This is a genomic window from Micromonospora sp. NPDC049662 (assembly GCF_040675055.1).
Classification (GTDB): Bacteria; Actinomycetota; Actinomycetes; order Mycobacteriales; family Micromonosporaceae; genus Micromonospora.
The window spans coordinates 1-57671 of sequence record NZ_JBFAOC010000018.1 but is presented as its reverse complement, the minus strand read 5'-3'; the positions used below and the strand labels follow the sequence as shown (position 1 = coordinate 57671).

54 protein-coding genes (1 of these 54 running past the window's edge) are annotated in these 57671 nt (G+C 72.2%); 29 read left to right on the top strand and 25 right to left on the bottom strand.

Annotated elements, in window-relative coordinates:
* The 3 genes from hpt to folE form a co-directional block, all read left to right on the top strand.
* Positions 1-228, top strand: partial view of a hypoxanthine phosphoribosyltransferase gene (gene hpt, locus AB0J36_RS16260; protein ID WP_357132795.1) — the 3' end only. The gene continues 348 nt to the left of window position 1, outside the view; only the last 228 of its 576 coding nucleotides appear in the window; its start codon lies off the left edge, out of view; its stop codon occupies positions 226-228.
* Positions 229-692: 464 nt separating this feature from the next.
* The gene (gene ftsH, locus AB0J36_RS16255) at positions 693-2714 is read left to right on the top strand and encodes an ATP-dependent zinc metalloprotease FtsH (protein WP_357132793.1); all 2022 of its coding nucleotides are present in this window, start codon (positions 693-695) and stop codon (positions 2712-2714) included.
* Between the two features lie 35 nt (positions 2715-2749).
* Positions 2750-3415, top strand: a complete 666-nt coding sequence (gene folE / locus AB0J36_RS16250) for a GTP cyclohydrolase I FolE (protein ID WP_357132965.1) — start codon at positions 2750-2752, stop codon at positions 3413-3415.
* Positions 3416-3451: 36 nt separating this feature from the next.
* Here folE and AB0J36_RS16245 read toward each other — a convergent pair whose 3' ends face one another.
* Positions 3452-4150, bottom strand: coding sequence for a hypothetical protein (locus tag AB0J36_RS16245; RefSeq protein ID WP_357172634.1), 699 nt, complete (start codon positions 4148-4150; stop codon positions 3452-3454).
* Positions 4151-4178: 28 nt separating this feature from the next.
* Positions 4179-6830, bottom strand: coding sequence for an FtsK/SpoIIIE domain-containing protein (locus AB0J36_RS16240; RefSeq protein ID WP_357392937.1), 2652 nt, complete (start codon positions 6828-6830; stop codon positions 4179-4181).
* 314 nt (positions 6831-7144) lie between these two features.
* On the opposite strand from AB0J36_RS16240, the gene AB0J36_RS16235 reads away from it, so the two are divergent.
* Complete coding sequence (locus AB0J36_RS16235; protein ID WP_357392939.1) at positions 7145-7579, top strand: hypothetical protein; 435 nt, start codon at positions 7145-7147, stop codon at positions 7577-7579.
* Between the two features lie 3 nt (positions 7580-7582).
* On the opposite strand, the gene AB0J36_RS16230 is transcribed toward AB0J36_RS16235, so the two are convergent.
* Genes AB0J36_RS16230 through AB0J36_RS16200 form a run of 7 tightly spaced genes read right to left on the bottom strand, consistent with a single transcriptional unit; the run spans position 7583 to position 15951 of the window.
* Positions 7583-8182: a hypothetical protein gene (locus AB0J36_RS16230; protein ID WP_357132785.1), complete on the bottom strand. Its 600-nt coding sequence runs from the start codon at positions 8180-8182 to the stop codon at positions 7583-7585.
* A 13-nt stretch (positions 8183-8195) separates the two neighbouring features.
* Entirely contained in the window at positions 8196-9371 is a 1176-nt protein-coding gene (locus AB0J36_RS16225) for a M23 family metallopeptidase (protein WP_357392941.1), read from the bottom strand.
* On the bottom strand, positions 9368-9925 hold the full coding sequence (locus AB0J36_RS16220; protein WP_357132781.1) for a hypothetical protein: 558 nt from the start codon (positions 9923-9925) through the stop codon (positions 9368-9370). Before AB0J36_RS16220 ends, AB0J36_RS16225 begins: the two co-directional genes overlap by 4 nt.
* Positions 9922-11874, bottom strand: coding sequence for an MFS transporter (locus AB0J36_RS16215; RefSeq protein WP_357172622.1), 1953 nt, complete (start codon positions 11872-11874; stop codon positions 9922-9924). Before AB0J36_RS16215 ends, AB0J36_RS16220 begins: the two co-directional genes overlap by 4 nt.
* A 1-nt stretch (position 11875) precedes the next feature.
* Entirely contained in the window at positions 11876-15214 is a 3339-nt protein-coding gene (locus AB0J36_RS16210) for an ATP-binding protein (protein ID WP_357392943.1), read from the bottom strand.
* 46 nt (positions 15215-15260) lie between these two features.
* Positions 15261-15623 (bottom strand): hypothetical protein, encoded by a 363-nt coding sequence (locus tag AB0J36_RS16205; RefSeq protein WP_204942430.1) that lies wholly within the window; start codon positions 15621-15623, stop codon positions 15261-15263.
* Between the two features lie 13 nt (positions 15624-15636).
* Entirely contained in the window at positions 15637-15951 is a 315-nt protein-coding gene (locus AB0J36_RS16200) for a hypothetical protein (protein WP_053654780.1), read from the bottom strand.
* A 345-nt stretch (positions 15952-16296) separates the two neighbouring features.
* Between AB0J36_RS16200 and folP the strand changes: the two genes are divergently transcribed.
* The 7 genes from folP to AB0J36_RS16165 all read left to right on the top strand — a co-directional run bounded on the left by folP (position 16297) and on the right by AB0J36_RS16165 (position 20871).
* Positions 16297-17184, top strand: coding sequence for a dihydropteroate synthase (gene folP, locus AB0J36_RS16195; RefSeq protein ID WP_357132774.1), 888 nt, complete (start codon positions 16297-16299; stop codon positions 17182-17184).
* A complete protein-coding gene (gene folB / locus AB0J36_RS16190; protein WP_357132772.1) occupies positions 17181-17546 on the top strand; it encodes a dihydroneopterin aldolase in 366 nt (121 codons plus the stop codon). Before folP ends, folB begins: the two co-directional genes overlap by 4 nt.
* On the top strand, positions 17543-18070 hold the full coding sequence (gene folK / locus AB0J36_RS16185; protein WP_357132770.1) for a 2-amino-4-hydroxy-6-hydroxymethyldihydropteridine diphosphokinase: 528 nt from the start codon (positions 17543-17545) through the stop codon (positions 18068-18070). The genes folB and folK overlap by 4 nt, the downstream gene beginning before the upstream one ends.
* Before the next feature lie 19 nt (positions 18071-18089).
* A complete protein-coding gene (locus AB0J36_RS16180; RefSeq protein ID WP_357172610.1) occupies positions 18090-18620 on the top strand; it encodes a DUF3180 domain-containing protein in 531 nt (176 codons plus the stop codon).
* Positions 18621-18738: 118 nt separating this feature from the next.
* Complete coding sequence (locus AB0J36_RS16175; RefSeq protein WP_357172607.1) at positions 18739-19953, top strand: ABC transporter permease; 1215 nt, start codon at positions 18739-18741, stop codon at positions 19951-19953.
* A 52-nt stretch (positions 19954-20005) separates the two neighbouring features.
* Complete coding sequence (locus tag AB0J36_RS16170; protein WP_357132764.1) at positions 20006-20314, top strand: hypothetical protein; 309 nt, start codon at positions 20006-20008, stop codon at positions 20312-20314.
* Positions 20315-20370: 56 nt separating this feature from the next.
* On the top strand, positions 20371-20871 hold the full coding sequence (locus tag AB0J36_RS16165; RefSeq protein WP_357132762.1) for a hypothetical protein: 501 nt from the start codon (positions 20371-20373) through the stop codon (positions 20869-20871).
* 134 nt (positions 20872-21005) lie between these two features.
* Here the strand turns inward: AB0J36_RS16165 and AB0J36_RS16160 are convergent, their stop codons facing one another.
* A complete protein-coding gene (locus AB0J36_RS16160) occupies positions 21006-22001 on the bottom strand; it encodes an ABC transporter ATP-binding protein (RefSeq protein ID WP_357392946.1) in 996 nt (331 codons plus the stop codon).
* Positions 22002-22003: 2 nt separating this feature from the next.
* Here AB0J36_RS16160 and AB0J36_RS16155 point away from each other — a divergent pair, with 2 nt between their 5' ends.
* From AB0J36_RS16155 to AB0J36_RS16140, 4 genes are all read left to right on the top strand, one after another.
* Complete coding sequence (locus AB0J36_RS16155; protein WP_357392948.1) at positions 22004-22690, top strand: ABC transporter permease; 687 nt, start codon at positions 22004-22006, stop codon at positions 22688-22690.
* Positions 22687-23424: an ABC transporter permease gene (locus tag AB0J36_RS16150; RefSeq protein WP_357132756.1), complete on the top strand. Its 738-nt coding sequence runs from the start codon at positions 22687-22689 to the stop codon at positions 23422-23424. Before AB0J36_RS16155 ends, AB0J36_RS16150 begins: the two co-directional genes overlap by 4 nt.
* Before the next feature lie 221 nt (positions 23425-23645).
* Positions 23646-24650 carry a glycine betaine ABC transporter substrate-binding protein gene (locus tag AB0J36_RS16145; RefSeq protein ID WP_357132754.1) on the top strand — a complete coding sequence of 335 codons (1005 nt, stop codon included), beginning with the start codon at positions 23646-23648 and terminating at the stop codon, positions 24648-24650.
* Positions 24651-24757: 107 nt separating this feature from the next.
* Complete coding sequence (locus AB0J36_RS16140) at positions 24758-26569, top strand: hypothetical protein (RefSeq protein WP_363660814.1); 1812 nt, start codon at positions 24758-24760, stop codon at positions 26567-26569.
* A gap of 6 nt (positions 26570-26575) precedes the next feature.
* Here the strand turns inward: AB0J36_RS16140 and AB0J36_RS16135 are convergent, their stop codons facing one another.
* The 5 genes from AB0J36_RS16135 to deoC are packed head-to-tail and all read right to left on the bottom strand — an operon-like array spanning position 26576 to position 32025.
* On the bottom strand, positions 26576-27763 hold the full coding sequence (locus AB0J36_RS16135; protein ID WP_357172599.1) for an NADH-quinone oxidoreductase subunit D: 1188 nt from the start codon (positions 27761-27763) through the stop codon (positions 26576-26578).
* Entirely contained in the window at positions 27760-28833 is a 1074-nt protein-coding gene (locus tag AB0J36_RS16130) for an SAM-dependent methyltransferase (protein WP_363660813.1), read from the bottom strand. Before AB0J36_RS16130 ends, AB0J36_RS16135 begins: the two co-directional genes overlap by 4 nt.
* The gene (locus AB0J36_RS16125; RefSeq protein WP_357175041.1) at positions 28812-29636 is read right to left on the bottom strand and encodes an aldehyde dehydrogenase family protein; all 825 of its coding nucleotides are present in this window, start codon (positions 29634-29636) and stop codon (positions 28812-28814) included. Before AB0J36_RS16125 ends, AB0J36_RS16130 begins: the two co-directional genes overlap by 22 nt.
* Positions 29629-31059 carry an aldehyde dehydrogenase family protein gene (locus AB0J36_RS16120; protein WP_357130346.1) on the bottom strand — a complete coding sequence of 477 codons (1431 nt, stop codon included), beginning with the start codon at positions 31057-31059 and terminating at the stop codon, positions 29629-29631. Before AB0J36_RS16120 ends, AB0J36_RS16125 begins: the two co-directional genes overlap by 8 nt.
* A 6-nt stretch (positions 31060-31065) precedes the next feature.
* Entirely contained in the window at positions 31066-32025 is a 960-nt protein-coding gene (gene deoC, locus AB0J36_RS16115; RefSeq protein ID WP_357130343.1) for a deoxyribose-phosphate aldolase, read from the bottom strand.
* Positions 32026-32149: 124 nt separating this feature from the next.
* Between deoC and upp the strand changes: the two genes are divergently transcribed.
* Positions 32150-32782, top strand: coding sequence for a uracil phosphoribosyltransferase (upp, locus tag AB0J36_RS16110; RefSeq protein ID WP_357130340.1), 633 nt, complete (start codon positions 32150-32152; stop codon positions 32780-32782).
* A gap of 74 nt (positions 32783-32856) precedes the next feature.
* Positions 32857-33534 carry a GPP34 family phosphoprotein gene (locus AB0J36_RS16105; protein WP_357130337.1) on the top strand — a complete coding sequence of 226 codons (678 nt, stop codon included), beginning with the start codon at positions 32857-32859 and terminating at the stop codon, positions 33532-33534.
* 18 nt (positions 33535-33552) lie between these two features.
* Here AB0J36_RS16105 and AB0J36_RS16100 read toward each other — a convergent pair whose 3' ends face one another.
* Both AB0J36_RS16100 and AB0J36_RS16095 read right to left on the bottom strand, forming a co-directional pair.
* Positions 33553-35226, bottom strand: a complete 1674-nt coding sequence (locus AB0J36_RS16100) for a phospho-sugar mutase (RefSeq protein ID WP_363660812.1) — start codon at positions 35224-35226, stop codon at positions 33553-33555.
* Positions 35227-35274: 48 nt separating this feature from the next.
* On the bottom strand, positions 35275-37338 hold the full coding sequence (locus tag AB0J36_RS16095) for a serine/threonine-protein kinase (protein WP_363660811.1): 2064 nt from the start codon (positions 37336-37338) through the stop codon (positions 35275-35277).
* A 207-nt stretch (positions 37339-37545) separates the two neighbouring features.
* Between AB0J36_RS16095 and AB0J36_RS16090 the strand changes: the two genes are divergently transcribed.
* On the top strand, positions 37546-39129 hold the full coding sequence (locus tag AB0J36_RS16090) for a methylmalonyl-CoA mutase family protein (protein WP_357130329.1): 1584 nt from the start codon (positions 37546-37548) through the stop codon (positions 39127-39129).
* 460 nt (positions 39130-39589) lie between these two features.
* On the top strand, positions 39590-40849 hold the full coding sequence (locus AB0J36_RS16085) for an amidohydrolase (protein ID WP_357130326.1): 1260 nt from the start codon (positions 39590-39592) through the stop codon (positions 40847-40849).
* Here the strand turns inward: AB0J36_RS16085 and AB0J36_RS16080 are convergent.
* Positions 40806-41759, bottom strand: a complete 954-nt coding sequence (locus AB0J36_RS16080; protein WP_357397245.1) for a DUF4349 domain-containing protein — start codon at positions 41757-41759, stop codon at positions 40806-40808. The genes AB0J36_RS16085 and AB0J36_RS16080 overlap by 44 nt on opposite strands.
* A gap of 94 nt (positions 41760-41853) precedes the next feature.
* On the opposite strand from AB0J36_RS16080, the gene AB0J36_RS16075 reads away from it, so the two are divergent.
* From AB0J36_RS16075 to AB0J36_RS16050, 6 genes are all read left to right on the top strand, one after another.
* Positions 41854-42486 carry an MBL fold metallo-hydrolase gene (locus AB0J36_RS16075; protein WP_357397213.1) on the top strand — a complete coding sequence of 211 codons (633 nt, stop codon included), beginning with the start codon at positions 41854-41856 and terminating at the stop codon, positions 42484-42486.
* Between the two features lie 4 nt (positions 42487-42490).
* The gene (locus tag AB0J36_RS16070; RefSeq protein WP_363660810.1) at positions 42491-43462 is read left to right on the top strand and encodes a hypothetical protein; all 972 of its coding nucleotides are present in this window, start codon (positions 42491-42493) and stop codon (positions 43460-43462) included.
* A 76-nt stretch (positions 43463-43538) separates the two neighbouring features.
* Positions 43539-44273 (top strand): hypothetical protein, encoded by a 735-nt coding sequence (locus tag AB0J36_RS16065; RefSeq protein ID WP_357175030.1) that lies wholly within the window; start codon positions 43539-43541, stop codon positions 44271-44273.
* A gap of 67 nt (positions 44274-44340) precedes the next feature.
* A complete protein-coding gene (locus AB0J36_RS16060; protein ID WP_357130315.1) occupies positions 44341-44619 on the top strand; it encodes a type II toxin-antitoxin system prevent-host-death family antitoxin in 279 nt (92 codons plus the stop codon).
* Positions 44616-45026 carry a type II toxin-antitoxin system VapC family toxin gene (locus AB0J36_RS16055; RefSeq protein ID WP_357130312.1) on the top strand — a complete coding sequence of 137 codons (411 nt, stop codon included), beginning with the start codon at positions 44616-44618 and terminating at the stop codon, positions 45024-45026. The genes AB0J36_RS16060 and AB0J36_RS16055 overlap by 4 nt, the downstream gene beginning before the upstream one ends.
* Positions 45027-45101: 75 nt before the next feature.
* On the top strand, positions 45102-46061 hold the full coding sequence (locus tag AB0J36_RS16050; RefSeq protein ID WP_363660809.1) for a GNAT family N-acetyltransferase: 960 nt from the start codon (positions 45102-45104) through the stop codon (positions 46059-46061).
* 72 nt (positions 46062-46133) lie between these two features.
* On the opposite strand, the gene AB0J36_RS16045 is transcribed toward AB0J36_RS16050, so the two are convergent.
* A complete protein-coding gene (locus AB0J36_RS16045) occupies positions 46134-46589 on the bottom strand; it encodes a gamma-glutamylcyclotransferase (RefSeq protein ID WP_357175024.1) in 456 nt (151 codons plus the stop codon).
* Positions 46590-46754: 165 nt separating this feature from the next.
* Between AB0J36_RS16045 and AB0J36_RS16040 the strand changes: the two genes are divergently transcribed.
* Positions 46755-48158: an NAD(P)H-quinone dehydrogenase gene (locus tag AB0J36_RS16040; protein WP_357397210.1), complete on the top strand. Its 1404-nt coding sequence runs from the start codon at positions 46755-46757 to the stop codon at positions 48156-48158.
* On the opposite strand, the gene AB0J36_RS16035 is transcribed toward AB0J36_RS16040, so the two are convergent.
* Positions 48115-48846, bottom strand: a complete 732-nt coding sequence (locus tag AB0J36_RS16035; RefSeq protein WP_363660808.1) for a DUF998 domain-containing protein — start codon at positions 48844-48846, stop codon at positions 48115-48117. The two genes, AB0J36_RS16040 and AB0J36_RS16035, sit on opposite strands and share 44 nt — an antisense overlap.
* A gap of 257 nt (positions 48847-49103) precedes the next feature.
* The gene (locus AB0J36_RS16030) at positions 49104-49718 is read right to left on the bottom strand and encodes a DedA family protein (protein WP_357395847.1); all 615 of its coding nucleotides are present in this window, start codon (positions 49716-49718) and stop codon (positions 49104-49106) included.
* 503 nt (positions 49719-50221) lie between these two features.
* Between AB0J36_RS16030 and thrS the strand changes: the two genes are divergently transcribed.
* A complete protein-coding gene (gene thrS / locus AB0J36_RS16025; protein ID WP_357395850.1) occupies positions 50222-51439 on the top strand; it encodes a threonine--tRNA ligase in 1218 nt (405 codons plus the stop codon).
* Positions 51440-51478: 39 nt separating this feature from the next.
* Here the strand turns inward: thrS and AB0J36_RS16020 are convergent, their stop codons facing one another.
* The 4 genes from AB0J36_RS16020 to AB0J36_RS16005 form a co-directional block, all read right to left on the bottom strand.
* A complete protein-coding gene (locus AB0J36_RS16020; protein WP_357130428.1) occupies positions 51479-53398 on the bottom strand; it encodes an ABC transporter ATP-binding protein in 1920 nt (639 codons plus the stop codon).
* A gap of 188 nt (positions 53399-53586) precedes the next feature.
* On the bottom strand, positions 53587-55320 hold the full coding sequence (locus tag AB0J36_RS16015) for an ABC transporter ATP-binding protein (RefSeq protein ID WP_357130291.1): 1734 nt from the start codon (positions 55318-55320) through the stop codon (positions 53587-53589).
* Complete coding sequence (locus AB0J36_RS16010; RefSeq protein WP_357130288.1) at positions 55314-55796, bottom strand: MarR family transcriptional regulator; 483 nt, start codon at positions 55794-55796, stop codon at positions 55314-55316. The genes AB0J36_RS16015 and AB0J36_RS16010 overlap by 7 nt, the downstream gene beginning before the upstream one ends.
* Positions 55797-55820: 24 nt before the next feature.
* Positions 55821-56267, bottom strand: a complete 447-nt coding sequence (locus tag AB0J36_RS16005) for a DoxX family membrane protein (RefSeq protein ID WP_357130285.1) — start codon at positions 56265-56267, stop codon at positions 55821-55823.
* 84 nt (positions 56268-56351) lie between these two features.
* On the opposite strand from AB0J36_RS16005, the gene AB0J36_RS16000 reads away from it, so the two are divergent.
* Both AB0J36_RS16000 and AB0J36_RS15995 read left to right on the top strand, forming a co-directional pair.
* The gene (locus tag AB0J36_RS16000; RefSeq protein WP_357395859.1) at positions 56352-56903 is read left to right on the top strand and encodes a TetR/AcrR family transcriptional regulator; all 552 of its coding nucleotides are present in this window, start codon (positions 56352-56354) and stop codon (positions 56901-56903) included.
* 248 nt (positions 56904-57151) lie between these two features.
* Positions 57152-57671, top strand: a 520-nt coding sequence (locus AB0J36_RS15995) for a hypothetical protein (protein WP_363660807.1), incomplete at its 3' end; no start/stop codon positions are given.

Below are 57671 nucleotides of genomic sequence, written 5' to 3'. Positions count from 1 at the left end.
ACGCTCTCCTGGCTGCTGCGCTACCTGGAGTCGCGCTCGGCGGCGAGCGTCGAGGTGGTCGCGCTCTTCCGTAAGCCGGACGCGGTCAAGGTGCCGGTGCCGGTGAAGTACGTCGGCTTCGACATCCCCACCGAGTTCGTGGTCGGCTACGGCCTCGACTTCGGCGAGCGCTACCGGGAACTGCCCTACGTCGGGGTGCTCAAGCCCGAGGTCTACGCCCGCTCCTGAACCCGGTCGCCGGCCCGCCGCCGACCCGGGTGAAGGCGATTCGTATCGGCGTTCATCAAGCAGACGTTCAGCGGGCTCTCAGCTCTTGCGGTTACGGTGGACCCCGGTGGCGTGGAGGTAACTCCGCGTCCGGCCCCTCGACCGCGTGACCGAACGTTCGGGTGGCCGGGCCGGACTCCCCGCCACGCCGGTTACCACCCGGACCCGATTCGATGGTGCACGACCGCGGGGCTCACCAGCTCGCTCCTCGCGTACACCGCTGTGATTGTGTACGACTGCGGGGCTCGCAAGCTCACTCCTCGCGTACACGGTGTACCGTCGAATGACCGCGGCGCGGCAGTTTCGGTGCCTCGGGGTCGAGCCGGCCCGCACGGCGGCTCCGGCCGCCGCTCACCGCGGCGACACCATCAGACGGTCAGGACGTCGATCAGGAGGATGCGGGCGCTCCGGCGCTCGACAACAGTATGGAACGTACGCGTTTCTTCCGCCGACCGGTGGTCTGGATCATCCTGGTCATCCTCGGCGCCGTTGTGCTCAGTCAGCTGTTCACCGCTGGTCCCAGCTACCACCGCGTGGACACTTCCGTTGCGCTCGACCAGCTCCACACCGCACAGATCAACAAGGTCATCTTTCAGGACAAGGAGCAGACGCTCCAGCTCGACCTGAAGAACAAGACCAAGTTCGGTGAGACCACCACTGACCGGATCGAAGCCCAGTTCCCGTACCAGGTGGGCGACGAGGTCTGGAACGAGGTGCTCGCGGCCAAGGCGGCCAACCGGGTCACCGGCCCGGCCGACGCCAAGGTCTCCTCGGACAGCATCTGGGTGAGCCTGCTGGTCAACCTGCTGCCGATCGCGCTGCTCGTGCTCCTGCTGCTGTTCTTCATGTCGCAGATGCAGGGCGGCGGCTCCCGGGTGCTCAACTTCGGCAAGTCCAAGGCGAAGATGATCACCAAGGACACCCCCAAGACGACCTTCGCGGACGTCGCGGGTGCCGAGGAGGCCGTCGAAGAGCTGTACGAGATCAAGGACTTCCTGCAGAACCCGGCCAAGTACCAGGCCCTGGGCGCCAAGATCCCGAAGGGCGTGCTGCTGTTCGGCCCGCCCGGAACGGGTAAGACGCTGCTGGCCCGCGCGGTCGCCGGCGAGGCCGGGGTGCCCTTCTACTCGATCTCCGGCTCCGACTTCGTGGAGATGTTCGTCGGCGTCGGCGCCAGCCGGGTCCGTGACCTGTTCGAGCAGGCCAAGACGAACGCCCCGGCGATCGTCTTCGTCGACGAGATCGACGCCGTCGGCCGGCACCGTGGCGCCGGCATGGGCGGCGGCCACGACGAGCGGGAGCAGACGCTCAACCAACTGCTCGTCGAGATGGACGGCTTCGACACCAAGGGCGGGGTCATCCTGATCGCGGCCACCAACCGGCCGGACATCCTCGACCCGGCGCTGCTGCGCCCGGGCCGGTTCGACCGGCAGATCCCGGTGGACGCCCCCGACATGGAGGGCCGTAAGGCCATCCTGCGGGTGCACGCCAAGGGCAAGCCGTTCACGCCGGACGTCGACCTCGACGCGGTGGCCCGTCGCACGCCGGGCTTCAGCGGCGCCGACCTGGCCAATGTGATCAACGAGTCGGCCCTGCTCACCGCTCGCAAGGAGCAGCGCGCGATCTCCAACGACTCACTCGAAGAGTCGATCGACCGGGTCGTCGCCGGTCCGCAGCGGCGGACCCGGGTGATGAGCGACCAGGAAAAGAAGATCACCGCGTACCACGAGGGTGGCCACGCGCTGGTCGCCTGGGCGCTGCCGCACGCCGCGCCGGTGCACAAGGTGACGATCCTGTCCCGTGGCCGCTCGCTGGGCCACACCCTGGTGCTGCCGACCGAGGACAAGTACACCCAGACCCGCGCCGAAATGATCGACACCCTGGCGTACGCGCTGGGCGGCCGGGCCGCCGAGGAACTGGTCTTCCACGAGCCGACCACCGGTGCCGGCAACGACATCGAGAAGGCCACCCAGCTGGCCCGCGCGATGATCACCCAGTACGGCATGAGCTCCAAGCTCGGCGCGATCAAGTACGGCACCAGCGGGGACGAGCCGTTCCTCGGCCGCAACATGGGCCACGAGCGGGACTACTCGGACTCGGTGGCCGCCGAGATCGACGGCGAGATGCGGGCCCTGATCGAGCTGGCGCACGACGAGGCGTGGGAGATCCTGGTCGAGTACCGGGACGTCCTGGACAACATCGTGCTCGAGCTGATGGAGAAGGAGACCCTCTCCACGGCCGACATGGCGCGGATCTGCTCCCGGGTGGTCAAGCGCCCGCCGCTCGCCCCGTACAACGGGTTCGGCAAGCGCCAGCCGTCCACCGAGCCGCCCGTGCTCACCCCCGCGGAGAAGGACAAGCTCAAGGCGCAGGCCGAGGCCGACGGCGCGCAGGCGTCCGTCGGCGGCGGGTCGCCGTCCAGCAACAACTCGGACGGTACGCACTGAGCAACGACCCGACGGCCAGCTCCCCCCACGGGGAGCTGGCCGTTTCCGCGACCGAACCCGACGGGGACGACGAGCTGGACTACGTCGCCGCCCGGTTGATCAGCGGCAAGCTGACCGGTCGTCCCGTCGAGGACGCGGTCGACCTCGGCCGGATCGAGAGAGCCGTCCGCGAGATCCTGATCGCGGTCGGCGAGGACCCGGACCGGGACGGCCTCCAACAGACCCCGGCCCGGGTCGCCCGCGCGTACGCCGAACTCTTCGCTGGCCTGCGCGTCGACCCGGCGCAGGTGCTCAGCACCACCTTCGAGGCCAACCACGAAGAGCTGGTGATCGTCCGCGACATCGACGTGATGAGCCTCTGCGAGCACCACCTGCTGCCGTTCCGGGGTAGCGCGCACATCGGCTACATCCCCGGCCCGGACGGGCGGATCACCGGCCTGTCCAAGCTGGCCCGCCTCGTCGAGGTGTTCGCCCGCCGACCCCAGGTGCAGGAGCGGCTCACCTCGCAGGTGGCCGACCTGCTGATGAGCAGGCTCGCCCCGCGCGGCGTCGTCGTCGTGCTCGAATGCGAGCACATGTGCATGGCGATGCGCGGCATCCAGAAGTCCGGCGCCAAGACCATCACGTCGGCGGTGCGCGGCATCCTGCAGACGGACTCGAAGTCGCGGGCCGAGGCGATGGCCCTGATCCTTCCCCGTTGACCCACCCGCGCGACCGCCGGCTGGGTAGCCGGTGGGTCAGCCGGCCAGCAGAGCCAGCAGCAGGCCGGTCGTGACCAGGACCGCCGGCACCAGGCAGACCAGCACGCCGAAGCGCACCGTGCGGTCCACCTGGTCGTCGGGGGCGGCACGGAACACCCGGCCGACACACACCCAGCCGACGACGAAGGCGGCCGCCGGCATCGGCAGCCCGCCGACCAGGGCCAGCACGCTGGCCGGGCCCGACCCGGTCGTCGCGTACACGATGATCTGGATCAGCGGCACCAGCAGCGCCAGCGGCCCGTACACCAGGAGGTTTCGGGCCCGCGCGGGCCAGGAGGTCGGTCGGAGGCCGCGGCGCGCGGCCAACGCCGCGTCCGCCGCCTCGGCCCGACCCCGTGCGGTCCGCAGCGCCGCCAGGACGGCGGCCGGGCCGCCGGCCATCGACCGGGCGGCCTCCGTCAGCTCCGGTGGCGACGGCACCAGCGAGATCGCCGGTACGCCCCGCTCCCGCAACCGCTCCTGCTGGGTCGCCAACCCGGCGCGCACCACCGTCAGCTCCTCCCGGGCGGCTTCCGCCGAGCGGGCCTGCTCACCGGCGGCGGTCGCCGCGCCGCGCCGGACCGCATCGAGCTGACGGGCCGCCGCCAGGTACTCGGCCCAGGCGTCGACAGGCGCCGTGCCAGCGTCCGGACCGGCGGTCCGCTGCGGACCCGGACCGGTCGCCGTCGCCCTCACCTCGGCACCCTCCCTACGCATCGCCGGCTCAACCCGCATCGCCCGCGCGCCCCGTCTCGTCCGGTAGCCCTGCCTCGTCTGGTCGCCCCGTCTCGTCCGGTCTCCTCGTTTCGTCCGGTCTCCTCGTCTCCTCCGCGAACGGCACCAGGATCGTGCCCCGCTCGTCGGGACCATCCCACAGCGCCGCCCGGTCCGGACGCGCCCGCCACTGGACCGGCCTGCCGAACACGGCGGCGAGCTGCGCGGCCGGCACGTCCAGCGCCACGACGGCGGCCAGTTTGTCGACCTCGCCGTCCGGCTCCAGCAGCGCGGCGAACGGCGGCACCGCCCGCCACCAACCCAGCAGGTGCCGGCCCGCCGGTGGCCCGTCCCGCAGCAGCGCCCGCAACCGATCCGCCGGCAGATCCCGGGGACCGGGCCGATCCAACCCGAAGACCACCAGGTACGTCGGCAGCTCGTCGTCGGCGTCCGCCAACAGCGTTGGCAGGTCCACCAGTCGGGCCGGATGACGGGCGGCCAGCTCGGCCGTCAACGCCTCCGCCAGCGGGCGAGCCCCCTGGTCAGGTGCGGCCACCACGAACCGGGCGGTGCCCGCCGCATGGTGGCTCGCGGTGCTCCGGGCCGCCGTCGCCAGCAGGCCACCCGCCGCCGCGCCCGAGCCCAGCACCGCGAGGTTACGTCCAGGAGCAGGCCCCATCGGTACGGCGACCGTCGTGCGGGCCACGTCCACCGCACGGCCCAGCAAGGCCGCCGGGCCACCTGCCTGCCCCGCCAGGGCCGCCCGGTGACGCGGATCGTTGCCCAGCAGCGGACGGGCGTACCCGGCGAACACCACGGGCGGCACCGCCTCCGACGGTCGGGCCGCCCACAGCTCGTGTCGCAGCCGTTCGACCACCGCCGGATCGTCGAGCGGATCGGGGTGGCGGATCAACCGCTCGTGACCACGGATCGCGCCACGTGGGCCGCCCAACCCTCCGGCGGTGTTCACCACCGCGCTGCCCACCGGCAGACCGGCGGCCGAATCGTTTGTCGGCTCCAACACCGGGCCGCCACCCGGCAACGCCACCCGTACCGGAAACTGCCCGAGCGCCGAATCCCGGTGCCCGGCGTCCGAGCGGGCACTCAACCCCAGCTCACCCGCGCCGGCCAGCACCAGGTGCACGCCGTACGCCCGACCGGACCGGGCCAACGCGTCCACCTGCGCGGCCAGCTCGGTGGCCAGCCGATCCCGCTCGGCGAAGAGCAACGGCACATTGTCCACCACACAGACGATGCGAGGCAGCGGGCGGTGCTGGCGCAGCTCCGCGAAGCGCTGCCCGCCGGCCCGCTCCGCCGCCTCCGCGCGGCGCCGCACCTCGGCCGTCAGCTGGTCGAACAGGTCCCGGACGTACTCCCGGTCGGCAGCCATGGCCGCCGCCCGCACGTGCGGAACCCAGGAGCGGTCCCGCTCGGTCTGCAGAAACTCCACGAACGACTCGCCGTCGCCCAGGTCGGCCAGGTAGAGCGTCAGATCGTCCGGACCGTACCGGGCGACCAGCCCCAGCAGGGCGGTGGTCAGGAACGCGGCACGACCCGCGTCGGACCGGCCACTCACCAACCAGTGCGGCGTCAGCTCCGTGAAGCCCAGCTGCACCGGCCGACCGCCCGCGTCACCCACCATCGTGGTGAGGCTGTCCGAGGCATCCGCCGTCCACCGGCCGTCACCCGTCTCCGGCAACAGATCCGCCAACGCCAACCGGGAGCCCGCCTCCACCTGGGCGGCCAGCCGCCGACAGACCGCGTCGACGAGATCCGCCGGTGGGTCCGTCTCCACGAAGACCGGTGAGTTCATCCCACCCGGCGCCTCGGCCCCGGGGCTGGCGAACGATGCGCCCGGCGGGTCGCCGAGCAGCGCGTACGCGTTGCGCAACACCAGCGAGGTGGCCCGGGGCAACGGATCCCGGGACGCGTACGGGCCGGACGGCGGCCACCCCGCCACCACCAGGTGCAGCCCCGCCGCCGGCCCCTGCTCGGCCAGCGTCTCGATCCGCGCCAGATCGGTCGGGCCGGTCAACTCCGGCAGCGCGGCGACCACCAGCAGCAGCGTACGGTCGTGACGACGCCGTCCGCTCGCCCCCGGCGTCACCCACTGCTCCGCCTCCGTCAACACCGCGCGCAGACCCGCCACGTCCACCGCCGGCGGGGGTAGCAGCCCGGCGTCGGCCAGCGCGCCGAACGGCGTCAGCACGGCACCCGTGGCGTCCACCGCGCGTACCAGCAGCGCGCCCGCGGGCGCGGCACCCAGCAGCCGCAGCACCACGGCCCGCAGCAGGCCCGCCACCCGAGGCTCCCGCCCGTCGGCATCCACGCTCAGATGCCCCGTACCGACCAGCGGCACCAGAGCGGGAAACCGGGCGTCGTCCAGGGGCGCCGCCGTGCCGACCCGTACGAACGGTGGTGGGCCGTCACCCGCCGGAGAGCCCACGTCGAGTGAGTCCAGAGCGGCTCCCGACCAGCCCGGGGCCAGCCGCGCGGCAACCAGCTGAAGCCGCTCGGCCAACTCGTACTGGCGGCGCTGATCAGCAGGGGCCGGGCGCACCTCGTCGAGGATCCCGGCGGCGGCGGTGACGACAGCGGCAGCCCGGCGGTGCAGCGCCGCGGCGCGGTTCGTGCGTGCCTTCGGACCGGCCACCGTGTCCACCCCCTCACCCGAGGTCGGCAACCCCTCCCCGAGCAGTGACGGTATCCCAGCCAGAGCCCCACCTCCGGGAGGTACCGCGGCGGTGCGCCGGTGTTGTCGCGGATGTCACCGGTGGGGAGTGGTCCGTCACGATCCGCTGGATCTGAGGCATTGGCTCCGCGCCGTCCAGCCGTTAACGTCAGGAGGTGGAATCAGTGCAGCCCCCCGCCGGTTCCCAGGTCTCCCGCGTACCGGCCCAGCGGACTCCGTCCGAACAGCTGCCGCCGGCCCCGCCAACGCCGGCACCACAGCCGCGACGTCGCCGGCTGCGCACCGTGCTCATCGTTGTCGGTGGTGTGCTCGCGCTGCTCCTGCTCGGCGGGGTGGCGACAGGTTTCGTGCTCTACAACCGCGCCGCCGCCCCGGACCGCAGCGCCCCCGACGTGGTCGTCGTCAACTATCTGCAGGCAGCGCTTGTGTCTCGCGACCCCAACAGAGCCAAGCTATTTACTTGTGATGGGTCGGTCCCGGCTCTGGATCAGTTCAATGCGCAAGCAGTCCGACGTGAGCAAGAACTTGGCGTTTCACTCTCGATCAACATCGAAGGTGTTAGCGTCGCGAAGATTAATTCGAATAATGCCTCGGTCACCGCTGTAATCCGCCGTAGTGCATCGATCGATGGGATTCAACAGAGTCTGGCTGATACCTGGCGGTTCGATGTTCAGGACAGAGACGGTTGGCGTGTATGTACTGGCGCGAGGGTCGGTTAGGTGTCACTCGATCCACAGCAGATGGACGGGTACCTCGAGCGTGGTGGGTGACTGGCCACGCCAGGCCCAGCGGTACCACTCCACCTCGGGCGTGATCCGCACGCAGATGTCGCCCTCGGCGCCCGAGTAGGTTTCGGTCACCGCCCGCATGTCCCGGTGTTCGCGTCCGTCCTCAACGTGCACCACCCGGCGTCCGGTGACCGCGTCCGCTTCGAACACGGGGGTGGGAGCGCGGTGGGAGGGGCCGTCGAGCGAGACCAAGCGGATGCCGGTGTCCCGTACGCCCTCCGTTGCGGGCCGTTCACCGACCGTCTCCACCCACACCCGCTCCACCGGCACCAGCGGCGCGAACACCTCTACCTGGTCGGCCTCGGCCCGGTACCACTCGTGTTCGGGGATGACCGGCACGTAGGTTCGGGCGCCCTGCACGACCCGGTCGTCCGCGCGCAGGTCTCCACGCCAGCCCAGCCCGGGCAGACCCACGAGCACCCGCTGCCCGCGCAGCTCCACGCGCCCGGTGGCGGGCACGATGGTCAGGGGGCGGGGTGGCCGGGGCGCCCAGTCGGGTTGGTCGGCGAACGGGTCCGGCAGCGGTCCGGTCATGCCAGTGACCGCCTCACTCCGCGGCGCGCAGCGGAGCGCCCCGCTGGCGCATGAAGGGGATCGGGTCGGTCGCGCCCCGACTGGACCGGTCGCTGCGCAGGTGCACCTCGAAGTGCAGGTGCGGTCCGGACGAATTCCCGCTGCTGCCGACCTGTCCGATCACCTCGCCGGCGGGGACGATCTGGTCCGGCAAAACGCGCGGCTGGACCACCATGTGGCAGTAACGGGTGATGTAACCACCGGCGTGCAGGATGTCGACGAACCAACCACAGCCACCCTTGCCCGGATAACCGTCCACGTCGCAACTCCGGCGCCCCTTGTTGTCCGGGTCGCAGCGGGCAACGAGCACTCGGCCGGTGGCCGCGGCACGGATCTCGGTGCCCTTCGCCGCTCCGATGTCGACACCGTTGTGGCTGGGTCGATCGGCGGTCCGGAAACCGGAGCCGACGTCGCCGGAGATCGGCGCCGTCCAGCCGGAGGCGGCGATCTCGCCGCGCTCGGCCGCGTCGCACACCGCCTTGCCGTTGATCTGAACGGTGCGAGCCGCACCACCAGCGAGTGCGTCCACGATCTTGCCGGCCAGCTCCTCGTGCTTGGCATACGCGTCCGGATAGGCGCTGACCTGGACCTGCTGCGCCACGACGGTCAGCGGTCGACGCTGCCAGCTGCGCACCTTGACGAGTTTCTCGTAGAACTTCCGGGCGGTGTACGCGGGTGTCATCCGCTCGGCGATCGAGCCCCAACCCGGACGCTGCTGAAAGAGGCCCAACGAGTCGTGGTCAGCACCGACGCCCTCGTGCGGCAGGGACAGCGACTCGGGCACGCCACTGTTGGCCAGGTTGCGCAGGGCGGACTCCTGCATCGCCGTGGCGAGGGCGATCACCCAACCACGCGAGGGAACCCCCATGTCCTGACCGACCTTGATAATGATCGCCGCGTTGCGGACCTGCGCGTCGCCGTACTTGCTGAACCGGGGTAGCTCGCCGGTGATGTCGACGGGACGCACCGGCCCGCAGCCCCAGCCGGCCAGGGCGTCCCCATTCTCCTCGTCGCCGCCGAGACCACTGAGGAAGAATGCCGCCGTCCCCCCGGTGCAGCAGAGCAGGAGCAGTACGCCGGTGAGTACCGAGGCGATCACGCCGGCCCGGACCGGCCGACGAAGAGCGCGGCCTGCTCTGCCGGCGGTCACTGTCGCTCCCAGTCGATGACGTCGACCAGCCAACTCTTGTCCGCCATCACCAGCTCCAAACGGAGACGGCCGGTGTTGAGCGGTAGCAGCACCTCGACGAAGGTCTCGGTGCGTGACCGCACCGTCGGCGGGCCGGTCACCTCCTCGGCCGGCACCCCGCCGGGCTCGGCGCCGGCCAGCTTCTCGGTGAGCGCCGGCGTCGACATCGGCCGTAGCCCGGCCTGCCACTGGTCGGCAGTCATGCCGGGCCGGCCGATCCAGGCCGAGGCGAACCGGTCCGCGATCTGCTCGGGCGAACGAGCACCGGGTGGAGTGACCGGCGATGGAGGTGCCTCGGTGGCGATCAGACCATCGTCACCAGCCGTCGGGTCGACCGTGGTGATCGGCCGGTTCGGCCGGTTGCTCAACCCGTCCGTCGGGTCGGTCGGACCGGACACCAGGCGCGCCGCTCCGATCACCCCGAAGATGAGGACCGCGATCAGCGCGGCCATCCCCAGCCGGGATCGCAGTGCCCGGGTGAAGAGAAACTCCAGCGCCCGTCGCATCGCTGTCACCGAGCCTCGGAACGCACCCGCGGTCCGGTGCGATCCGGCGCACGTTCGGTGGAGCCCGGCCGATAGACCACGAACGACGGGTTCTCGGCCGGAACGTCGGGTTCGGTCCACGTCGCCGGTTGCCGGCGACGAGGCTGCGGCGGCACGGGACGGTCTCGACCGCCGGTCTCCCCGATCGGTGCCTCGTCGGCGCGTTCGTGACCATCGGGCCGAACGTCGTCGGTGCGTCGGCTGCCGGCCGGGGTGGGCGTCGGCGTCGGGCCCGCGTCTTCCCGGCGGGCCTCCGGGCGCAGCCGGGTCTGCTCGGCGTCTGGTGACCGGCGGCGCCCGCCCACCGGTTCCACCGTGCCGCCGGGCTCCACGACATCGAGTCGCGCCGCGACCCGCATGTCACGGAAGAAGCGGCGGTGCCAGGAGCCGGCCGAACTGACCGCCTCGCTGCTGTCCTTACCGCCAAGCTGGGTGATCCGCCGGTACGGCCGTAGCAGTAGCCAACCGACCACTCCGCACAACCACACCAGGACCACCTGGAGCCATCCGGGAAGGGTGGGCGTACTCATGATCAAATCGACCGCGAACAGGTAGATGGCGGCCCCGGTGCCGAAGATGGCGATGTTGAAGATCGCGGCGACGACGGCGTTCGCCAGCCGTCGCAGACCGGCGCTGGCCGGTCGGAGCAGCCCCACGGTGCCCAGGATGGGCGCCGCGATCACCGCCCACCTGAAGATGAGGAACCCCAGCAGGACCAGAAGCGACGCCGTCAGGTCGAACATGGCGAACAGCACCGAGGCCAGCACCGCGATGAACCCCGCCCCGACCCGGTCCATGTCCCGGACGCCCTGGAGGTATTCGTACGCCTCCGGGTCCTCGGTCTGGATCTGCTGGGCCACCCGCGCCCACTGCTGCTGCTTCGCCTTGATCGTCGCCTCCCGGGTGGCCGGGTTGGCGCGCATTGACTGGGCTTCGCCCCATGTCAGGGATCGCGCGTCGTACAGCGCCGGTCCGTACTTGCGAGCCGTCTCGCTGTCGGCCGACCCGAGGACACCTCGGACCCAGTTTCGGTAGAGCATCGTCTCGGTAGCGGTGTCGCTCGCGCGAACGGCCGGCGTGCGCAGGTCTTTACAGCGGTCTGGATCAATGCATCGCCCTGGGTCGGGCTCTTTTGCTTGCGGGCCTACCGCGTCGTGGACCACACCGAGGCTGGTGATCAGCGTGCCGTCCGCGATGTTCGCCGACTTCACCGGCCAGGCGGCCAGCGCGGTGACGGCGACCATCACGAGGAGAGCCCAACCCGCGGTGGTCATCGCGTTGCTCATGTCCGACTGGCGGGAGCGCCAGAGTAGGTAGAGGCCCACCACGCACAGCGTGACGATCCCGAAGACGCTGAACACCTTCTCGTAGACGGACTTCGTCGCCTTCTCGACCAGCGGGTCCGCCCAGCCCCACATGGAACGGGGATCCCAGGCACGCTCGCGCAACGCGTTCGATGCGCCGATGACCGCCGTGGCGACCATGAACTCCCCGTTGGCCACCGTCGTCGTGAACTTGTAATCCGGATGCAGGACGCTCGATGCGCAGCCACCGTCGATGTCGTAAGTGTTGTAGCTGTAACCCGCGTACCCATAGAGGCTGTAGCGACCGGCTATGCCGTTCGCCGCCTCAGCCGGTGGTGCTGCGGCGAACCAGCCGGCGAGGCCGGAGTCGGGTGTGCCCGGGGTCGGCGCGTTGCGGCACTTGACCTCGTCCTCGCTGACCGCCTGGAGCTTCCCCACGCAGGCCCGGAAGTCGGCCTGCCACTCGGCGGTGGTGCAGAGTTCGGCTCGGGCCTGGGTGACGGGTGGGGCGGCTGCGGCCGCTTCCGCGCCGAGCAGCGGCCAACTGAGGGTGGCCCCTGCCAGGACGCCGAGCGCGAGCAGGAACGACGTGATCCGAACCCGGGCCCCAGCCATGTCACGCCTCCAGATCGGGCAGGGAGATGCTCGGTAGGACTCCGGCCGCCGCGGCGATCGCGGCGGGTGTCGTGTCGAGGTGGTCCAGCAGGCCGTCGACGTACGAGACGTCGACCCGGACCTTCTGCACCCGGCCGTCGACGTCGCGCATCACGAACTCCCGGAAGCCGAGGCGGGAGGCCGAGTTGCTGTCGGCGGCGGAGAGCGAGGCCAGGGTGGCCTCGTACCCGTCGTTGACCGGTACCCGCAGCAGGCGCAGCGCCTCGGAGGCGATCTCGGCGTCTTCGGCGATCCGGCCGACGAAGACGGTGGAGACGAGGTTCTGCACGTCGAGGCCGAGGATGTCGCGGGGGTTCTGCGAGGCGACCAGCGCGGCGAGGTTCCACTTCCGGGAGTCTCGGGCGAGCCGGACCAGGAACGAACGCCCGGACCGCCAGCCCTCCATGAAGTGCGCCTCGTCGAGGCCGACCAGCTTGCGGGACGACATCGACCCGCCGTAGCAGCGGCGGACGGCGAGCCGGTGCGCGGTGTGCAGCATCGGCAGGGCGAGGGCCTCCTCGGCCGACCAGTACTCACGTTCGATCTTGAGGTCGGGCAGCCGGAGCCCGGCCATGGTGATCACGGTGAGCGCCGCGTCCGCGCCCAGCAGCCCTTCGGGCGGCCGGCCGAAGAACAGCATGGCGAGCGGCATCTCGGCGGTGTCCAGGAGGAGGTTCGCCAACTCCTTGCCGGCGTCGTCGTCGAGCCGCCCGAGGCAGCTCACCACGTCGTCCAGGGTGGACGTCTCCTCGGCGGGTACCTGCCGGACGGCGTGCCGGAACAGGGTGGCGGTCGACGCCTCCCGGGCCACCTGCGGCGGCACGAGCATCATGCAGATGTCCTGGACCAGCATGCGGCGTTCGGCCCGCGCGTTGGAGACGGCGATCTCGAACTCACGGTCGCCGGCGGCCCCGCTGGCGAACTCGCTGCGCAGGGGCGTGGGGATGAGCGAGTAGGGCGCCAGGGTGCCGTGCTCGGAGCCGGTCAGGTTCAACACCCGGGAGTACGGGCGCAGCTCGGGCATGGCACAGAGCCGGGCCAGCGGCCCGGACGGGTCGAGGAGGGTCACCTGCACACCCCGTCGGGCGGCGAGGTAGCCCAGCGCGCCGAGCAGGGTCGACTTGCCACCACCCGGCTCGGCGACGAACACCGCGAGCCCGGAGCGTTCGCGTACCTCCATGGGGAAGTGCAGGTCGAGGAAGACCGGACGACGACAGGTGCCGGCGGTACGCCCGATCAGGTCGCCCCGGCGGTCGCCGACGGTGGAGGCGGCCTGCGGGAGCGCGGCGGCGAGCAGCGGGACGGGCATCCGGCGGACGTAGCCGGTGTTGGCGATCGGTTCGCCGGGGATGAACTCGCGGGCCAGCCAGTCCTGGTTCTTCGGGTGCTGCAGCGAGATGCGCAGCTCGCGGGAGTAGAGCTGGATGAGCCGGCGGGCCCGCTCCAGGCACTCCTCCCTGGTCCGGCCGCCGACGGCGATGCGGTGCCAGCCGTGTGCGCGCGCCGAGTCGACGGGCAGGCCGGTGGTCATCTCGTCGCCGATCACCAGGGCCCGCTTGGCGAGGCGTTCCAGCTCCGGGGGAGCGTCGATGCCGTGCTCGGCGTAGTCGAGCTGCTGGGAGCGGATCATGCGGAGCCGGTGCTCGAGGTTACGGAACGAGTCACCGGAGCCGAGGATGTCGACCCGGGTGGAGATCTCCATCGGCCAGGGCAGTCGTTCGTGGAAGTGCAGCCACGGCTCGTGCCGTTCCGGGATCTCCAGCGGTTCCATCCGGCCGACGGCGAGCACGGCCACGTGCCGTTCCTCGCCGGTCATCCGGTTGACCAGCTTGACGGTCGAGCCGTACGGGGTGCGGTAGCGCTCGACCTGTTCGGTCAGGGCGAGCAGGTCACCGCGCTCCCACTGCCCGTCGGTCACCGGCGAGAGGCGACCCGGGGGCGCCATGCACAGCGCGACCGAGCGGTAGAGCAGCCATTCCAGCTCCTGCGCGGTGACCCGTCGGCCACGCATGCCGAACGCGCCGAGCACCTCGTCGAACTGCTCGACCGTGCGACCCAGCTTGCGACGCTCGCCCTCCGCCGTGCCCCGGCCGAAGGTGCGGAGCAGCCGTTCGGTCATGGAGTCGCCGAGGGAACGCCGGGCGAAGGTGACGCCCAGGTAGGTCTGCCCCTCGGCGTGGTTGACCGCCATCAGGTGCCGTTGGGCGGCGACCAGGTGGTCCGCCCAGCCGGTCGTTCCAGGCACGTCGGGCAGCGGCGCGGCCGTGTGGGTGTCGATGGTGCGTGCCCACTCGTCGGCTGGGAACGGCCGGGTGGTCCGGCGCAGGTGCAGCCGGAAGCCGGCGAGGCCCGCGTACTGCTCGGAGATCGCCGACAGCAGCGCCTCGCGTTCGGCGTCGGGGCGGAAGGCCCAGCGCACCTCGGGCAGCCAGTACCAGGCGGTCACCGTGTTCGGCGTGAAGGTCAGGTGGCCGGCGATCTCGGTGATGGCCAGCTCGACCGATGGGTCCCGGTCACCGAACTTGATTTTCGGAGCGCGGACCCGGACCGGCTTGATCGGCCGGTCCTGACGGTTCGCGGCCCGCTGGCGGGGCGTGGTGACCTCTCTGCCGGCGCCGGTGGGTCGCTCCGTCCGGGTGGTCCGGTGCGGCCCGCGTTCCAGGGCCGGCCGGTCGACCGGCGCGGTCGGCTGCTCTGCCGGGGCGCTCGGACGCTGCACCGGCGCCGCCGTCTGCCCGGCCGATGTGCTGCTGGACACCCGGCTCGCCGGGCCGCTGGACGGCGGCGCGGGCGCGGCTGGGGCGGTCTGCTCGACCTCGACCGTGGGCTGCGGCATCGGCCGTCGGTCGCCCGCCTGGTGTGGCAACCGGGGCTCGACGGTCGGACGGGTGTCGATCCGGTGGCCACTGCTGGAGGGGTCGTCCGGTGTCCACGGTGGCTCCAGCTCGGGAGCCGGCCGGGTCGGCGTCGGCGGTTGCTGCGGGATCGCCGGCTGGGGCCGGCTGGCGGGAGCCGCCGTCACGGCCCGGGGCCGCGCGCCACCGAACAGGTCCAGGAAGGGCGAGTCGATGTCGGCGTTGTCGCCGGCCGAGACCGTGCTCGGCTCGGTGGGAGGCGTCCGGCGGGTGACCGGCCGGGGTGCCTGGAACACGCCGACCGCGCCGTGACCGGGCGAGGTCACCAGCGCGGGATCGAGTGCGACCTCATCCTCGGTCTCGGGGTAGTCGAACGACTGCGAACGGTGACTGGCCGGCACGGCCGGGCGGCCGGCCGGGGAGCCCGGCGTGGAAGAGCGACTCATGCGACCGCCTCACCCGCGTGAAACAGACCGATCGACGTGCCCCCGGTCATGCCAGCTCCTCCCGGATCCTGATCCGGCTGCCGACCAGGCGCGGGTCGCGCTGCTCGATCGCCGGCTCCCGGGTGCGTCGCCAGTCGGTCAGCGCGGTGCGGATGACCACCCGCGCCGGCCGGTCTGGATCAACGTGCCGGAAGATGAACGACGTGGTCACGATGGCGAGCGCGATCTCCCAGGCAGGGAAGAGGTCGACCGTCAACGTGAACAGCCAGTGGATGAACATGTAGAGGGGGACGAGCAGGATGAAGAGCCCGTACTGGGCGTAGGGCAGGTGGACCGGAAGGGTGTAGCCGGGCGGCCCGAGGTAGACCAGGCGGGCCCGGTAGATGTCGTCGTCGGTGCGCAGCCGCATCTGGTGACCGCGCCTATTCGAAGATCAGGTCGATCAGGTAATCGCCGACGAAGAAGAGTGTTGCCGCGCCGGCGATGAAGGCCAGCCCGACGATGGCGATCGCCGAGCTCGTCAGGACCTTGGAAATCTCGCCCCGACTGGCGCGACCGATGAAGATGACGCCCAGGACCGCGAGCAGGATCGGCGCGATCTTGCTGGCGAAGAAGGTGACCACACCGTTGGTGTCGATCCCCTTCGGTGCCGGCTCCGCGAGCGGAGCCGAGGCCAGGGTGGAGAGCGCGTGGGCGACGCCGGACGACGCCGTCTCCATGAGCTCGAAGGCGATCACTGGAACCTCCCCATATCGCGGCCGGCGGAGCCGCGGCGGTGCAGTAGGCAAGCCTGGCGGGAAATCTGCTCACAGGGCGGAGCGATTTCGACCCTGTGTTCGTTACTCACCACGGAGGGTGGCGAGCTTTGGGCGGTTTTTACCCGCTTCGGCCCTCCCTCCAGACTTCGCCATCTCCATGCTGGCCAATTCCAAAGCGTACGGGCCGCCCCGGATTGCGACAAGCCGCGAAGGGACTGCCTGTTGCTGCCCGGACGACCGATCGTACACCTGTTCCAATGCGCACGTCAGGGATGGTCGACCCGGGTGGCCGAGCTCCGTCGTCATGACCGGTACGGTCTAGTCGTGACCGATCTGGTACGGGCTCCGGGCCCGGTGGTGATGGGCGTCCTCAACGTCACGCCGGACTCCTTCTCCGACGGCGGACGGTACGCCGACCTCGACGCGGCCGTCGGACACGGCGTCCGTCTGCGCGAGGCCGGGGCGGACCTGGTCGACATCGGCGGCGAGTCGACCCGCCCGGGCGCCGACCGGGTCGACGCGGCGACCGAGGCCGAACGCGTACTGCCGGTCATCCGCGAGCTGAGCGCCGCCGGGGTGCCGGTCAGCATCGACACCAGCCGCGCGCGGGTGGCCGAGGCGGCGCTGGACGCCGGCGCCGTGGTGGTCAACGACGTCTCCGGCGGACTGGCCGACCCCGACATGGCCCGCGTCGTGCGGGACGCCGGCTGCCCCTGGGTCCTCATGCACTGGCGTGGCCACTCCCGGCAGATGCGTGACCTGGCCAGCTACACCGATGTGGTGACCGACGTACGCGTGGAGCTCGGGCAGCGCGTCGACGCGGCGCTGGCCGCCGGGGTGGCCGCCGACCGCATCGTCGTCGACCCCGGCCTCGGTTTCGCCAAGACGGCCGCCCACAACTGGGAACTCAGCGCGCGCCTACCGGAGCTGCTGGACCTCGGATACCCGCTGCTCTTCGGCGCCAGCCGCAAGTCCTACCTCGGTCGCCTGCTCGCCGCCGCCGACGGCACACCGCGGCCAACCGCCCAACGCGAGGCCGCCACCGTGGCCACCAGCGTGCTGGCCGTCGCGGCCGGTGCGTGGGGCGTACGCGTGCACGACGTGCGGGCCACCGCGGACGCGCTTGCCGTCTGGACCGCCACCGGCCGGCCGCGCCTCACGCCCGTCCGTCCCGACGGCCGGCCGGTCGGCCGTGCGGAGGCCATCCGATGAATGACCGGATCCAGCTGACCGGCCTGCGGGCCCACGGCCGGCACGGGGTGTACGACTTCGAGCGGGAGCAGGGGCAGGATTTCGTGGTCGACGCCGTCCTCGAACTGGACCTCGGCCCGGCCGCCGCCAGCGACGACGTCACCGCCACGGTCCACTACGGCGAACTGGCCGAGCGGCTGGTGGCGGTGGTGACCGGAGAACCGGTCAACCTGATCGAGACCCTGGCCGACCGGCTGCTCACGGTCTGTCTGGCCGACGAGCGGGTCGTCACCGCGACGGTCACCGTGCACAAGCCGGAGGCGCCGGTGCCGCACACGTTCACCGACGTGGCCGTCACGATGACCCGGACGCGTACCCGATGACCCGGGCCGTGCTGTCGCTCGGCAGCAACCTCGGCGATCGCCTGGACCACCTCCGGACGGCCGTCGCGACGCTGGGTGACGCCGTGCTGGTGGTCTCCGGGGTGTACGAGACTCCACCGTGGGGAGACGCCAACCAGCCCGCGTACCTCAATGCGGTGGTGCTCGCCCAGGACGGGAGCGCGACCCCGCGCGACTGGCTGGCGCGGGCCCACGACGCGGAGCGCGCGGCCGGTCGGGTCCGTGACCCGGGGCGGCGGTTCGGGCCGCGCACCCTCGACGTGGACGTGATCGCGGTGTGGGGCGACGACGACGAGCCGGTGCTCAGCGACGAGGAGGAGCTGACCCTGCCGCATCCCCGCGCACACCTGCGCGCGTTCGTGCTGCGGCCGTGGATCGACATCCAACCGTACGGGCGGTTGCCCGGCCATGGCTGGCTGACCGACCTGCTCACCTCCGGCCCGGCCGCCGACGACGCGCTGGAACTGCGTCCCCGGCCGGAACTGACGTTAGAGTCGACGACATGACCCAGTGGAGCCGGCCGGCATGAGTCAGGCGAAGTCCCCACCGCCGGGCCCCGACGGGTCGCGGATGGGCCCCACCCGGATCTCGACGCTGGTCGTGGCGGCCCTGGCCGCGGCGGCGGTGGCCTGGCTGCTGATCAGCGCGCTCTACTACAGCGGCATCCCCCGCCTGCCGTGGCTGCCGGTGGTGACGCTGGCCGCGCTCGCGGTCCTGGAGGCGTACGCGGCCGTCAACACGCGCGGCCGCATCGACCGGAAGCCCGGTCGGGATCCGGTCAATCCGCTGCTGGTCGCCCGGTTCGTGGTGCTGGCCAAGGCGTCGGCGCTGGCGGGCTCCATCTTCGCCGGTTTCTACGCCGGGCTCAGCGGGTGGCTCTTCGTGGAGACAACCCGGGCGGCCACCGAGGACCGGCCGGCCGCCGGAGGCGGGTTGCTGGCGTCGCTGGCGCTGGTGGGCGCCGCGTTGTGGTTGGAACGTTCCTGCCGCGTCCCGGAGCGCCCGGACGACGAGCACGAGCAGGACCAGCGCGAGAGCCGCCCCGGCCAGCGCTGAGCAGGGGGTTACGTCCGGCTCCCACCGCGGGTACGGTGCCTCCGATCGGAGAGCAACGGCCGCCCCGGTCCATCCGGGTGCCGGGACGGAAGCGGCCGGCCACTGGGGAGGCGGTGCCATGGGGTACGAAGACACGGGCCGGGAGCGGTCGGTCGACCCCACGCCCGCGGTTCCCGCCGCCGTCCTGGAGAACGTCTTCGACGATCCCACCCACGGCGAGCCGGGCCGCGACCGCGTCGGCGTGCACGTGTTCTGGGAGTTCCTGCTGCTGGCCGGTCTGGCTGCCCTGGGCTGGCTGCTCTGGCGGGCCGACCCGGACGCGCTGCGCGGTGCCGACCTGCGCACGTTGCTGGTCGACGCGGTCGGCCTGGGGCTGCTCGCTCTCGCCGCCGGGCTGAGTCTGCGCACCGCCGCCCCCAACCTGGCCATCGGGCCGGTGGCGGTCGCCGCCGCGCTGCACTACGCGGAGCAGGGTGACCGGGGCCTGGCCGCGTCCGTGGGGTCGGCGGTCGTGGTCGCCGCGGTGGGTGGTCTCGTGCTGGCGCTCGCCGTGGTGGCACTGCAGGTGCCCGCGTGGGCGGCGAGCCTGGCCGGTGCCGCCGGCGTGGTGGTGTACATCGAACGCCGGTCTGCGCCGGTGCTGGTGCAGGGGGACTACGACCCGAGGCGGACGGCCGGCTACCTCTTCGCCGGGTTCGCCGCCGTCGCGGTCCTCGGCGGTCTGTTCGGCGCGATCCGCGCGATCCGCCGGTTGGTGGGCCGGTACCGGCCGGTTGCCGATCCGGCCCGGCGCCGGGGCGCGCTGGCCGCCGTGGTCACCGCGCTGGCGCTCGTCGGCTCCACCGTGCTGGCCGCGCTCGCCGGGGTCCTGCTCGCCGCCAACCCTCCCGGCGTCGTCACGCCCACTTCCGGGCTGGACTGGACCGTGCTGGCCATCGGTGTGTCCCTGCTCGGCGGCACCAGCGCGTACGGCCGGCGCGGCGGCGTGTTCGGCACGGTGCTGGCGGTCGGCCTGGTCACCGTCTTCGAGGCGTACGCGCCGGAGCGCGACTGGTCGGTGAGCCGCTGGGCGGTGGGCGGGGTGGCGCTCGGTGTCGGGCTGTTGGCGACCCGACTGGTCGAGACGTTCGGGCGGCCCCGGCCGGGTGTGGTGGAGAAGCCGGAGCCCGTCGGCGACGGCACGATCAGCTCGGGTTGGAGCGTGCCCCGGCCCCAGTCGGCCGACAACTGGCCGCCGACCCTGCCGACGCCGCCCGCGCCGGAACCGGCCGACCCGTGGCGGGATCCCCGCTGGGAGGACGGCCCGCGGCGCTGGGATGTCGGCGACCGGTGAGCCGTGTGGCGTCCGCCGAGCCGGCGGTGATCTCGACCGTTAGGCTCGCCGCATGACCGACACACCACCCGCCGCGCCCGGCGGAACCTCGTTCGAGGAACTCGACGCGCTGTCCACGGAGGAGTTGCGGGAGCGGGCGTTCGCCCTGGCCCGGGAGCGCCGCGACGTGGGCTTCTACTGGTCGGTGCTGCGCCATCTGCCGAACGCGGACGAGGCCACGGTGCTGGACGGCGCGCCGAACTCGATCGGCCCGACCATCGACGAGGCGAACGCGTTGTGGCGGGAGTTGACCGGGCACGGCTACGAGGAGTCGGCACCGCTGCTGCGGGCCGCCTTCATCGACTATCTGTTGAAGCACTGAGCCGCCCGACGCAGCCCAGGTCCGCCCGGTCGGCCGGCAGGGGCCCTGGGCGGATCATGGGATTGGTCCGTACGGGCCCGGTCAGCGGCTACGGGACGGCCGCCGGCACCGGCGCGCTCGCCGTACTGCTGCTGGTCGGCATCTGTGGCAGCCCGGCGTACACCGGTTGGGCCGCCGCGACGCTTACCGACCCGACCTCGGCGGGCGGCTTCTACCTGCGCCTGCTCGCCTGGCCGGCCTGGCGACTGGACGCGGACGGGCAGGCCGGCGGCCTGTTCGCCGCCGACCTGCGGGCCGTCGCGCTGGTGCTCCTGGCGGTGGCGCTGCTCTACCTGCTGCCCGCCGCGCAGGTGGCCCGGGTACCCGGGCCGGTCAGCCAGTTCTTCTCCGGCTGGGCCGCGTACGTGTTGGCCGGCGGGCTCGCCGCCGTGCTGGCGGCGCTCCTCGGCCCGGACCCGTCGCTGCTGAAGGCGCTGCAGGATGCGAGCAGCGGCGCCGGCTACGGCTTCCTCACCGGCTGGATCATCGGCACCGCGAGCCTCGGCGGCCGGGCCTAGCCGCCAGCCCAGCAGACCGGACCGGACCGCCAGCCGGCCAGCCCAGCGGACCGGACCGCCAGCCGGCCAGCCCAGCGGACCGGGCCCAGCCGCCACGGCGAGCGGACTCAGCCAGGGGCCGCGTGGGCCGGCCGCTAGCGACCCGGGTCGAGCAGGCTCTGGCGGCTGAGCGCGCCCACCGGGCGGCCGTCGTCGGTCACCAGGAGGCGATCCTGTCCCGACGTCAGCAGTGCCGCCAGGGCGTCGTACGCCGTGCCGTCGAGCCCCACGGTGGGCAGGTCGGCGGGGGCGTCGCCGGGCACGGGCTCCAGGGAATCCCGGTCGAGCGGGGTGACCGCCAACCGGCGGATGCCCCGGTCGGCGCCGACGAACTCCCGGACGAACGCGGTGGCGGGGGCGCCGAGCAGCGCGGCCGGCGTGTCGTACTGCTCGAGATGCCCGCCCTCGGACAGCACCGCGATCCGGTCGCCGAGCCGGACGGCCTCGTCGAGGTCGTGGGTGACCAGGACGATCGTCTTGCGGACCTCGGCCTGCAGGCGAAGGAACTCCTCCTGCAGGCGGGCCCGGACGATCGGGTCCACGGCCGAGAACGGCTCGTCCATCAGCAGCACCACCGGGTCGGCGGCGAGCGCCCGGGCCACGCCGACCCGCTGCCGCTGACCGCCCGACAGCTCGTGCGGGTAGCGGCGGCCGAACTGGTTCGGGTCCAGTCCCACCAGGTCCAGCAGTTCGTCGACCCGGGCGCGGGTCCGCTGGCGGGACCAGCCGAGCAGGCCCGGGACGGTGGCCACGTTCGCCCGGACCGTCTGGTGGGGGAAGAGGCCGACGTTCTGGATCACGTAGCCGATCCGACGGCGCAGCCGCACCGGGTCGGCGTCCGTGACGTCCTCGTCACCGAGCATGATCCGACCGGCCGTCGGCTCGATCAGGCGGTTGATCATGCGGAGCACGGTCGACTTGCCGCAGCCGGACGGGCCGATCAGCACCACCAACTCGCCGGCCCTGACGTCCAGGCTCAGCTCCCGGACAGCCTCGGTGCCGTTCGGATAGCGCTTCTGGATGCTCTGCAGGGAGATCGACGCCGCGCGAGGGGATTCGGCTGCGCCGGGGGCCTCCGGGGTAACGTCCACGTATGTCCTTCCGCCTGAGCTACCGGGCCGACCCGGGTAACCCCTGGTTCTCCTGGCAGTACGTGCGGGACAACTCTGACACGATCCTTGCCGCCGTGCGCGAACACGCCTCCCTCACCGGGCGCGCGGTGCTGATCGCGGTGCTCATCGCCCTGCCGTTGTCCGTGCTCGCGTACTGGTTCCGTCCGTTGGCCGGCCCGATCCTCGGCATCACCGGAGTGATCTACACCATTCCGTCGCTGGCGCTGTTCGCCTTCATCGCGCCGTACCTGGGTACCGGCGCCACCACCGTACTGGTCGGGCTGGTCCTGTACGCGCTGCTGCTGATCGTCCGCAACGTGGTGGCGGGGCTCAACCAGGTGCCGCCGGAGGTCGGCGAGGCCGCCGAGGGCATGGGCTACGGCCGGTGGCGGCGGCTGTTCCGGATCGACCTTCCGCTGGCCATCCCCGGCATCCTGACCGGGCTGCGGCTGGCCACCGTGTCGACCGTCGCGCTGGTCACGGTCGGGGTGCTGGTCGGGCACGGCGGCCTCGGGCAACTGATCTTCGCGGGCTTCCAGAACAACCTCTACAAGGCCGAGATCATGACCGGGACGGTGCTCTGCGTGGCGTTGGCGGTGCTGCTGGACCTGCTGCTGGTGCTCGTCGGCCGGCTGGTCACTCCCTGGGCCGCCCGGGGCGTCCGGTGAGCGCCGCCGCGAACCCCCTGCAGCAGGGGGTGCTCTGGCTCAACGACCCGCTGAACTGGACCAACCCCGGCGGCATCCTGGAGCGCCTCGGCGAGCACCTGACGATCTCTGCCCTGGCGGTGGCGCTCGGCTGCCTGGTGGCCTGGCCGGTCGGGCTCTGGCTCGGGCACGCCGGTCGGGGCGGCGGCCTGGTGGTGCTCGTGTCCAACGCCACGCTGGCCATCCCCACCCTGGCGCTGCTGACCATCCTGCCGCTGACGTTCCTCGGTTTCGGGCGTACGCCGGTGGTGGTGGCGCTCGCCGTCTTCGCCGTACCGCCGCTGCTGGCCAACGCCTACACCGGCGTACGCCAGGTGGACCCGGAGGCGCGCGACGCGGCCCGGGGGATGGGCCTGTCCGGCGGGCAGTTGCTGCGGCGGGTGGAGCTGCCGTTGGCGGTGCCGTACCTGGCCGCCGGCTTCCGGACGGCGGCCGTGCAGGTCATCGCCACGGCGGCGCTGGCCTCGTTCGTCAACGGCGGCGGGCTCGGCGAGATCATCCGTACCGGGTTCGGTCTGAGCATCGCCGTCGGCGGTGGGCAGATCGTGGCCGGCGGTGTGCTGGTGGCCGGGCTGGCGTTGCTGGCCGAGCTGCTGCTCGGGATCGTCGAACGCATGGTCACCCCGCGTCCGCTGCGCCGGGGCCGGCGGCGCGCGGGCCGTCCGCGACCCGCCGACGCCACCGGCCGCGCCTGACAGGTCACCGGGCGTGCTCCGTCCGGGTGAGTGGACGCCGAAGCGGCGACCAGCGGCGGGCCGGTCGGTGACGATGCGGTGACGAAGCCCATCCCGAGTTGTCGGTCGGCCGTGGACCATGTTGGGTGGGAATTGCGGGCGACCAACATCCAGGATCGCCCGTCGGACACGCGGCCGGCCCGGGACGGGTCGCGCCGGGACACGGAAGGCGGGCGGCACATATGCGCGCACGTACACGTCTCGCGATCGGCGCCGTCGGCGTCGTGGCCGGGGCAGCACTTCTCACCGGGTGTGGCGACGCCGGCTCGTCCGGCACCGACGCTCCCCAGACCAGCGCCTCGGGCGCCGGGTGCGCACCGGTCGCCGGCAAGCAGCTCATCGCGCTGACCGACGACAAGAAGCTCCAGAACTCCGACAACGTCCTCCCGGCGATCAACAGCAAGGTGGCCAACCCACAGCTGATCGCCGCGCTCGACAAGGTCTCCGCGACGCTCGACACGCCGAAGCTGGTCCAGCTCAACAAGGCGGTCGACGTCGACCGCAAGACCCCCAAGGTCGCGGCCGAGGAGTTCGCCAGCGCCAACAACCTCACCGCGGGCATCGCCAAGGGCCCGGGTGGCGAGATCGTGGTCGGCGCCGCGAACTTCAGCGAGAGCCAGATCCTGGGCGAGCTGTACCGCATCGCGCTCACCGGCGCCGGCTACCAGGTCAAGGTGCAGCAGATCGGCAACCGGGAGCTGTACGAGCCGGCGTTGGAGAAGGGCGAGGTTCAGGTCGTCCCGGAGTACGCGTCGACGATGGCCGAGTTCCTCAACACCAAGGCCAACGGCCAGAACCCCCCGCCCGTCTCCTCGCCTGACATCAACACCACGGTGACGGCGCTCAAGGCCGAGGGCGACAAGGTGGGCATCACCTTCGGTGCCCCGGCCGCCGCGCAGGACCAGAACGCCTTCGCGGTGACCCAGGAGTTCGCCGACAAGTACGGCGTACGGACCCTCTCCGAGCTGGCCGCGAAGTGCTCCGGCAGCGCCACCGTGCTGGGCGGCCCGCCGGAGTGCCAGCAGCGGCCGTTCTGCAAGCCGGGCCTGGAGAAGACCTACGGCCTCTCGGTGGGTTCGTTCTCCTCCCTGGACCAGGGTGGACCGCTGACCAAGAACGGTCTGCGTGAGGGCAAGATCAGTGTGGGCCTGGTCTTCTCCTCGGACAGTGCGTTCGCCACGAGCTGACGCTCTGCTACGGCGTGTGACGGACGCCCCCGCCCCGCAGGGGCGGGGGCGTCCGTCCGTCCGGGAACCGTTCCCTCCGGTGCGGATCGTCGGTAGGCTGCACTCCCATGCCAGCCCCGGTCACCTCCGACGCCCGGCGTCAACCGCTTCTGCTGACCGTGCTCTTCTGGGGCGGCGTGGCGCTGGCGCCCGTCGCGGCGTTGATTCTCCTGGTGGCTGACGGTAACGGTCCGCTGCGTCTCGCGGCGGTGCTCGCCATCGTGGCGGTGGTCCTGATCGGCCTCTCCATCGCGCTGCGCCCCGACGGGGACGGCACATCGGCGCGGGCCGACGAGCTGCTGGAGGAGATCGAGGAGTTGCGCCGGGAGTTGCGCGCCGAGATCGTGGCCGCCGCGCAGCGCGGTAACCAGGCGCTCGACCAGGCGCAGCGCGCCCAGGACGGGATCGCCGCGGTCCGTCGCCGCCTCGACGCCACCGGTGCGGCCCTCGCTGGCGCCGCCCCGGCCGCCGAGCCGGCGGCGGCCAGCCGGGCCCGCGTGCCGTCCGTCGAGCCGGTGGACGACACCCCACCCGCCCGCAGCCGGGTACCGGTCCCCGGCGACATCCCGGCCGCCCGGGTGCGGGTACCGGCTCCGGGCGAGGCCGCCGGTCGGATTCCGGCCCCGGCCACGGACGAGGACGCCCCTCGGGTGCGGGTGCCGGCACCGGACGAGGCGGCCGGTCGGTGGGGACGCGACGACCGTGCCGACGACGAACCGGCGTACCGCCACCGCGCCGCGGATGCTCCCGAGCCCACCGCCGGCAGCGTGTACGGCGCCACTGCGCGCCCGCCGGAGCACGACCGGGCGCGGGAGTACAACCCGCCGCGCGAGTACGACCGCCCGCGTGAGCGCGACCGCCCGGAGTCGACGCACCGGCCGGTCGGCGTGGTCCGGCACACCGAGACCGTGCACGTCACGACCCGGCACACCGTCGTCGACGGCGGTCCCGCCGAGTCGGGTGGGCGCTACGGCGCCGGGTACGGCGGCCAGTGGACCCCGCCGGCCCAGGAATGGACCCGGGGCGGCGGCGCCCAGGGGCGTGCCCGTTCCTGGGACGACGCGCAGGAGCCCCGGTCCGAGTACGCCGACGACGACCGCGAGCGCCGCGCCGACGACCGGTCCTGGGGTACGCAGCACGCCTCTCGGGGGGAGCCGGCCCCGGTTGGCCCCCGCGACGGTTCGGGATGGGGCGGGCCCGATCGTGGCGACGAGGTGCCCCGCAGGACGGCTCGCGCCGACGAGCCGGAGTGGACCGACCAGCGCGACGCCTACGCGCCGGCCGACGAGTCCGCGTGGGACGGTCGTTCGCAGCGCCGTGGCTGGTCGGAACAGGCCGAGCCGGAGCGCGCCGGCGCCCCGCAGCCCGGTCCCGCCCTGCGCGCGGACGACACCGGCGAGTACTGGTCCCAGCTTCGGGCCGGCGACCGGTGGGCGGCCGTCCGCGACGACGACAACGGCCGTGAGCTGCACGTCGGGGAACGCCGGGCCGAGGTGCACGCCGACGCCACGGGCACCGAGTACCGGATGGCGGACCGTTGGGCGTCCGTCCGCCACGAGGACGCCCGCCGCCACGAGGATCCGCGCCGGCAGGAGGACGCCCGCCGGCACGAGGATCCGCGCCGGCACGAGGATCCGCGCCGGCAGGAGGACGCCCGCCGCCACGAGGATCCGCGCCGGCAGGACGAACCTCGGCCGGCGTTGCCGGTCGGTGGCGTGGCCGTACCGGACGAGTGGCGTCCGCCGCGTCAGCGCGGCCACGAGCCGGAACCCGCCCCCGAGCGGGGTGGCCGCCGCCGGGTCGAGGAACGGTACGGCTACCCGCCGCAGGACGACGCGCCCCGTGCCGGCGGCGCCCCGATCACCGACCGCTGGCGCTGATCCCGGTCACTTGTCGATGTCGCCGACCACGAAGAACATCGAGCCGAGGATGGCGATCAGGTCCGGTACGAGGCAGCCGGGCAGCAGGGTGGCCAACGCCTGCACGTTCGCGTAAGACGCGGTGCGCAACTTCAACCGCCACGGCGTCTTCTCACCCCGCGACACCAGGTAGTAGCCGTTGATGCCGAGCGGGTTCTCCGTCCAGGCGTACGTGTGGCCCTCCGGCGCCTTGAGCACCTTCGGCAGGCGGGTGTTGATCGGCCCGGTGAGCCGGTCCACCCGGTCCAGGCACTGCTCGGCGAGGTCCAGCGACGCGTACACCTGGTCGAGCAGCACCTCGAAGCGGGCGTGGCAGTCCCCGGCGGTCTTGGTGACCACCGGGACGTCCAGCTCGTCGTACGCCAGGTAGGGGTCGTCGCGGCGCAGGTCCAGGTCGAGGCCGGAGGCGCGGGCGACGGGCCCGGACGCGCCGAACGCGGCGGCGTCGGCGGCGGACAGCACGCCCACTCCGACGGTACGGGCCAGGAAGATCTCGTTGCGCCGGATCAGGTGGTCCAGGTCGGGCAGCCGTCCGCGTACCTCGCCGATGGCCGCACGGGCTCGTCCCGTCCAGCCGTACGGAACCTCTTCCTTGAGGCCGCCCACCCGGTTGAACATGTAGTGGATCCGGCCCCCGGAGACCTCCTCCATCACCGCCTGGATGGTCTCCCGTTCCCGGAACGCGTAGAAGACCGGTGTGATCGCGCCGATCTCCAGCGGGTATGAGCCGAGGAACATCAGGTGGTTGAGCACCCGGTTCAGCTCGGCGAGGGCCATCCGCAGCCAGGTGGCCCGCTCGGGCACCTCCATGCCCATCAGGCGTTCCACGGCGAGCACCACGCCCAGCTCGTTGGAGAACGCCGACAGCCAGTCGTGCCGGTTGGCCAGCACGATGATCTGCCGGTAGTCGCGTACCTCGAAGAGCTTCTCCGCACCCCGGTGCATGTAGCCGACGATCGGTTCGCAGGCGACCACCCGTTCGCCGTCGAGCACGAGCTTCAGTCGCAGCACGCCGTGCGTCGACGGGTGCTGCGGGCCGATGTTGAGCACCATGTCGGTGCCGAGCTGCTGACCGCCGGTGCCGGCGACCAGCCCGGCCCCGGTGCCGACGGTCAGTTCACGGAGGTCCCCGGCGTCGGTGCTCATGCCCGTCATCGTGCCACGGCCGTCGGTAGCCCGATGCCGACCGGTTGGCGCAGCCACCAGTGCCCGCCGAGCCCGGCCGGGTCGGTCAGCTCGGCCACCGCCGACGCCGCGGCCAGCGCCCGCACGTAGCCGGCCGGGTCGGTGCCGGCCAGGCCGAGCGGCGGTCGACCGCCGTCGGCCCCGAGCGCCCGCAGCGCCTCGGTCTGCAAGCTCAGGGAGTACGCGCACCGGGCGACCGCTGCGCCGGCGGAGGCGACCGAGTCCATGGCCACGTGCGCGGTGACATCGCTCGACGCGTCCGGCACCGGAGGCACCTGCCGCCCACCCCGGTAACCCGTCAACGTCCCATCCACCGGCCGCCCCTCCCGCAGGTGCCCATAGTCGACCGCCACCGCCAACCCGCGCCTGATCCTGCCCACCGCGTACCCCCAGGCTTCGTCGCGTGGTCTGCCGATTTCTGCGCGGTGGTCGGTGTGTGGGGTTTCCGGGCAGCCCGGCCGGCTCCGGGCGGTCAGGCTTGATCCCTGCGCCGGCCGGGCTGCCCCGAAGCCCGACCGGCTTCCGCTCGTCGCGTCCGTCGAGGCCGGACCACCGGTCACGTCACGGTCCGCACCGTGAGGGCTCGCCGGACTGGGCCACCAGGTGGTCAGCCAATCAAGATCAGCGGCGTTGACCGGCTCACCAACCGTCTCCAACCCGGTCGAGGGATCGACCAGCACATACCGCCACCCATCGTCGGTGTAAACGGCCACGTCCAACGGCACGTTGTCCAGCCACTCGGTCGCCAGCAACAGTCCGGTGATGCCGTCGGGGATCTCGGTGGTCCAGTGGATCTCCTTGGGCAGGTTCTCCGGGCGGCTGGCGTACTCGACTGCGGTGAAGCGGATCCGTTCCGCGAGCGACCGACGACCGGCGACCCACGACGGCCCATCGGGTGACCGACGGACGGCGGCCGCAGGAGTCAGGGTTTCCGGGGAGCCCGCCCACGCAGGGATCAAGCCTGACCGCCCGGAGTGGGCGGGCTCCCCCCGGAAAACCCCAAGGCCGAACCGCCAGATCAGACCCCCTTGGGGTGCCACACCGTCTTCGTCTCCAGCAGGGTCGTCATCCGGGTCACCCCGGGGTCGGCGGTCCAGTCGTGGTCGGCCGGGGCCGGTCGGAGCACCCGCTTCAGGTTCTCGGCCGCCTTGACCTCCAGCTCGCTGGCGAGCGACGCGTCGGTCACCCCGGTCAGGTCGATCGCGTTGACGTCCAGGTGCGCGGCCAACGTGGGCGCGGTCTCGGTGATCGCGCCGGTCAGGATGTTGACCACACCGCCGGGCAGGTCGGAGGTCGCCAGCACCTCGGCCAGCGTCACCGCCGCCAGCGGTTCGGACGGCGACGCCGCCACGACCACCGTGTTACCGGTGACGATCGCCGGGGCGATCACGCTGACCAGGCCGAGCAGCGCCGGGCGTTCCGGGGCGACCACCGCGACCACGCCGGTGGGCTCGGGCGCGGAGAGGTTGAAGTAGGGGCCGGCGACCGGGTTCGCGCCGCCGTACACCTGGGCGAGCTTGTCGGCCCAGCCGGCGTACCAGACCCAGCGGTCCACGGCGGCGTCCACCTCGTCGCCTCCGATGCCCAGCGCGACGAACTGCTCGCGGCGACCCTCCAGCATCTCGGCGGCCCGGTAGAGGATCTGACCCCGGTTGTACGCGGTCGCGCCGGCCCAGCCCTTCACGGCGGCGCGGGCGGCGACCACCGCGTCCCGGGCGTCCTTGCGGGAGGCCAGTGACACATTCGAGGACTGCACGAGATACGACCGTCCCGACTCGCTGCGCGGGAACTTCCCGCCGATGAAGAGCTTGTACGTCTTGCGTACCGCGACCCGCTCAGACATTGAGGTACCCCTCCAGCCCGTGCCGGCCGCCCTCGCGACCGTAGCCCGACTCCTTGTAGCCGCCGAACGGCGAGGTGGGGTCGAACTTGTTGAACGTGTTGGCCCAGACCACGCCGGCGCGCAGCCGGTCGGCCATCCACAGGATCCGGGAGCCCTTGTCGGTCCAGATGCCTGCCGACAGCCCGTACGGCGTGTTGTTGGCCTTCTCCACGGCCTCGGCCGGCGTGCGGAAGGTGAGCACCGACAGCACCGGCCCGAAGATCTCCTCGCGGGCGATTCGGTGGGCCTGGGTGACGCCGGTGAAGATGGTGGGCGCGAACCAGAAGCCACGGTCAGGCAGCTCGCACGGCGGCGACCAGCGCTCGGCGCCCTCGGCGGAGCCGGCGTCGGACAGCTCGCGGATCCGCTCCAGCTGGGCGGCCGAGTTGATGGCCCCGACGTCGGTGTTCTTGTCCAGCGGGTCGCCGACGCGGAGTTGGGCCATCCGCCGCTTGAGCGACTCCAGCACGCGGTCGGCGACGTTCTCCTGGACGAGCAGGCGGGAGCCGGCGCAGCAGACGTGTCCCTGGTTGAAGAAGATGCCGTTGACGATGCCCTCGACGGCCTGGTCGATGGGGGCGTCGTCGAAGACGATGTTGGCGGCCTTGCCGCCCAGCTCCAGGGTCAGCTTCTTGCGGGTGCCGGCGACCGACCGGGCGATGGCCCGGCCGACCTCGGTCGAGCCGGTGAAGGCGACCTTGTCCACGCCGGGGTGTTCGACCAGCGCGCGCCCGGTGTCGCCGGCGCCGGTGACGATGTTGACCACGCCGGCCGGCAGGTCGGCCTGCTGGCAGATCTCGGCGAACAGCAGGGCGGTCAGCGGGGTGGTCTCGGCGGGTTTGAGCACCACCGTGTTGCCCGCCGCCAGCGCCGGGGCGATCTTCCAGGCCAGCATGAGCAGCGGGAAGTTCCACGGGATGACCTGGGCGGCCACCCCGATCGGCTGCGGGTTCGGCCCGAAGCCGGCGTGACCGAGCTTGTCGGCCCAGCCCGCGTAGTAGAAGAAGTGCGCGGCGACCAGCGGCAGGTCGACGTCGCGGGATTCCTTGATCGGCTTGCCGTTGTCCAGCGACTCCAGGACGGCCAGCTCACGCGAGCGCTCCTGGATGAGCCGGGCGATCCGATACAGGTACTTGGCCCGGTCGCGGCCGGGCATCGGACCCCAAACCTTGTCGTACGCCTTACGGGCGGCCTTGACCGCACGCTCCACGTCCTCGGCGTCGGCCTCGGCGACCTCGGCCAGCACCTCCTCGGAGGCGGGGTTGATCGACTTGAAGCTGCCGCCGCTGGTCGGGTCGACGAACGTGCCGTCGATGAACAGCCCGTACGCGGGCTTGAGGTCCACCACCGAGCGGGACTCGGGGGCGGGGGCGTATTCGAACATCGGCTATCAGTCCAGGGTGAAGTAGTCGGGACCGGAGTAGGTGCCGGTCGTCAGCTTGGTGCGCTGCATCAGCAGGTCGTTGAGCAGGCTGGACGCGCCGAAGCGGAACCAGTCCGGGTCGAGCCAGTCCGGGCCGACGGTCTCGTTGACCATCACCAGGTACTTGATCGCGTCCTTGGTGGTCTTGATGCCGCCGGCCGGCTTCACGCCCACCTGTCGTCCGGTGGCCGCGCGGAAGTCGCGGACCGCCTCCAGCATGACCAGGGTCACCGGCAGCGTCGCCGCGACCGGGACCTTGCCGGTGGACGTCTTGATGAAGTCGCCGCCGGCCAGCATGGCCAGCCAGGAGGCGCGGCGCACGTTGTCGTAGGTGGCCAGCTCGCCGGTCTCCAGGATCACCTTGAGGTGGGCGTCACCGCAGGCGTCCTTGGTGGCCACGATCTCGTCGTAGACCTCCTGGTACCGCCCGGCCAGGAACGCGCCCCGGTTGATCACCATGTCGATCTCGTCGGCGCCGGCCTCGACGGCGGCCCGGACGTCGGCGAGCTTGATCTCCAGCGGCGCCTGGCCGGACGGGAACGCTGTCGCCACGCTGGCGAGGTGGACACCGGATCCGGCCAGCACCTCGGCGACGTACGGGACCATCGCCGGGTAGACGCAGACCGCGCCGACGTGTGGGCACGACAGGTCGGCCGGGTCCGGGCGCAGCGCCTTCGCGGCCAGCGCGCGCACCTTGCCGGGGGTGTCCGCGCCCTCGAGGGTGGTCAGGTCGACCATGCGGATCGCCAGGTCGATCGCCTGGGCCTTGGCGGTGGTCTTGATGGAGCGGGTGCCGAGCTGTGCCGCCCGCTGCTCCGCGCCGACCTGGTCCACGCCGGGCAGGCCGTGCAGGAAGGTCCGCAGAGCGGTCTCGGATCGTCCCAGCTCGGAGAGGTCCGACCGGGCCGACGTCGTTGTCGCCGTCATGCCGAGAAGTCTACGCACGGAACCGCGGAGTGATCTTGGTCACGGCGGCTGCGGGCGTGAGCGAGGTCGCCGGTCCGCCCGCACCCCCACCGGCACGCCGACCGGACGGGTAGGTTGAGCGATCGTGGACGTACACGTCATTGACCACCCGCTGGCCCAGTCCCGGCTGACCGCCATGCGGGACGCGCGCACCGACTCCTCGACGTTCCGGGCGGCGCTGCACGAACTGACCACCATGCTGGTGTACGAGGCGGCGCGCACCTTCCCCGTCGAGCGGTACCCGGTGCAGACCCCGGTCACCGGCACCGAGGGCACCCGGCTGGCGAACCCGCCGTTGCTGGTGCCGGTGCTGCGGGCCGGCCTGGGCATGGCGGACGCCGCGCTCGGCCTGCTGCCCGAGTCCTCGATGGGCTTCGTCGGCCTGGCCCGCGACGAGGAGACCTACGAGCCGCGCGCCTACATGGAGTCGCTGCCCCGGGACCTGGCCGGCCTGCCGGTGCTGGTGCTCGACCCGATGCTCGCCACCGGCGGCTCACTGGAGCACTCCTGTCGGCTGCTGGCCGATCGGGGCTGCACCGACATCACCGTGCTCTGCGTGCTCGCCGCGCCGGTCGGCATCGAGCGGCTGGAGCGCTCCGGCCTGCCGCTGCGCCTGGTCACCGCCTCGATCGACGAGGGCCTCAACGACAAGATGTTCATCGTCCCCGGGCTCGGCGACGCCGGCGACCGCCAGTTCGGTGGCATGCCCCGGTTCTGAGCGTGGCACCCGGTCGGTGCCGGGTCCGGCGGGTCCGCGCGCGGTGGTGCGCGGACCCGCTACCGTCTCCGGCCATGACTGGTGTTGCGCTCGCCGAGGAGCTGCTGCTCCTCGCCTACGACGACTCGACCGGCAAGGCGACCATGCCGCGGATCAGCCTGGACCTGGGCATGGCCGCCGCGGTGCTGGTCGAGCTGGCACTGGCCGGCCGGATCGCGTTCGCCGACGGGTCGTTGACCGTGATCGACGCGACGCCCACCGGCGAGCCGGTCACCGACGGGGTGCTCGCCCGGATCGCCGCCGACACCCCGCACACCCCGGCCTCGTGGGTGCAGCGCCTGCGGCACGGTCTACGCGACAAGATCCTCGGTGACCTGTGCGCCCAGGGTGTCGTCCGCGATGTCGACGAGACCGAACTGGGCTTCATCCACGTACACCGCTACCCGGTGGTGGACACCTCCGTCGAGGCGGACACCCGCCGACGGCTCGCCGACGCGCTGGCCGGCGCGGCGGCCCCGGACGAGCGGACCGCCGCCCTCGCCACCCTGGTGGTCGTGCTGCGGATGGAGTCCGCGCTGGGCGTCAGCGGCGAGGAGGCCGCCACCGCCCGCCGCCGGTTGGAGGAGATCGCCACCGGGGCGGGCTTCTCCGGCCAGGTGAGCACCGACGACTCGGTGGTCCGCCCCTCGGTCGGCCTGGTCGTCGCCGCCCTGGCCACGGCGGTCGACGCGGCGCTCGGCAAGCGCGCCTGACCGTCGGCCCGCACCCGGTCAGATGCCGAGCGCGGCAGCGACGTCGGCCCGCAGCCGCGCGATCGCCGCGCCGGCCCGGCTCCGGGCGGCGGCGACATCGCCGTCGGGCACCGGCTCCACCACTTCGAGGTACGCCTTGAGTTTGGGCTCGGTCCCCGAGGGGCGAATCACCACCCGGGCCGTCGCGGTACGCAGGATCACCACGTCCGACTCGGGCAGCAGGTCCCGGACACTGTCGACCGGCTGGTCCAGCAGCGTGCCCGGGGTGGCCGTCCGGATCCGGGCCATCGCGTCGGCGATCTCCCGCAGGTCGTCGACCCGGACGGAGAGCTGGTCGGTCTGGTGCACGCCGAACTCGGCGGCCAGCTCGTCCAGCCGGTCGGTCAGCGTCCGACCCTGCGCCTTGAGGCCGGCGGCCAGCTCGGCCACCGTCAGCGCGGCGGTGATGCCGTCCTTGTCCCGGACGTGCTCCGGGGCGACGCAGTAGCCGAGCGCCTCCTCGTAACCGAAGACCAGCGGCGCGCTTCCGCCGCCCGCCCGCACGATCCACTTGAAGCCCGTCAGCGTCTCGTCGTAGGGCAGGCCCCGCGCCGCGCACATCGCCCGCAGCAGCGACGACGAGACGATGGTGGTGGCGTACAGCCCGGTCACGCCGCGTCGCATCAGGTGGTCGGCGAGCAGCACACCCACCTCGTCGCCGCGCAGCATCCGCCAGCCCTGTCCGGCCCCGGCCGCGCGGACGACCACGGCGCAGCGGTCGGCGTCCGGGTCGTTGGCGATGGCGAGATCCGCGCCGGTGGAGTCGGCCAGCGCGATCAGCCGGTCGACGGCCCCCGGCTCCTCCGGGTTGGGGAACGAGACGGTCGGGAACGCCGGGTCGGGCTCCGCCTGGTCGGGCACCACGCCGGGGACCGGGAAACCGGCCCGCGCGAACGTCGCGGTGAGCACCGCCGCGCCCACCCCGTGCAGCGGGGTGTACGCCACGGACAGGTCCCGTGGCCCGTCCGCGTCGATCACGGCGGTGGCCCGCTCGACGTACGCGGCGACGAGGTCGTCACCGAGCACCTCGCCGGCCCGCCCCAGCGGCACCTGGGTCAGCGGGCCGACCGCCCGGATGGCGGCCTCGATGCCGGCGTCGGCCGGCGGCACGATCTGCGCCCCGGCGCCCAGCTCACCACCCAGCTCCGCGCCGAGGTAGACCTTGTAGCCGTTGTCCTGGGGTGGATTGTGGCTGGCGGTGACCATCACGCCGGCCACCGCGCCGAGTTGACGCACCGCGTACGCGAGGACCGGGGTCGGCAGCGGGCGGGGGAGCAGCAGCGCCGCCCGGCCGGCACCGGTCGCCACCTGGGCGGTGCGTTCGGCGAACTGGCGGGAGCCGTGCCGAGCGTCGTACCCGATCACCAGCGGGCCGTGCCCACCCTGGGCCGCGAGCCACGTGACCAGACCGGCGGCGGCCTGGGTGACCACGGCGAGGTTCATCCCGTTCGGGCCGGCGCGCAGCGGACCGCGCAGGCCGGCCGTGCCGAAGGTCAGCGGGCCGGCGAACCGGTCGGCCAGCTCCGGGGCGCTCGCCGGCAGCCCGTCGAGCACCGCCGTCAGCTCGTCCCGGCTGGTCGGGTCGGGATCGTCGGCCAGCCAGCGCCGAGCTTGCTCGCGAATGTCGTCGATGTCAGTGGTGTCCGCCGCCATGCCCCTTGATAGCACGACGGCGGATCACCGCTGCCGGTTCCCTCCGGCTCAGCCGTTTCCGGTGAGCTGGAACGTCTTCACCATCTCGTCGAAGATCGGCTTGCTCTCGGCGAACGCGTCCTCGGTGGCGGAGAGGTAGAACGAGTACGACTTGCCGTCCTTGACGACCGCGCGCCACACCCCGTGGCGCATCTCGCCACCGGAGCCGCAGGTGTACTCGAATTCGACGCCCGGGCTGCCCGCCAACTGCTGCTCGGCGATGGCCACCTGCTCGTACGGCTTCTTGCAGTTGGTGCTCTTGGTGCGGAGGAAGTTCTGCGCGCTCTCCGCCCAGCGGGTGGGCGTCCCGGTCCACTTCTCGGTGAGGATCCGGATCTTGCGACCGTCGTCCTCCGGGTCGATGTAGTCGGTGTACGAGCCGCCGGTGGCCTTCTTCCAACCCTTCGGCACCATCACCTGGATGCCGCGGGCCGTGTGCTCCTGCATCTCGACGGCGGGGCCCGCCGGGGCGGACGGGGTCGGCTGCGCCTGCGGGGTGCTCGGCGCGGGGTCGTCCCCGCCCGACAGCGCCACGATGCTGATCAGCAGCAGCACGACCAGGCCACCGGCTGCGGCGAGCTGGACCTTGCGCGGCCAGCCCTTCGCCGTGGTGACGAGTTGACCACCGGTCGCGCGGACCTTGTCCAGGGCACTGCCGCCGCCGGCGGTCGGGGGCGGCGTCGTCGTCCAGGGCTGGCCGGTGCCCGGAACGGACCACTGGTTGCCGCCGCCGTAGGTGCCGCCGATGCGCTGGGTGGCCTCGGGCGCCCCGTAGCCGACCTGCTGGGTGGCGTCGGGCCGGTTGCCGTAGGTGACCCGCTGGGTCGCGTCGGGGTGCGCCCCGGCGTCCACCCGCTGGGTGGCGTCCGCGCCACCGCCGTAGGTGCGCCCGGTGGCGGGGCGACCCGCGCCGGGCATCGCGCCGGTGGGGGTGTGCAGCGGGCCGGCGAGCGCGTCCGCGCTGGTCTCGTCAAGGGCTGCGGCGGCGGCCGCGCCGGCCGGCTGCGGGCGTTCGCCCCGGCGCAGCGCGGCCAACCGGTCGGTCAGCGACTCGTCCGGGGCGAGCATGGCCCGGCCACCGATCTGGTTGTCCGACTTCGACTCCGGCTGGGCCGGCTGGTGGACGGGGGCCGGACGCTGCTGCACCGGCACCACGGCGTACGGGTCGGTGACCGAGTGCACGGCGGTGGCGGTGCTGCCCAACGGGCCGGCGAGCAGCTCCCGCAGCATGCCCCGGGAGGTGTGTACGTCCAGCCGACGGGCCGGGTCCTTCTCCAGCAGGCCCATCAGCACCCGGGTCAGCGGGCCGCTGCGCTGCGGCGGGGCCGGCGGGTCCTCGACGACGGCGTGCATCGTCTCGATCGGGTCGCCCTTGTCGAACGGGGGACGCCCCTCGACGGCCGTGTAGAGCGTCACACCCAGCGAGAAGAGGTCGCTCGGCGGACCGAACTCCTGGCCCATGGCCCGCTCGGGCGAGATGAAGTGCGGGGAGCCGAGCACCATGCCGGGCGTGGTGAGCTGCACGTCGGTGGGCATCCGGGCGACACCGAAGTCGGTCAGCACGCAGCGGCCGTCGGAGCAGATCAGCACGTTGGCCGGCTTGACGTCGCGGTGCAGGACGCCGATGGCGTGCGCGACCTCCAGCGCGCCGAGCAGCGCGATGCCGATCTTGGCGACCGCGCGGGGCGCGACCGGGCCGTCCTCGATGACCATGTCGGCGAGGCTGCGGGCGTCCAGCAGCTCCATCACGATCCACGGCCGACCGGCCTCGGTGACCACGTCGTACACCTGCACCACGGCGGGGTGCTGGATGGCGGCGGCGGCGCGGGCCTCGCGCAGCGTCCGCTCGTACATGGCGTCGCGGTCGCTGGGCGCCAGGCCCGGGGGCAGGACGACCTCCTTCACCGCCACATCGCGGCGCAGCAGGGTGTCTGTGGCACGCCACACCGTGCCCATGCCGCCGTTGCCCACCGCGGACCGCAGCGAGTACCGGTCACCGATGGTGGTGCCGGGCGCTGCTCGTCCGCTGGCGGGACTTACCTGTCCGCCGCTCCACGTCGGGATCTGAGTCACAGAAAAGCCACCGGGGGAAATCGAGGGGGGCTGGGACACAACCCCCCTATCTTGCTGGTTCCGACGCCCGATGCGAAAGCCGACGCGGCGGACGTTTACCGAAGTCGACAGATCGTGCCCGAGCGTTCACCTCCCGTCGACCGGTCGAGACGCACTGTGCGGTATCCCTCACCCGACCTTGAGCCGGGGCGACCTACCATCCGAAGGATGAGCGAACGGCGGTCAAGCGAGTCCGGTTATCCGATCAAGGGCGTCTACACGGCGGCCGACCTTCCGGAGGACCTGGACACCCGGCTGGGCGGCCCGGGCGAGTTCCCGTACACCCGGGGGGTGTACCCCACGATGTACACCTCCCGTCCGTGGACCATGCGCCAGTACGCCGGCTTCGGCACCGCCACCGAGTCCAACGCGCGGTACCACCAACTGTTGCGGGCGGGCACGACCGGTCTCTCCGTCGCCTTCGACCTGCCGACCCAGATGGGGTACGACTCGGACGACCCGATCGCGCACGGCGAGGTCGGCAAGGTCGGCGTGGCCATCGACTCCATCGAGGACATGCGGCTGCTCTTCGCCGACATCCCGTTGGACCGGGTCTCCACCTCGATGACCATCAACGCTCCCGGCTCGGTGCTGCTGCTGCTCTACCAGCTCGTCGCCCAGGAGAACGGGGTCGCCGGCTCGGCGCTCAACGGCACCATCCAGAACGACATCCTCAAGGAGTACATCGCCCGGGGGACGTACATCTTCCCGCCGAAGCCGTCGCTGCGCCTGGTGGCCGACACGTTCGCGTACTGCCGCAAGGAGGTGCCGAAGTGGAACACGATCTCCATCTCCGGCTACCACATGGCCGAGGCCGGCGCGACGCCCGCGCAGGAGATCGCGTTCACCCTGGCCAACGGCGTGGAGTACGTGCGGGCGGCGTTGGCCGCGGGGCTCGCGGTGGACGACTTCGCCCCCCGACTCTCGTTCTTCTTCGTGGCCCGCACCACGCTGTTGGAGGAGGTGGCGAAGTTCCGCGCCGCCCGGCGGATCTGGGCCCGGCTCATGCGCGACGACTTCGGCGCCCGGGATCCGAAGTCGATGATGCTGCGTTTCCACACCCAGACCGCCGGTGTGCAGCTCACCGCCCAGCAGCCGGAGGTGAACCTGGTCCGGGTCGCGGTGCAGGGCCTGGCCGCGGTCCTCGGCGGCACGCAGTCGCTGCACACCAACAGCTTCGACGAGGCGATCGCGCTGCCCACCGAGAAGGCGGCCCGGCTCGCGCTGCGCACCCAGCAGGTGCTGGCGTACGAGACGGACCTGACCGCGACCGTCGACCCGTTCGCCGGCTCGTACGTGGTGGAGGCGATGACCGCCGAGATCGAGGCCGCCGCCGTGGAGTTGATGGAGCGGGTGGCCGACCACGGCTCGGCGGTCGACGCGATCGAGGCCGGGTTCCAGAAGCGGGAGATCGAGCAGTCCGCGTACCGGATCGCCCAGGAGATCGACTCCAGCGAGCGGGTGGTGGTGGGGCTCAACCGGTTCACGGTCGACGAGGAGGAGCCGTACGAGCCGTTGCGGGTCGACCCGACGATCGAGGCGGCGCAGGCCGAGCGGTTGGCCCGGCTGCGCGCCGGCCGGGACGCCGACGCGGTGACGCGGGCGCTGGCCGACCTGCGGGCCGCCGCCGAGGGTTCGGACAACGTGCTGTACCCGATGCGGGAGGCGCTGCGGGCCCGGGCCACGGTGGGCGAGGTCTGCGGCACGCTGCGCGAGGTGTGGGGGCAGTACCGGCCCACGGACCGGTTCTGACGCGACCGGCCGGTTCTGACGCGACCGCCCTCGGGTGTGTCCGCCCGGCTCCGGGGGTACGGCAACAGGTGGGCCGGAACGCACACGGTGTGCGGTCGGCGTCGGCGAGATTATGTGAGCGTCCTTGTCCGGCCCGTTGCGGAGCGTGGTCGTCTTATTGTCGGAGTGTAAGTTCATCACCCCGACTAATGCGACAATTCGCAGCGTAGGTCCAGGGGTGGTATCGCGACTCCCGGACACTCCGCTTGGTTACGCGTTGTAGGAGGTGAGGGGGCGGATGGCGGCGTTCGAACGCGATCTACCTGCGGTCCCGCACCTCGACGAGCGCGCTCAGCAGGGCATACGTGACGCTGCGCGGTCTGATCATCACCGTAACGAGGTTGCGCAGCGTCACCGTCGGAGGTCTAGGCTGTCTGCTGTCCCCGATGATCCATCCATCTCTAGTGATCGAGAATTCGACGTGACGAGTGCGTTGACGCTGCCGACCGGCGGCCAGCTGGCGTCGTCCTGGCTGGAGACCCCGCCGGGGGCCCAGCCCCTGCCCCGCGACCTGGACCACCTGCTCGCCCTACGGGTACCCGGGCTCATCGCCACGCGCCGTCACCTTCACTCGCACCCCGAGTTGTCCGGTACGGAGTTCGAGACGGCGGCCCTGATCGCCCGGGAACTCTCGCTGGCGGGCCTGAACCCCCGGCTGCTGCCCAAGGGCAACGGCGTGATCTGTGACGTCAACGGTCGTCCGGACGGCCCGGTCATCGCGCTGCGCGCCGACATCGACGCCCTGCCGCTCGACGACCCCAAGGACGTGCCGTACCGCTCCACCGTCGAGGGCGTCTGCCACGCCTGCGGCCACGACGTGCACACCTCGATCCTGCTCGGCGTCGGCATGCTGCTGGCCCAGCTCGCCGACCTCGGCGAGCTGGACGGCCGGGTCCGGCTCATCTTCCAGCCGGCCGAGGAGATCCTGCCCTGCGGCTCGTTGGAGGTCATCGAGGCCGGCGGCCTGGACGACGTGGTGCAGATCTTCGCGCTGCACTGCGACCCGAACCTGCCGGTGGGCCAGGTGGGCCTGCGCGTCGGCCCGATCACGGCGGCCGCCGACAACGTCACCGTCCGGCTCTCCGGGCCGGGCGGGCACACCGCCCGTCCGCACCTGACCGTCGACCTGGTGGACGCGCTCGGCCGGCTGGTCACCGAGGTCCCGGCCCTGGTCAGCCGTCGGGTGCCGGCCAACAGCGGGCTGCTGCTGGTGTTCGGCCACGCCTCGGCCGGCACCCGTTACAACGTCATTCCCTCCGAGGCGTGCGCCTCGGGCACCCTGCGGGTGATGGACCGGGACACCTGGGAGCAGGCTCCCAAGATCGTGGCTCAGGTGGTGCGGGACGTGATCGCCCCGACCGGCGCGACCGTCGACCTGGAGTACCTGCGCGGCCGACCGCCGGTCAGCAACGACTCGCGGGCCATCCAGGTGCTGACCGCCGCCACCAGCGCGGCGCTGGGCCCGGACGGCGTCGCCGAGACGCCGCAGAGCATGGGCGGCGAGGACTTCTCCTGGTACCTGGAGTACGTCCCCGGCGCCCTCGCCCGCCTCGGCGTGGGCCGGATCGGCCCCAACGTCGACCTGCACCGCGCGTCCTTCGACGTGGACGAGCGGGCCATCCCGGCCGGCGTACGCGTCATGGCGCAGACCGCGCTGCGGGCACTGGCGGCGGCGCGCTGACCTCGGCGACCTGCGCCGGCGACCGGCGTCGCCGGCGCAGCGCCAGCAGCAGGACCGCCAGGGGTACGCCGACCGCCACCAGCCATGGCAGCAGCGCGCCCAGAACGGTGAGCAGGACGGTCATCGAGGTGACGAACGCCTCCCAGCCGCCCTTGAGCCCGACCAGAAAGCCGGTCTCGGCCTTCTCCTCGCTGGCCTTCGCCGCCGGCCCGGCCAGCGACACCGTGATCGTGGACAGCGCCGTCAGGTCGGCCAGCCGACGCTTCTTGGCCTCCAGCGAGGCCAGGTCCGCCTCCCGGCGACCCAGCTCGTTCTCCAGGGACACCAGGTCGGAGATCGAGTTGGCGCGGGCGAGCAGCCGTCGCGCGCTCTCCACGCGCGCCCGCTGCGTGATGATCCGGGCCTCCAGGTCGACGGTCTCCTCCGTGACGTCCTGGGTGTTGATCTCGCGGCTCTGCTGTCGACCGAGCTTCGCGACCTCCTCCACCACCGCGCCGAACTTGGCGGCGGGCACCCGCAACTCCAGCTCGGCCACCGCGTCGGCCTCGGCGCTGCGCCGCTGGTCCCCGCCGACGAAACCACCCGCCCGGGTGACCACCGCGCTTACCTCGCGGGCCGCCGCGTCCACATCGGTCACCTGCACCCGCATCGATCCGGTGTAGATGATCGCCCGCTGGTCGACCCGCAGATCCGGAGCGCCCGCCCCGGCGGTCCCCGCTGCCTGCGCGCCGCTGCCCTTGTCGAGCGCGGCCTGGGGGGCCTCGGCCGCCGTACCCGCCGAATCCGCTGATCCGCTGTCGCCGGCGCTGCACCCCACGAGGGCCAGCGCCGCCACAAGTGTTCCCGCCGCCAGGAGTGCCCACCGGCGTCGCCCTGTCCGTCCGTCCATCCCCGCTCCCATCGTCGTCAGCTTCAGTGGCGATAGTTCGGACGCGACGCGTCCACCCGCTGGTTCCGGCAGACTGCGCTGAGGACATCACGATTCGATAAGTCGAGGAGTCACGATGCGGCTCACCAAGTACGCCCACTCCTGTGTCCGGGTGGAACACGACGGCGGAGTGCTTGTGGTCGATCCCGGAGTGTTCAGCGATCCCGCGACGGCGCTCGACGGCGCGGACGCGGTGCTCGTCACCCACGAGCACCCGGACCACCTCGACCCGGCCGCGGTGCGCCTCCAGCTCGACCGGCGGCCGTTCCCGATCTACGGGCCCGGCGCGCTCGCCGACACCCTGGGCGACGCGGCGGAGGCGCTGTGCCCCGTCGAGCCCGGCGAGTCGTTCACCGCCGCCGGGGTCGCGGTCCGCGCGTACGGGGGACGCCACGCGGTCATCCACGCCGACATCCCGGTGGTCGACAACATCGGTTACCTGATCAACGACGTGGTCTACCACCCCGGCGACTCGCTCGTCGTACCGCAGGAGACGCCTGTCGACACGCTCCTCGCGCCGATCCACGCACCCTGGTCGAAGTTCTCCGAGGTGCTCGACTTCATCCGGGCGGTCGCCCCGCGCCGCGCGTACGCCGTGCACGACGCCCTGCTCAACCACAACGGGTTGGGCGTGCTCAACCGGCAGTACGCGGCGCTGTCCGGCACCGAGTACCAGCGTCTGGAGCCCGGCACCCGGGTGGACGTCTGACGCGATGCCCGGCCCCTCCACGGAGTTGGTGCGGCAGCTCTACCGCACCCCACCGGACCGGTTCGTGGCGGCCCGGGACGCCGCGGTGGCCGAGGCCCGGAGAGCCGGGGACCCGACCACCGCCCGGCAACTGGCCCGGCTGCGTCGTCCCACCGTCGCCGCCTGGCTGGTCAACCTGCTCGCCATCGAACGACCCGAGCTGGTGGACGACCTGGTCGGTCTCGCCGACGCGCTACGGGCAGCCCAGCGGGAGCTGCGCGGTCCCCGACTGCGGGAGTTGTCGGCCCAGCGCCGTGCGGTGGTCGCGGCCCTGGTCGCCGAGGTCCGTACGCTCGCCGCGGCGGAGCCCGAGGCGCCACCGGCCGGCCGGCTGCCACTGGCCGAGGTGGAGGCGACCCTGAACGCCGCGCTCTCCGACGCCGACGTCGCCGAGCAGGTACGCGCGGGGCGTCTGCTCCGCTCGGCCACCTACGCCGGCTTCGGCGAGGTGCCCCGACCGCAGTTGCGACTGGTCACCGGCGACGAGGAGGAGCCGCCGGCTCGACGGCCGGGCGCCCAGCGCGAGGGCCCGGAGCCGAACCGCCGTACCGACCGGGCCGGGGAGCGTGCCGCGCAGGCCGAGCGGGCGGCGCAGCGAACGGCTCGGGCCGAGCGGGCCCGCCGCCGTCGGGCCCTGGACCGCGAGTTGGACCGTGCCCGCGCCGACCAACAGCGGGCCGAGGACGAGCTGGCCGAGGCGGTCGGGCAGGAGCGCGACGGGGTTGCCGTACTCGATGGGATCGAGACGGAGCTGGCCGAGTTGGAACGTCGGCGCGCGGTGGCGGAACAGGACCTGAGCCGGGCGAAGCTGGCCCGGCGTGCGGCCGAACGGGCGGTGACCGTGGCCCGCCGCCGGGCGGGCGAGGTCGAGGCGGCCGTCGAGGCGTTGGTGGCCGAAGAGGGGGATGCGGACGCGGGCGGCGGGGCGGCAGACTGACATCGATGGACGACGACGAGTGGGTGGGCCGTCTGCGGGCGGCCGTCCCCGAGCCGCGAGCGCGGGTGGCGTCCGGATGACGCCGGAGCAGCTCGCCGCCGCCAGCAAACCCGCCGTCCTCGACCTCGGCGACGGGTTCAGCAGGTGTCCGAGCACGCTGCGTCGGGCTCGGCTGCTCGGCATCTCCGGCTGGGCCTTCTACATCAGCGGTCGGGCCGGGGCGCTCGGCGACGTACGCGCGGAGACGGCCGCCGCGGCGATCGGCTTCGTCGCGCCGGACGCCGTGGCGGACGGCTGGGACGCCGCCGCCCGGGTCCTGCCGCCGGTCGAGGTGGCCGCCGCGAGTCTCGCCGAGTGCTGCCGGTGGGGGACGGAGATGCTGGGCGTGCTCTCCGGGATCGAGCGCCTGGCCGACCTCGTCGAGCGGGCGGTCGCCGCCGCCGACACCAGCGGCATGCCGCTCTTCGCCGCGTGGCGGGCCATGCCGCTGCCGGACCACTCTCCGGGCGCCCGGAGCGCGGCCGGGCTGCGGCTGCTGCGTGAACACTTCACGGGCGCCTACCTGCTGGCGGTGCGGGCCGCCGGCATGACCCCGCTGGAGGCGGTGCTGGCCGGGCCGGAGGGCGAGGCCGGCGCGGTGGCATGCGGCTGGCCGCCGCCGTACCCCGCGGTCGGGCCGTTGGTGCGTCGGCGGCTGTGGGCGGAGGCAGTGACCAACCGGCTGGCCGCGCCGGCGTTCGCGGCGCTCGGCCCGGCCGACGGCACCGAGCTGGTGGAGCTGCTGCACCACACCCGCGCCGGCCTGGGGTGAACGCCCCGGCCAACGCCGATGTCAGAAGCGATGGAAGTGTAGAACATCTGGTTCTACACTTGTTCGTATGGAGCGCATCGGTGTTCGCGAACTCAACCAGAACACGAGTCAGGTGTTGGCGCGGGTAAGTGGAGGTGAGACGGTCGAGATCACCGATCGCGGACACCCGATCGCCCGACTCGTACCCGTCAGCGACGACAGGTCGATGCTGGCCAAGCTGGTAGCGGCCGGGCGGGCCGTCGCCCCTACCGGCGGCGGTCCGATGCCGCTTCCGCCAAAGCTGGGTGACGAGGCGGTCGATGTGGCCGCCGACCTCAGCGCCATGCGTGACGAGGAGCGCTGGTGATCTATCTCGATTCCGCCGCCGTCGTCAAGCTGGTCAGGCAGGAGGCGTGCAGCGCCGACCTCGTCTCCTGGCTCAACACCCACCCCGACGTGCCATTGGTGTCCTCCGCCCTCGTCGAGGTGGAGGTGCCCAGGGCCCTGCGCCGATCCGCTCCGCAAGCGTTGATCGGGGTGCCCGCAGCCGTCGGACGGCTCTTTCGATTGGAGATAGACAGTACGATCCGCGCCACCGCGGCCGCGTTCGCCGAACCCGTGCTCCGCAGTCTCGATGCCATCCACCTGGCCACCGCCCAGGTCCTGACCAACGAGTCCGGCACCGCACTCGTCGCCTTCGTCACCTACGATCGCCGACTGCTCGACTGCGCCAAGGAAGCAGGGTTGCCCGTCGCGAGCCCTGGCCAGAACTGATCGACTGGTCGGCCAACGCCGCCGCCACGGAAAATGGGCGGCGCTCCGGGCCGACGGCTGTCAGGATCTCCTGCCGTGACCCTTCCCGCCGGCTGGACCACGCGCCGGCCCACCCTCGACGACGTGCCGGCGATCCTCGCGGTGGTGCACGCCGCCGACACCTTCGCCATCGGCCATCCCGACTTCGACGCCGAGGATGTCGAGCAGGCGCTGACCGCGCCCCACTTCGACCCGAGCCGGGACTCCTGGCTGGCGCTCGACCCGGACGACACCGTCGTCGCCTGGGCGACGGTGGACAACCCGACCGGGGTCGGCCGGGAGTTCGTGGAGGTCTACGTCGACCCCGAGCGGGCCGCCACCCTCCGTGCGCCGCTGCTCGCCCGCCAGCTCGACCGGGTCGCCGAGCGCGCCGCGGAGCGGGGACTGCCGGCGCTCACCGCCCGCTGCGCGGTGTTCGCCCCGGAGCGCGACTGGGACCGGAACCTGCGGGCCGCGGGTTTCACCCTGGCCAAGCGGTACGTGCGGATGCGCCGCACGTTGGCCGACCTGCCCGCCGAGCCGGCGATGCCGCCGGGCGTGACGGTGCGGCCGGTCCGCTTCGACGACGAGGCCGAGCTGCGGGAGTTCCACCGGATCCACGACGCCGCCTTCGGCGACACCCCGGACCACGAGCCGCTGTCGTACGAGCGGTGGCGGGCCCGCATCGGTGACGTGACCGCCTGGGACGAGTGGTTCGTCGCCGAGGTCGACGGGGTGCTCGCCGGCGCGTTGCAATCCTCGGACCAGGCGCTCGACCAGCAGGAGGGCTGGGTGAAGAGTCTGTCGGTGCTGCCCGCGTACCGCCGCAGGGGTGTCGGTGCGGCGCTGCTGCGCCGCGCGTTCGCCCGCTACGCCGACAAGGGCCGGCAGTTCGCCGGCCTCGGCGTGGACCTCACCAACCCGACGGCCCCGGTGTCGCTCTACCGCTCGGTGGGCCTGCGGGAGACCGGGTGGACCGACATGTACGAGCGGGTCGTCCCGGCCGCCGGTGTGTGATTGACGACCCCGGCCGGGCCCGACGGGCGTCCGGATCGGCGCCGGTTGCAGACTGGGGGCGTGGGATGCGCGCTACGGGGACGCGGTGCCGGTAGGGCGGGACCGCAGCTCGGTGACGTAGTCGTCCGGCGCGCCCGCCTTCTCGGCGGCGTTCGCGATCTCGGACAGGTACCACGACGTCGGCAGGCCGCCCTCGTACCCGTCGAACACGTAGATCCACGCCGTGACGTCGCCGTCGAGGGTGGAGACCCGTACGTGCAGCTTGCGGTAGGTGCCGGCGGTCACGCCCTCGATCTCGTCGAGCTGCGCGGCGTCGTACGGGTGGATGTCGTAGATCGCCACGAACACCCGGTCGCCGGGGGACTCGACGACGGTGCTCACCGCGCCCTCCCAGCCGATCACGTCCTCCCCGGCGAAGGTCAGCCGCCACCCCTCCAGCCAGCCGGTGCCGACCATCGGGGAGTGCGGGCAGTAGGCCCGCATCCGGGACGGATCGAGGTTTGAGCCGTAGGCGGCGTGATGACCCACGGCGATGACGATAGCCCGGCGGATGGGTGGGGGAGAATACGACTGTGCGTGTCGGATGCGCTCGGGAGAAGAAAGTCACTGTGAGCACCAACGAAGGGCGAACGTGGTGAGCGCGAGGAGTGCAGCGCGGCGGAGCCCCGCAGTCGCGAGCGAAAGGATGGCGCTGTGAGCCGGATCGTGATCATCGGCGGTGGGCCGGCCGGGTACGAGGCGGCACTGGTCGCCGCCCAACTGGACGCCGATGTCACCGTGGTCGAGGCCGACGGCGCGGGTGGGGCCTGTGTGCTCTCCGACTGCGTACCGTCGAAGACCTTCATCGCCAGCTCCCAGGTGGTCACCGGCTACCGGGACACCGAGGAGTTCGGGGTGCACTCGGACGGCCTGGAGGCGGTGACCGTCGACGCGCAGGCCGTGCACGCGCGGGTGAAGCGGCTGGCGTTGGCGCAGTCCGCCGACATCCACGCCAAGCTGCTCAAGGCGGGTGTCACCTTCGTGGCCGGCACCGCCCGCCTCGGCGAGGACGCGCTCGGGCACACCCACCGCGTCATCGTCACGCCCGCGGACGGCGGCGAGGAGTACCCGATCGACGCCTCCACCGTGCTGGTCGCCACCGGCTCGACGCCCCGGCAGTTGCCCACCGCCGTACCGGACGGCGAGCGCATCCTGACCTGGCGTCAGGTGTACGACCTGTCGGACCTGCCGGAGCACCTGATCGTGGTCGGCTCGGGTGTGACCGGCGCCGAGTTCGCCAGCGCGTACCTCGCGATGGGGGTGGAGGTCACCCTGGTCTCCAGCCGCGACCGGGTGATGCCGCACGAGGACGCCGACGCGGCGTCGGCCATCGAGCGGGTGTTCCGTAACCGGGGCATGAACATCCTCAACAACTCCCGGGCCGACGCGGTGCGGCGAACCGCCGACGGGGTCGAGGTGGAGCTGTCCGACGGGCGCAGGGTCACCGGTTCGCACGCTCTCATCGCGGTCGGCTCGATCCCGAACACCGCCGACCTAGGCCTGGCCGAGTACGGCGTGGAGCTGGGCCGGGGCGGTTACGTCACGGTCGACCGGGTCTCCCGGACGAACGTGCCCGGCATCTACGCCGCCGGTGACTGCACCGGCGTGCTGCTGCTGGCGAGTGTGGCCGCCATGCAGGGTCGGATCGCCATGTGGCACGCCCTCGGCGAGGCCGTCCGCCCGCTGCGGCTGCGGACCGTCGCCGCGAACGTCTTCACCGACCCGGAGTTGGCCACCGTCGGCGTCTCGCAGGACGAGGTCGACGCGGGCAAGGTGCCGGCCCGGCAGGTGATGCTGCCGCTGTCCGGCAACGCCCGGGCCAAGATGGACGACCTGTCCGACGGCTTCGTGAAGTTGTTCTGCCGCCCGGCGAGCGGTCAGGTGATCGGCGGCGTGGTGGTCGCCCCGAAGGCCAGCGAGCTGATCCTGCCCATCACCATGGCCGTGGAGAACAATCTGACGGTCAACGAGCTGGCCCAGACGATCACCATCTACCCCAGCCTCTCCGGCTCCATCACCGAGTCCGCCCGCCAGCTAATGCTCCACGAACTGGAGTAAGCGCCCGCGCCCCATCCTCGTCGATCATGGACTTGTGGTGGCCGTTATGCGGCGTCACACCCCTTTCGTGGGGCACCACAACTCCATGATCGACGGGTGCACGCCGGACCTGGGTCACCGCGACCGTCGCCAGGACCGCTACCTCGGTGAGGATCAGGAGGCGTTCGGCCAGGCCGATGAGCAGGCGGTCTCCGGGGTAGGCGGACCAGACCATCGCGGCCGACAGGGCCAGGCTGAGCACGACCAGGGCGCGTAGCGTCCTGGCGGTGGGCGTCAGGTCGGGGCGACGCGCGAGCAGCCAACCGCCGACGGGGAGAGCCAGGAAGGCGACCACCGACGCGTACCGGTGCACGTAGGCGGATGCGGTCATGGCGGTGCCCGGCTCGTTCGTCGGCACCACGGCGGCCAGCAGCAGCCCCGCGACCCAGGCGACGAGCAGCAGTTCGGCCGCTCGGCCGGGCGGCGGGCCGGTACGACGCAGCCCGTACATCACCGCCGCGGTGGCGAGCGCCAGCACCACCATGGCGACGTCGATGACACCGCCCCGGTCGGAGACGGCGAAGTCGCTGATGGTCAGCGCCCACGGGTTGAGGTCGTCGTTGACTTCCAGGTGGCCGATCACGGTGAGCAGCGCCGCCACGGCGATCCCGCCGAGGGCCAGCAGGCCGGTACTCCGGGTTTCAGGCATGCCTCAGCCTGTCGCCGCGAACACCCCAGCCAGATCCGGGACCGCCACCGACTTGGCCCCCAAAACCCACCCCTAGAGGCCGGTCCGCCCTCGCCCCCGCCCCCGCCCCCGCCCCAGCGCTCGCCCCCGCCCCCGCCCCCGCCCCCGCGCTCGCCCTCGCGATCTTGCACTTTCGGCTGCCGTTATGCGGTTATCCGCCACAATTGCCGCGACCGAAAGTGCAAGATCGCGGAGAGTGGAGAGTGGAGAGCGTGCACTCAGTCGACGGGGCCTTCGGCGGCGGCGCGGGCGTGCCGGGCGCTGACCAGGGTCATCGCCCAGCCGGCCGCCGCGAAACCGGCCGCCGCGGCGACGGCGATGATGGCCAGCCGCCAGGCCGACTCGGTGAGCGCGGTGCCGCCCAGGTGTCCGATCAACGCGCCGTAACTGGCCCAGCCCAACGCGGCGATCATCTCGTAGAGCGCGAACAGCCGGTACGGGTAGCGGCTGCGGCCGGCCGAGAAGCAGGCCGCCATCCGTCCGCCCGGCACGAACCGGCAGAGCAGGATGACCAGCGGGCCGGGTTGTCGGAGGCCCTGGGTGACCCGGCTGGCGACGCGGCGGGCGCGGCTGAGCTCCGCGTGCCGGGGTGCCCGCCGGTCCGGGGCGAGCCGGCCGAGCAGGTAGCAGGCCAGATCACCGGCGAACACGCCGAGCGCGCCCACGGCGATGGTGACCGGCAGGCTGAGGCCGCCGTACACGGTCAGCGCGCCACTGGTGATCATGACGATCTGGGTGGGGATGACGGGTACGAAGGCGTCGGCGACGAGGAGCCCGAGCAGCACCAGGTACGCCCACGTCGGCGACGCGACGTCAGTCAGTAGTTCGGGCACGCCTGCCACCTCGCCGGATGCGGCCGATTGGGTGTCTTGAGCCTGACGGCATGGCCGGCGTCACGGTGGAGGGGCCCGGGGCGTCGTGACCGCCGACACCACAGGGCCACCCTGTTCCAACGAGGCAGGCGTCCCGCTGGTGACGGTCCCAGCGCGGCCTGAGGTGGTCGCCGGATCGGCGTGCGTCGGCGTACCGTGGTCGGCGCGGCCCAGCACGCCGGGTCCCCCGTTCCTGACGATGCGGGCCGCTCAGGGCCGCCGGCGGGTCCCGCGCCGGCGGCCCGTCCCTCTTCCCGCCGCCGCAAATCCGGGTGCGTCCCCGACCGCCCGACGGGTAGCGTCGCGGCATGCGCAGCGCGAAACTGACGACGACGCCGGGTGTCCCCGGCGTGCCGCGCTGACGTAACCACCGTCGACCAGGCCCGGGGCGATCCGCCCCCGAGGGCCGTTCGGCGTTCGGTGTCCAGGTCGCCTCCGGGTCGTACCCGATCCAGGAGCCCGACATGATCGACCACCGTAGGCTCGGCCGTGAGCTGGACCTGTTCGTCTCCGACCCGCTGGCCGGCGCCGGCCTGCCCATCTGGTTGCCGGCCGGCGCCGCCGCCCGGCACGCCGTCGAGGAGTACGTCCGGGAGTTGGAGCGCCGCTCCGGCCACCGGCACGTCTACTCGCCGCCGCTCGGTAAGCGGGAACTCTTCGAGCTCTCCGGCCATCTCGGCTACTTCGCCGACGACATGTTCCCGCCGCTGCGACTGAGCGCCGACGACGAGTTCGTGCTCCGGCCGGCGCTCTGCCCGCACCACGCGTTGGTGTTCCGCGCCCGGGGCCGCTCCTACCGGGAGTTGCCGCTGCGCGTCGCGGAGCTGGGCGGGATGTACCGCGCGGAGCGTTCCGGGGTGCTCGGCGGTCTGTCCCGGGTACGCGCCATCTCCCTCAACGACGCGCACATCTTCTGCGCTCCCGAGCAGGTCGGCGCGGAGGTCACCGAGATCCTCGGGCTGATCCGCGCCGCGCACGCCGCGCTCGGCGTACGCCCGGCGGGGTTCCGGCTGTCGCTGCGCGGACCGGGCGGGAAGTACGTCGGCGACGACGCGCAGTGGGCCCGCGCCGAGGACCTGCTGCGGGGCGCGCTGGCGGGGGTGGAGTACGTCGAGGCGCCGGGCGAGGCCGCCTTCTACGGGCCGAAGATCGACATTCAGATCGTCGACGCGGCGGGCCGGGAGTCGACCATCTCCACCATCCAGGTCGACTTCGACAAGCCGGAGCGGTTCGACCTGTCGTACACCGACTCGGACGGCGGCCGGCGTCGGCCGGTGATGCTGCACCGCAGCCTGGTCGGCAGCATGGAACGGCTGTTCGCGTACCTCATCGAGGCGCACGAGGGCGCGTTCCCGGCCTGGTACGCGCCCGTCCAGTTGGTGGTGCTGCCGGTGGACGACCGGCAGGCCGACGCGGCTGCCGACCTGGCCCGCCGGGCCGTCGACGCCGGGCTGCGGGTCGAGGTCGACGCCGCCGGCTCGCTGGGCGCCCGGGTCCGGGACGCGGCCCGCCGCCGCGTCCCGTACCTCGGGGTCCTGGGTGCCTCCGAGGCCGCCGCCGGCGCGCTCGCCCTCCGGCTGCGCGACGGCCGTGCCCTGGCCCCGATGCCGGCCGACGCCGCGCTCGCCCTGATCGGCGGGCAGGTCGCCGCCCGCGCGGCCGACCTGCTCCCGCCGGGCTGACCCGCCCGCCGATCCGGTTGTGTGCACGACCGGCCGCCCTCAGACCGACGCCGGTTGAGCGGCGGTGGCCGGCTCCTCGTCGACCGCCGCGCCGGTGAACTGCGAGCGGTAGAGCCGGTGGTACGCGCCGTGCGCGGCGAGCAACTGCTCGTGGGTGCCCTGCTCGACGATGCGACCCTCCTCCATCATCAGGATCAGGTCGGCATCCCGGATGGTGGAGAGCCGGTGCGCGATGACGAAGCTCGTCCGGTCCGAGCGCAGCGCCGCCATCGCCCGCTGGAGCAGCACCTCGGTACGGGTGTCCACCGAGCTGGTGGCCTCGTCCAGGATGAGCAGGGACGGCTCGGCGAGGAACGCCCGGGCGATGGTGATGAGCTGCTTCTCGCCGGCGCTGACGTTGCTGCCCTCCTCGTCGATGACCGTGTCGTAGCCGTCGGGCAGGCTGCGCACGAACCGGTCCACGAAGGTGGCTCGGGCCGCGGCGACGATCTCCTCCTCGGTGGCGTCGGGTCGGCCGTAGGCGATGTTGTCGCGGATGGTGCCGCCGAACAGCCAGGTGTCCTGGAGCACCATGCCGATCCGGCCACGCAGGTCGTCGCGGCGCAGCGTGGTGACGTCCACCCCGTCGAGCGTGATCCGGCCGGCGTCCAGCTCGTAGAAGCGCATGATCAGGTTGACCAGGGTGGTCTTGCCGGCGCCGGTCGGGCCGACGATCGCCACCGTGTGCCCCGGCTCGGCCACCAGCGACAGGTCGTCGATCAGCGGCTTGTCCGGCGCGTACCGGAACGAGACGTGCTCGAACTCGACCCGGCCGTGCGGGTCGACGACCCGGGCCGGCTGGGCCGGGTCGGGACTCTGCTCGTCGGCGTCGAGCACGGCGAAGACCCGCTCGGCCGACGCCACCCCGGACTGGAGCAGGTTGGCCATCGAGGCGAGTTGGGTGAGCGGCTGGGTGAACTGGCGGGAGTACTGGATGAACGCCTGCACGTCACCGAGGCTCATCGCCCCGGAGGCCACCCGCAGACCGCCGACCACGGCGATGGCCACGTAGCTCAGGTTTCCGATGAACATCATCGACGGCATGATGATCCCGGAGATGAACTGTGCGCCGAAGCTCGCCCGGAACAGTTCCTCGTTCTTCGCGTGGAAGGCGGCCTCCACCTCGCGCTGCCGGCCGAAGACCTTCACCAGCTCGTGCCCGGTGTACGCCTCCTCGATCTGGCCGTTCAACGCGCCGGTGTGCGTCCACTGCGCGATGAACTGCTTCTGCGACCGCTTGGCGATGCGTTGGGTGACCAGCACCGACAGGGGCACCGCGACGAGTGCCACCAGGGCCAGCAGCGGCGAGATCCAGAACATCACGGCCAGCACGCCGATCACGGTCAGCAGCGAGGTGAGTAGCTGACTGAGGGTCTGCTGGAGGCTGGTGGAGATGTTGTCGATGTCGTTCGTGACCCGGCTGAGCAGCTCGCCACGGGGCTGCCGGTCGAAGTAGGGCAGTGGCAGTCGGTTGAGCTTCTCCTCCACCTCGGCGCGCAGCCGCAGCACCGTGCGCTGGACCACCCCGTTGAGCAGCCAGCCCTGCCACCACGCCAGCACGCTCGACGCCAGGTAGAGCCCGAGCGCCAACAGCAGCACCCGGCCCAGCGCGTCGAAGTCGATGCCCACCCCGGGCACCACGTCCATCCGGGACAGCATGTCGGCGAAGCTCTCGTTGCCGCTGGCCCGCGCCGCGGCGACGGCCTGGTCGGCGGTGGTGCCCGCCGGCAGTTGCCGACCGATCACCCCGCTGAAGATGAGATCGGTGGCGTGGCCCAGGATCTTCGGACCGGCCACGCTGAAACCGACGCTCACCACGGCCAGGGTGATGATCGCGCCCAGGTGCAGCCGGTGCGGGCGCAGCCGGCCGAGCAACCGTCGCGCCGACGGTCCGAAGTTCATCGACTTCTCGGCGGGCATTCCCGCGCTCATCCAGGGCGGGCCGCCGCCTGGTCGGCCCGCCGGCAGCCGCTTCGGCGTCTGCCCGTCGCCGCCGGGCTGCTGCGTGGCTCCGCCGCCGGGCTGCTCGGCGTCGCCGGTTGGCGTCCGCGGGTCGCCGGCCGGCTTCTGACTGGGTACGGCCGCGGCGCGCGGCTCGTTCCGCTCGCTCACGCCGCCACCTCCGCCGTCTGCTGGGAGGCCACGATCTCGGCGTACGTCGGGCAGGTCTCCAACAACTGGGCATGTCGTCCCACTCCGACGACCCCTCCGTTCTCGAGCACGATGATCTGGTCGGCGTCGACGATGGTGGACACCCGTTGGGCCACGATCACCACCGCCGACTGCGCGGTGATCGGCCGTAGCGCCGCCCGCAGCCGGGCGTCGGTGCCGAGGTCGAGCGCGGAGAACGAGTCGTCGAACAGGTAGATCTCCGGCTGCCGGACCAGTGCCCGGGCGATGGCCAGGCGTTGGCGCTGCCCGCCGGAGACGGTGCTGCCGCCCTGTGCGATCGGCGCGTCCAGCCCGCCGGGCATCTGGGCCACGAAGTCCCGGGCCTGGGCGATCTCCAACGCCGCCCACAGCTCCTCGTCGGTGGCGTCCGGGTTGCCGTAGCGCAGGTTGCTGGCGACCGTGCCGGTGAACAGGTACGGCCGCTGCGGCACCAACCCGATGCGTCGCCACAGCTCGTCGGGTTCCAACTCGCGTACGTCGACCCCGTCGACCAGCACCGCGCCGTCGGTCACGTCGACCAGGCGCGGGACGAGCGACAGCAGGGTCGTCTTGCCGGCGCCGGTGCTGCCGATGATCGCCGTCGTGGTGCCGGCGGTGGCGCGGAAGGAGATGTCCCGCAGCACCGGCTCGACCGCCCCGGGGTACTGGAACCGCACCCCGCGCAGCTCCAACTCGGCCCGGCTGGGCAGCTCGGTGACCGGGGTGGCGGCGGGGACCACCGAGGAGTCGGTGTCCAGCACTTCGACGATGCGTTCGGCACAGACGGCTGCCCGGGGCACCATCATCAGCATGAAGGTGGCCATCATGACGGCCATCAGGATCTGCATCAGGTAGGCCAGGAAGGCGGTGAGCGCGCCGATCTGGATCGCGCCGGAGTCGACCCGCTGCGCGCCGAACCAGAGCACCGCCACGCTGGACACGTTGAGCACCAGCATGACCACCGGGAAGATCAACGCCAACAACCGTCCGGTACGCAGGGCGGTGGCGGTCAGGTCGGCGTTGGCGACACCGAAGCGCTCCGTCTCGTACGGCTCGCGGACGAACGCGCGGACCACCCGGATGCCGGTGATCTGCTCGCGCAGCACCCGGTTGACCGTGTCGATCCGGGTCTGCATGAGCCGGAAGCCCGGCACCATCCGGCGGATGATCGCGCTCAGCGCGACGGCCAGCACCGGCACGCTGACCAGCATCAGCCAGGACAGCCCGATGTCCTCGCGCAGCGCCATGACCACCCCACCGACGCTCATGATCGGTGCGGCGACCAGCATGGTGCAGCTCATCAGTACGAGCATCTGCACCTGTTGGACGTCGTTGGTGTTGCGGGTGATCAGCGACGGCGCCCCGAACCGGGCCACCTCGCGGGCGGAGAAGCTGTTGACGTGCGAGAACAGCCGGGCGCGGACGTCCCGGCCGAAGCCCATGGCGACCTGCGCGCCCAGGTAGACGGCCGCGATCGAGCAGACGATCTGGATCAGACTGACCAGCAGCATCCAGCCGCCGGTGTGCACGATGTAGCCGGTGTCGCCCCGGGCCACGCCCTTGTCGATGATGTCGGCGTTGAGGCTGGGCAGGTAGAGCGAGGCCATGGTGCCCACGAACTGGAGCAGCACCACCGCCACTAGCGGTCTGGAGTACGGGCGCAGTTGGCCGCGTAACAGTCGGATCAGCACGACGTTTCCTCCGCGTCGGTGGGTCGTCCGGTCATCTGCGGGTCGTGGCCGCTGCCGATGACTTCGAGTAGGAACTCCCGGATCACCTGGGCCTTCGCCGGGTCGGCGTCGACCGAGGTGAGCGGGCGTCCGGAGTGCATGAGAGCGCCGAGCGCGGCCACCCGTTCCCGGCCGGCGGGGGTGATGGCGAGTCGGATGCTGCGCCGGTCGCTGTCGTCGCGCTGGCGCTCGACCAGGCCGTCGCGTTCGAGGGTGTCGACGATGCCGGTCAGTGTTGCCGGGCGGACGAACCCCTTCTCGGCGACCTGGCGGTGGGGCAGCTCGCCGTGCCGGGCGAGCGTCATCAGGGTGATCATGCCGGCCTGGGTGAGGCCGTGTTCCTCGGCGAGGAAGCGGTTCCAGCGCTGCCCGACGAGGTGCCCGGCCACGACCAGTAGTCGTCCCAGCGGCACATCCTGGAGGGTGATGAGTTCCACGAGAGCAGATTAGCCCCCTGATAGTCAGGGGCCAAACGAAATAGCCGCGGCGGTGGCGACGAACACGAGTTGCAGGATCGCGCGCTGACCCAGTGGGGTGACCGGGCGTCCGGCGAGGGTCAGCCTCCGGCGTGCGGCCGAGGCGTTCGCCGGGAACATCGCGAGCAGGAGCAGGCCGAGCCCGGCCGCGGCGAGGCGGGCGGTCGTCGGGATCAGCAGCCCGACCGCCCCGACCAGCTCCAGTGCGCCGGTGAGGGTGACCAGCAGGTCCGGCCGGGGTAGTCGGGGCGGAACCATCGCGATCAGGTCGGCGCGGCGTCGGCCCACGAAGTGCGCAACGCCGGTCAGCACGAACATCAGGGCCAGTCCGACCCGCAGCGCGGGATGCCAGCCGTCGAGCGCGGAGACGCCGGCCAGGCCGGCCAGGCGGGCCAGTGCGCTGCCGGCGATCAGGACGATCAGGGGTGCCATCGGAGTCCTCCTCGGGGAAACTTGTCGGTGACAAGATTGCGGTGGTCGGTGGCATCTTGTCAATGGCAAGATTAGGATTCGGGCATGACCGAGACGCGTCCGTACCACCACGGCGACCTTCGCCGCGCCCTGCTCGCCGCGGCGCTGCAGGCGATCGAGGAGGTCGGACCCGCCGCGCTGAGCCTGCGCGACCTGGCTCGTCGGGCCGGTGTCTCGCACGCCGCGCCCGCGCACCACTTCGGTGACAAGGCGGGGCTACTCACCGTTCTCGCCACGGAGGGCTTCGACCGGTTGGCGCAGGCGCTGGTCGCCGCCGGCGACGACCTGCTGACGGCCGGCGTCGCGTACGTGGACTTCGCGGTGTCGCACCGCGCCTACTTCGAGGTGATGTTCCGGCCCGAGCTGCACCGGGTCGACGACCCCGAGCTGACCGCCGCCCGCGAGCGGGCCGGCGCGGCACTCCGCGCGGGGGTGGCCGCCCGTGGCGCATCCGGCGACACCGGCCTGGACTCGCTCGCCGCCTGGTCCATCGCCCATGGATTCGCCACTCTGTGGCTGGCCGGCGCACTACCGGACCGCGTAGGTGGCAGCCCCGGCAACGCAGCCCGCGAAGTCCTGGGCCGCCTAACTAGGTAGACACGCGGCAGCATCCCGCGTCGCGAAGCGGCGTGGGGTGGGTCGTGGTGTAGCAGTGGCTGACGGCGAGGTCGAGAGTGACGCGGCAGAGCCGTGTGCGGAGTTGGGGCGGGCACCGATTCGGGTAGGCCCGTTTCGTGTTGAACCTTGGTCGTGGATGCCCCGTTGGGGAGCTGGACAGCGGTCATCCACGCGAGAGGACCAGAAGCATGCCCCGACGACGCGAATCCGCCCCCGCTTATACGCCGATGGCCTACCAGCAGATCATCGACGACCCGGGCCTCGCCGATCCCAGCCTCGTGCTGGACTGGGCACACAAGTCAGGTCGACTCGCCCGCGGCTCCGATCACATCGCCAAGTTGAGCCGGGGAGTGTTGGGGGACTTTGCCCGGTCGCACGGGCTCCCCGCCGGCTACTTCACACTTGAGTCAGATGGCGCGACATATTTTCTGGGAAAGCATCCTGATCTTGCCCCCGGCGGTGCCGACCCGAGGTCCGTGGCAGCTCGGCGAATTGACCCGCCCGCTCGCTGGGGGCGAGTGTTCGTACCGGCGGCCTATCAGGCGGTTATCGACAACCCGAGCATCGCCGATCCCAGCCTCGTGCTGGACTGGGCACACAGGTTAGGTCGACTTGCGCGTAGCTCCGATCACCTCGGTCAGTTGAGCCGGGCAGTGTTGGGGGAATTTGCCCAGTCGCACGGGCTCCCCGCCGGCTACTACACACTCGAGTCAGATGGCGCGAAGTATTTCCTGGGGAAGCATCCTG

Coding starts and splice junctions, on each gene's coding strand:
- AB0J36_RS16170 (WP_357132764.1), top strand. CDS start 20,006: ATGACCGACACACCACCCGCCGCGCCCGGCGGAACCTCGTTCGAGGAA.
- ftsH (WP_357132793.1), top strand. CDS start 693: ATGGAACGTACGCGTTTCTTCCGCCGACCGGTGGTCTGGATCATCCTG.
- deoC (WP_357130343.1), bottom strand. CDS start 32,025: ATGACGGCGACAACGACGTCGGCCCGGTCGGACCTCTCCGAGCTGGGA.
- AB0J36_RS16075 (WP_357397213.1), top strand. CDS start 41,854: ATGCGGCTCACCAAGTACGCCCACTCCTGTGTCCGGGTGGAACACGAC.
- AB0J36_RS16135 (WP_357172599.1), bottom strand. CDS start 27,763: ATGACGGGCATGAGCACCGACGCCGGGGACCTCCGTGAACTGACCGTC.
- AB0J36_RS16035 (WP_363660808.1), bottom strand. CDS start 48,846: ATGCCTGAAACCCGGAGTACCGGCCTGCTGGCCCTCGGCGGGATCGCC.
- AB0J36_RS16000 (WP_357395859.1), top strand. CDS start 56,352: ATGACCGAGACGCGTCCGTACCACCACGGCGACCTTCGCCGCGCCCTG.
- AB0J36_RS16090 (WP_357130329.1), top strand. CDS start 37,546: ATGAGCGAACGGCGGTCAAGCGAGTCCGGTTATCCGATCAAGGGCGTC.
- folB (WP_357132772.1), top strand. CDS start 17,181: ATGAATGACCGGATCCAGCTGACCGGCCTGCGGGCCCACGGCCGGCAC.
- AB0J36_RS16180 (WP_357172610.1), top strand. CDS start 18,090: ATGAGTCAGGCGAAGTCCCCACCGCCGGGCCCCGACGGGTCGCGGATG.
- thrS (WP_357395850.1), top strand. CDS start 50,222: ATGATCGACCACCGTAGGCTCGGCCGTGAGCTGGACCTGTTCGTCTCC.
- AB0J36_RS16230 (WP_357132785.1), bottom strand. CDS start 8,182: ATGACCGGACCGCTGCCGGACCCGTTCGCCGACCAACCCGACTGGGCG.
- AB0J36_RS16125 (WP_357175041.1), bottom strand. CDS start 29,636: ATGTCTGAGCGGGTCGCGGTACGCAAGACGTACAAGCTCTTCATCGGC.
- AB0J36_RS16140 (WP_363660814.1), top strand. CDS start 24,758: ATGCCAGCCCCGGTCACCTCCGACGCCCGGCGTCAACCGCTTCTGCTG.
- AB0J36_RS16105 (WP_357130337.1), top strand. CDS start 32,857: ATGACTGGTGTTGCGCTCGCCGAGGAGCTGCTGCTCCTCGCCTACGAC.
- AB0J36_RS16145 (WP_357132754.1), top strand. CDS start 23,646: ATGCGCGCACGTACACGTCTCGCGATCGGCGCCGTCGGCGTCGTGGCC.
- AB0J36_RS16070 (WP_363660810.1), top strand. CDS start 42,491: ATGCCCGGCCCCTCCACGGAGTTGGTGCGGCAGCTCTACCGCACCCCA.
- AB0J36_RS16210 (WP_357392943.1), bottom strand. CDS start 15,214: ATGAGTCGCTCTTCCACGCCGGGCTCCCCGGCCGGCCGCCCGGCCGTG.
- AB0J36_RS16005 (WP_357130285.1), bottom strand. CDS start 56,267: ATGGCACCCCTGATCGTCCTGATCGCCGGCAGCGCACTGGCCCGCCTG.
- AB0J36_RS16060 (WP_357130315.1), top strand. CDS start 44,341: ATGGAGCGCATCGGTGTTCGCGAACTCAACCAGAACACGAGTCAGGTG.
- AB0J36_RS16215 (WP_357172622.1), bottom strand. CDS start 11,874: ATGGCTGGGGCCCGGGTTCGGATCACGTCGTTCCTGCTCGCGCTCGGC.
- AB0J36_RS16175 (WP_357172607.1), top strand. CDS start 18,739: ATGGGGTACGAAGACACGGGCCGGGAGCGGTCGGTCGACCCCACGCCC.
- AB0J36_RS16120 (WP_357130346.1), bottom strand. CDS start 31,059: ATGTTCGAATACGCCCCCGCCCCCGAGTCCCGCTCGGTGGTGGACCTC.
- folK (WP_357132770.1), top strand. CDS start 17,543: ATGACCCGGGCCGTGCTGTCGCTCGGCAGCAACCTCGGCGATCGCCTG.
- AB0J36_RS16165 (WP_357132762.1), top strand. CDS start 20,371: ATGGGATTGGTCCGTACGGGCCCGGTCAGCGGCTACGGGACGGCCGCC.
- AB0J36_RS16100 (WP_363660812.1), bottom strand. CDS start 35,226: ATGGCGGCGGACACCACTGACATCGACGACATTCGCGAGCAAGCTCGG.
- AB0J36_RS16205 (WP_204942430.1), bottom strand. CDS start 15,623: ATGCGGCTGCGCACCGACGACGACATCTACCGGGCCCGCCTGGTCTAC.
- AB0J36_RS16155 (WP_357392948.1), top strand. CDS start 22,004: ATGTCCTTCCGCCTGAGCTACCGGGCCGACCCGGGTAACCCCTGGTTC.
- AB0J36_RS16065 (WP_357175030.1), top strand. CDS start 43,539: ATGACGCCGGAGCAGCTCGCCGCCGCCAGCAAACCCGCCGTCCTCGAC.
- AB0J36_RS16020 (WP_357130428.1), bottom strand. CDS start 53,398: ATGCCCGCCGAGAAGTCGATGAACTTCGGACCGTCGGCGCGACGGTTG.